The sequence below is a fragment of the Nocardia sp. JCM 34519.1 genome, from assembly GCF_020361265.1.
GTDB classification, from domain to species: Bacteria; Actinomycetota; Actinomycetes; order Mycobacteriales; family Mycobacteriaceae; genus Nocardia; species Nocardia arthritidis_A.
In genome coordinates, this window is the sequence record NZ_JAIRBR010000032.1 from 1 (window position 1) to 57065 (window position 57065).

Annotated in this window: 58 protein-coding genes and 1 pseudogene (1 of these 59 running past the window's edge); 36 read left to right on the plus strand and 23 right to left on the minus strand. The window is 64.5% G+C overall.

Translation table 11 applies throughout. The features are described 5' to 3' along the window. Positions 1-478: 478 nt before the first annotated feature. On the minus strand, positions 479-946 hold the full coding sequence (locus LGY53_RS41010; RefSeq protein ID WP_225732072.1) for an NAD-binding protein: 468 nt from the start codon (positions 944-946) through the stop codon (positions 479-481). 409 nt (positions 947-1355) lie between these two features. Further along, a complete protein-coding gene (locus LGY53_RS41015) occupies positions 1356-1625 on the minus strand; it encodes a hypothetical protein (RefSeq protein WP_225732073.1) in 270 nt (89 codons plus the stop codon). A 399-nt stretch (positions 1626-2024) separates the two neighbouring features. On the opposite strand from LGY53_RS41015, the gene LGY53_RS41020 reads away from it, so the two are divergent. Then, on the plus strand, positions 2025-2594 hold the full coding sequence (locus LGY53_RS41020; protein WP_225732074.1) for a hypothetical protein: 570 nt from the start codon (positions 2025-2027) through the stop codon (positions 2592-2594). Between the two features lie 223 nt (positions 2595-2817). On the opposite strand, the gene LGY53_RS41025 is transcribed toward LGY53_RS41020, so the two are convergent. After that, on the minus strand, positions 2818-3099 hold the full coding sequence (locus LGY53_RS41025; protein ID WP_225732075.1) for a hypothetical protein: 282 nt from the start codon (positions 3097-3099) through the stop codon (positions 2818-2820). Between LGY53_RS41025 and LGY53_RS41030 the strand changes: the two genes are divergently transcribed. Continuing rightward, positions 3098-3547 (plus strand): hypothetical protein, encoded by a 450-nt coding sequence (locus LGY53_RS41030; RefSeq protein ID WP_225732076.1) that lies wholly within the window; start codon positions 3098-3100, stop codon positions 3545-3547. The two genes, LGY53_RS41025 and LGY53_RS41030, sit on opposite strands and share 2 nt — an antisense overlap. A gap of 50 nt (positions 3548-3597) precedes the next feature. Here the strand turns inward: LGY53_RS41030 and LGY53_RS41035 are convergent, their stop codons facing one another. Then, positions 3598-4326: a class I SAM-dependent methyltransferase gene (locus tag LGY53_RS41035; protein ID WP_225732077.1), complete on the minus strand. Its 729-nt coding sequence runs from the start codon at positions 4324-4326 to the stop codon at positions 3598-3600. Between the two features lie 11 nt (positions 4327-4337). Between LGY53_RS41035 and LGY53_RS43890 the strand changes: the two genes are divergently transcribed. The 3 genes from LGY53_RS43890 to lanKC all read left to right on the plus strand — a co-directional run bounded on the left by LGY53_RS43890 (position 4338) and on the right by lanKC (position 7852). After that, on the plus strand, positions 4338-4469 hold the full coding sequence (locus tag LGY53_RS43890) for a hypothetical protein (RefSeq protein WP_255664972.1): 132 nt from the start codon (positions 4338-4340) through the stop codon (positions 4467-4469). A gap of 447 nt (positions 4470-4916) precedes the next feature. Continuing rightward, complete coding sequence (locus LGY53_RS41040) at positions 4917-5222, plus strand: hypothetical protein (RefSeq protein WP_225732078.1); 306 nt, start codon at positions 4917-4919, stop codon at positions 5220-5222. Positions 5223-5290: 68 nt separating this feature from the next. After that, positions 5291-7852, plus strand: coding sequence for a class III lanthionine synthetase LanKC (gene lanKC / locus LGY53_RS41045; RefSeq protein WP_225732079.1), 2562 nt, complete (start codon positions 5291-5293; stop codon positions 7850-7852). 375 nt (positions 7853-8227) lie between these two features. Here the strand turns inward: lanKC and LGY53_RS41050 are convergent, their stop codons facing one another. The 3 genes from LGY53_RS41050 to LGY53_RS41060 all read right to left on the minus strand — a co-directional run bounded on the left by LGY53_RS41050 (position 8228) and on the right by LGY53_RS41060 (position 10060). Continuing rightward, entirely contained in the window at positions 8228-9079 is an 852-nt protein-coding gene (locus LGY53_RS41050) for an SMP-30/gluconolactonase/LRE family protein (protein WP_225732080.1), read from the minus strand. 91 nt (positions 9080-9170) lie between these two features. Beyond that, a complete protein-coding gene (locus tag LGY53_RS41055) occupies positions 9171-9659 on the minus strand; it encodes a DUF3237 domain-containing protein (RefSeq protein WP_225732081.1) in 489 nt (162 codons plus the stop codon). After that, positions 9656-10060: a nuclear transport factor 2 family protein gene (locus LGY53_RS41060; RefSeq protein WP_225732082.1), complete on the minus strand. Its 405-nt coding sequence runs from the start codon at positions 10058-10060 to the stop codon at positions 9656-9658. Before LGY53_RS41060 ends, LGY53_RS41055 begins: the two co-directional genes overlap by 4 nt. A gap of 92 nt (positions 10061-10152) precedes the next feature. Here LGY53_RS41060 and LGY53_RS41065 point away from each other — a divergent pair, with 92 nt between their 5' ends. The 5 genes from LGY53_RS41065 to LGY53_RS41085 all read left to right on the plus strand — a co-directional run bounded on the left by LGY53_RS41065 (position 10153) and on the right by LGY53_RS41085 (position 13376). Beyond that, positions 10153-10740 carry a TetR/AcrR family transcriptional regulator gene (locus LGY53_RS41065; RefSeq protein WP_225732083.1) on the plus strand — a complete coding sequence of 196 codons (588 nt, stop codon included), beginning with the start codon at positions 10153-10155 and terminating at the stop codon, positions 10738-10740. A 24-nt stretch (positions 10741-10764) separates the two neighbouring features. Beyond that, positions 10765-11673, plus strand: coding sequence for a LysR family transcriptional regulator (locus tag LGY53_RS41070; protein ID WP_225732084.1), 909 nt, complete (start codon positions 10765-10767; stop codon positions 11671-11673). Between the two features lie 83 nt (positions 11674-11756). Beyond that, positions 11757-12254 carry a hypothetical protein gene (locus tag LGY53_RS41075; protein WP_225732085.1) on the plus strand — a complete coding sequence of 166 codons (498 nt, stop codon included), beginning with the start codon at positions 11757-11759 and terminating at the stop codon, positions 12252-12254. A gap of 67 nt (positions 12255-12321) precedes the next feature. Further along, complete coding sequence (locus tag LGY53_RS41080; protein WP_225732086.1) at positions 12322-12906, plus strand: NADPH-dependent FMN reductase; 585 nt, start codon at positions 12322-12324, stop codon at positions 12904-12906. Between the two features lie 11 nt (positions 12907-12917). Next, positions 12918-13376, plus strand: a complete 459-nt coding sequence (locus LGY53_RS41085; protein ID WP_225732087.1) for a nuclear transport factor 2 family protein — start codon at positions 12918-12920, stop codon at positions 13374-13376. A gap of 109 nt (positions 13377-13485) precedes the next feature. Here LGY53_RS41085 and LGY53_RS41090 read toward each other — a convergent pair whose 3' ends face one another. Continuing rightward, positions 13486-14391 carry an NADP-dependent oxidoreductase gene (locus tag LGY53_RS41090; protein ID WP_225732088.1) on the minus strand — a complete coding sequence of 302 codons (906 nt, stop codon included), beginning with the start codon at positions 14389-14391 and terminating at the stop codon, positions 13486-13488. Between the two features lie 222 nt (positions 14392-14613). On the opposite strand from LGY53_RS41090, the gene LGY53_RS41095 reads away from it, so the two are divergent. Next, positions 14614-15336, plus strand: a complete 723-nt coding sequence (locus tag LGY53_RS41095) for a class I SAM-dependent methyltransferase (RefSeq protein ID WP_225732089.1) — start codon at positions 14614-14616, stop codon at positions 15334-15336. 580 nt (positions 15337-15916) lie between these two features. Here LGY53_RS41095 and LGY53_RS41100 read toward each other — a convergent pair. Then, positions 15917-16174, minus strand: coding sequence for a hypothetical protein (locus LGY53_RS41100; RefSeq protein ID WP_225732090.1), 258 nt, complete (start codon positions 16172-16174; stop codon positions 15917-15919). Positions 16175-17746: 1572 nt separating this feature from the next. Between LGY53_RS41100 and LGY53_RS44540 the strand changes: the two genes are divergently transcribed. The 6 genes and pseudogenes from LGY53_RS44540 to rpoD all read left to right on the plus strand — a co-directional run. Further along, positions 17747-18304 carry a transposase family protein gene (locus tag LGY53_RS44540; protein WP_374111317.1) on the plus strand — a complete coding sequence of 186 codons (558 nt, stop codon included), beginning with the start codon at positions 17747-17749 and terminating at the stop codon, positions 18302-18304. After that, positions 18253-18435, plus strand: a complete 183-nt coding sequence (locus LGY53_RS43900; protein WP_255664984.1) for a transposase family protein — start codon at positions 18253-18255, stop codon at positions 18433-18435. Before LGY53_RS44540 ends, LGY53_RS43900 begins: the two co-directional genes overlap by 52 nt. Further along, complete coding sequence (locus tag LGY53_RS41110; protein WP_225732091.1) at positions 18428-18592, plus strand: hypothetical protein; 165 nt, start codon at positions 18428-18430, stop codon at positions 18590-18592. Before LGY53_RS43900 ends, LGY53_RS41110 begins: the two co-directional genes overlap by 8 nt. A gap of 178 nt (positions 18593-18770) precedes the next feature. Continuing rightward, positions 18771-20243, plus strand: a complete 1473-nt coding sequence (locus LGY53_RS41115) for an alpha/beta fold hydrolase (protein WP_225732092.1) — start codon at positions 18771-18773, stop codon at positions 20241-20243. A 59-nt stretch (positions 20244-20302) separates the two neighbouring features. Next, positions 20303-21061, plus strand: a complete 759-nt coding sequence (locus LGY53_RS41120; protein ID WP_225732093.1) for a chitinase — start codon at positions 20303-20305, stop codon at positions 21059-21061. Positions 21062-21201: 140 nt separating this feature from the next. After that, a pseudogene (rpoD, locus tag LGY53_RS41125) lies at positions 21202-22272 on the plus strand (RNA polymerase sigma factor RpoD); the annotation flags it as partial. Between the two features lie 77 nt (positions 22273-22349). Here the strand turns inward: rpoD and LGY53_RS41130 are convergent. The 3 genes from LGY53_RS41130 to LGY53_RS41140 form a co-directional block, all read right to left on the minus strand. Continuing rightward, positions 22350-22493 carry a hypothetical protein gene (locus LGY53_RS41130; protein WP_225732094.1) on the minus strand — a complete coding sequence of 48 codons (144 nt, stop codon included), beginning with the start codon at positions 22491-22493 and terminating at the stop codon, positions 22350-22352. Between the two features lie 157 nt (positions 22494-22650). Next, positions 22651-23850 (minus strand): M20 family metallopeptidase, encoded by a 1200-nt coding sequence (locus LGY53_RS41135; protein ID WP_225732095.1) that lies wholly within the window; start codon positions 23848-23850, stop codon positions 22651-22653. Then, positions 23837-25168 carry an MFS transporter gene (locus LGY53_RS41140; protein WP_225732096.1) on the minus strand — a complete coding sequence of 444 codons (1332 nt, stop codon included), beginning with the start codon at positions 25166-25168 and terminating at the stop codon, positions 23837-23839. The genes LGY53_RS41135 and LGY53_RS41140 overlap by 14 nt, the downstream gene beginning before the upstream one ends. A 124-nt stretch (positions 25169-25292) precedes the next feature. Here LGY53_RS41140 and LGY53_RS41145 point away from each other — a divergent pair, with 124 nt between their 5' ends. Then, positions 25293-26315, plus strand: coding sequence for an Lrp/AsnC family transcriptional regulator (locus tag LGY53_RS41145; RefSeq protein ID WP_225732097.1), 1023 nt, complete (start codon positions 25293-25295; stop codon positions 26313-26315). An 81-nt stretch (positions 26316-26396) separates the two neighbouring features. Here LGY53_RS41145 and LGY53_RS41150 read toward each other — a convergent pair whose 3' ends face one another. Continuing rightward, positions 26397-27155: an MBL fold metallo-hydrolase gene (locus LGY53_RS41150; RefSeq protein WP_225732098.1), complete on the minus strand. Its 759-nt coding sequence runs from the start codon at positions 27153-27155 to the stop codon at positions 26397-26399. 11 nt (positions 27156-27166) lie between these two features. Beyond that, positions 27167-27973 (minus strand): alpha/beta fold hydrolase, encoded by an 807-nt coding sequence (locus tag LGY53_RS41155; protein ID WP_225732099.1) that lies wholly within the window; start codon positions 27971-27973, stop codon positions 27167-27169. Between the two features lie 106 nt (positions 27974-28079). Here LGY53_RS41155 and LGY53_RS41160 point away from each other — a divergent pair, with 106 nt between their 5' ends. After that, positions 28080-28547, plus strand: coding sequence for a MarR family winged helix-turn-helix transcriptional regulator (locus LGY53_RS41160; protein WP_225732100.1), 468 nt, complete (start codon positions 28080-28082; stop codon positions 28545-28547). Positions 28548-28610: 63 nt separating this feature from the next. Here the strand turns inward: LGY53_RS41160 and LGY53_RS41165 are convergent, their stop codons facing one another. Next, positions 28611-29198: a TetR/AcrR family transcriptional regulator gene (locus tag LGY53_RS41165; protein ID WP_225732101.1), complete on the minus strand. Its 588-nt coding sequence runs from the start codon at positions 29196-29198 to the stop codon at positions 28611-28613. A 165-nt stretch (positions 29199-29363) separates the two neighbouring features. On the opposite strand from LGY53_RS41165, the gene LGY53_RS41170 reads away from it, so the two are divergent. Next, on the plus strand, positions 29364-30230 hold the full coding sequence (locus LGY53_RS41170; protein ID WP_225732102.1) for a class I SAM-dependent methyltransferase: 867 nt from the start codon (positions 29364-29366) through the stop codon (positions 30228-30230). Here the strand turns inward: LGY53_RS41170 and LGY53_RS41175 are convergent. The 4 genes from LGY53_RS41175 to LGY53_RS41190 all read right to left on the minus strand — a co-directional run bounded on the left by LGY53_RS41175 (position 30184) and on the right by LGY53_RS41190 (position 33688). After that, positions 30184-30528, minus strand: coding sequence for a hypothetical protein (locus LGY53_RS41175; RefSeq protein ID WP_225732103.1), 345 nt, complete (start codon positions 30526-30528; stop codon positions 30184-30186). The two genes, LGY53_RS41170 and LGY53_RS41175, sit on opposite strands and share 47 nt — an antisense overlap. A gap of 1 nt (position 30529) precedes the next feature. Next, positions 30530-30904, minus strand: coding sequence for a hypothetical protein (locus LGY53_RS41180; RefSeq protein WP_225732104.1), 375 nt, complete (start codon positions 30902-30904; stop codon positions 30530-30532). Then, positions 30901-32226 (minus strand): amidase domain-containing protein, encoded by a 1326-nt coding sequence (locus tag LGY53_RS41185; protein ID WP_225732105.1) that lies wholly within the window; start codon positions 32224-32226, stop codon positions 30901-30903. Before LGY53_RS41185 ends, LGY53_RS41180 begins: the two co-directional genes overlap by 4 nt. Positions 32227-32377: 151 nt before the next feature. Continuing rightward, positions 32378-33688 carry a glycoside hydrolase family 15 protein gene (locus LGY53_RS41190; RefSeq protein ID WP_225732106.1) on the minus strand — a complete coding sequence of 437 codons (1311 nt, stop codon included), beginning with the start codon at positions 33686-33688 and terminating at the stop codon, positions 32378-32380. A 359-nt stretch (positions 33689-34047) separates the two neighbouring features. Here LGY53_RS41190 and LGY53_RS41195 point away from each other — a divergent pair, with 359 nt between their 5' ends. Further along, positions 34048-34722 (plus strand): class I SAM-dependent methyltransferase, encoded by a 675-nt coding sequence (locus LGY53_RS41195; RefSeq protein ID WP_225732107.1) that lies wholly within the window; start codon positions 34048-34050, stop codon positions 34720-34722. 25 nt (positions 34723-34747) lie between these two features. Here the strand turns inward: LGY53_RS41195 and LGY53_RS41200 are convergent, their stop codons facing one another. Next, a complete protein-coding gene (locus LGY53_RS41200; protein ID WP_225732108.1) occupies positions 34748-35473 on the minus strand; it encodes a helix-turn-helix transcriptional regulator in 726 nt (241 codons plus the stop codon). A 430-nt stretch (positions 35474-35903) separates the two neighbouring features. On the opposite strand from LGY53_RS41200, the gene LGY53_RS44545 reads away from it, so the two are divergent. The 8 genes from LGY53_RS44545 (at position 35904) to LGY53_RS41240 (ending at position 43289) form a co-directional block, all read left to right on the plus strand. Beyond that, on the plus strand, positions 35904-36149 hold the full coding sequence (locus tag LGY53_RS44545) for a DUF1702 family protein (protein WP_225732109.1): 246 nt from the start codon (positions 35904-35906) through the stop codon (positions 36147-36149). A gap of 609 nt (positions 36150-36758) precedes the next feature. Next, positions 36759-38420, plus strand: a complete 1662-nt coding sequence (locus LGY53_RS44330) for a sensor histidine kinase (RefSeq protein ID WP_225732110.1) — start codon at positions 36759-36761, stop codon at positions 38418-38420. Then, positions 38386-39075, plus strand: a complete 690-nt coding sequence (locus LGY53_RS41215) for a response regulator (protein WP_225732111.1) — start codon at positions 38386-38388, stop codon at positions 39073-39075. The genes LGY53_RS44330 and LGY53_RS41215 overlap by 35 nt, the downstream gene beginning before the upstream one ends. Before the next feature lie 13 nt (positions 39076-39088). Further along, entirely contained in the window at positions 39089-39436 is a 348-nt protein-coding gene (locus tag LGY53_RS41220) for a hypothetical protein (protein ID WP_225732112.1), read from the plus strand. Between the two features lie 315 nt (positions 39437-39751). Further along, entirely contained in the window at positions 39752-40285 is a 534-nt protein-coding gene (locus tag LGY53_RS41225; RefSeq protein ID WP_225732113.1) for an EF-hand domain-containing protein, read from the plus strand. 764 nt (positions 40286-41049) lie between these two features. Next, positions 41050-41352, plus strand: coding sequence for a hypothetical protein (locus LGY53_RS41230; protein ID WP_225732114.1), 303 nt, complete (start codon positions 41050-41052; stop codon positions 41350-41352). Positions 41353-41371: 19 nt separating this feature from the next. After that, positions 41372-42628 (plus strand): MFS transporter, encoded by a 1257-nt coding sequence (locus LGY53_RS41235; RefSeq protein ID WP_225732115.1) that lies wholly within the window; start codon positions 41372-41374, stop codon positions 42626-42628. A 118-nt stretch (positions 42629-42746) separates the two neighbouring features. Continuing rightward, positions 42747-43289 (plus strand): EF-hand domain-containing protein, encoded by a 543-nt coding sequence (locus tag LGY53_RS41240; protein WP_225732116.1) that lies wholly within the window; start codon positions 42747-42749, stop codon positions 43287-43289. 50 nt (positions 43290-43339) lie between these two features. Here LGY53_RS41240 and LGY53_RS41245 read toward each other — a convergent pair whose 3' ends face one another. Both LGY53_RS41245 and LGY53_RS41250 read right to left on the minus strand, forming a co-directional pair. Further along, on the minus strand, positions 43340-44650 hold the full coding sequence (locus LGY53_RS41245) for a cytochrome P450 (protein ID WP_225732687.1): 1311 nt from the start codon (positions 44648-44650) through the stop codon (positions 43340-43342). Between the two features lie 75 nt (positions 44651-44725). Continuing rightward, positions 44726-45265, minus strand: coding sequence for an SRPBCC family protein (locus tag LGY53_RS41250; RefSeq protein WP_225732118.1), 540 nt, complete (start codon positions 45263-45265; stop codon positions 44726-44728). Here LGY53_RS41250 and LGY53_RS41255 point away from each other — a divergent pair. Further along, positions 45255-45392, plus strand: a complete 138-nt coding sequence (locus LGY53_RS41255) for a hypothetical protein (RefSeq protein WP_225732119.1) — start codon at positions 45255-45257, stop codon at positions 45390-45392. The genes LGY53_RS41250 and LGY53_RS41255 overlap by 11 nt on opposite strands. 9 nt (positions 45393-45401) lie before the next feature. On the opposite strand, the gene LGY53_RS41260 is transcribed toward LGY53_RS41255, so the two are convergent. After that, positions 45402-45890, minus strand: a complete 489-nt coding sequence (locus LGY53_RS41260) for an SRPBCC family protein (protein ID WP_225732120.1) — start codon at positions 45888-45890, stop codon at positions 45402-45404. A 207-nt stretch (positions 45891-46097) separates the two neighbouring features. Here LGY53_RS41260 and LGY53_RS41265 point away from each other — a divergent pair, with 207 nt between their 5' ends. The 6 genes from LGY53_RS41265 to LGY53_RS41290 form a co-directional block, all read left to right on the plus strand. Continuing rightward, positions 46098-46811: a DUF899 family protein gene (locus LGY53_RS41265; RefSeq protein WP_225732121.1), complete on the plus strand. Its 714-nt coding sequence runs from the start codon at positions 46098-46100 to the stop codon at positions 46809-46811. A 218-nt stretch (positions 46812-47029) separates the two neighbouring features. Then, positions 47030-47644 (plus strand): hypothetical protein, encoded by a 615-nt coding sequence (locus tag LGY53_RS41270; protein WP_225732122.1) that lies wholly within the window; start codon positions 47030-47032, stop codon positions 47642-47644. A gap of 289 nt (positions 47645-47933) precedes the next feature. Beyond that, a complete protein-coding gene (locus tag LGY53_RS41275; RefSeq protein WP_225732123.1) occupies positions 47934-48935 on the plus strand; it encodes a DUF1702 family protein in 1002 nt (333 codons plus the stop codon). Then, entirely contained in the window at positions 48932-50908 is a 1977-nt protein-coding gene (locus tag LGY53_RS41280) for a CRTAC1 family protein (RefSeq protein WP_225732124.1), read from the plus strand. Before LGY53_RS41275 ends, LGY53_RS41280 begins: the two co-directional genes overlap by 4 nt. Continuing rightward, positions 50905-51924 carry an RnfABCDGE type electron transport complex subunit D gene (locus LGY53_RS41285; RefSeq protein ID WP_225732125.1) on the plus strand — a complete coding sequence of 340 codons (1020 nt, stop codon included), beginning with the start codon at positions 50905-50907 and terminating at the stop codon, positions 51922-51924. Before LGY53_RS41280 ends, LGY53_RS41285 begins: the two co-directional genes overlap by 4 nt. A gap of 4 nt (positions 51925-51928) precedes the next feature. Beyond that, positions 51929-57065, plus strand: the 5' portion of a protein-coding gene (locus LGY53_RS41290; RefSeq protein WP_225732126.1) for a type I polyketide synthase. Its footprint extends 644 nt past the window's final position; only the first 5137 of its 5781 coding nucleotides appear in the window; its start codon is at positions 51929-51931; its stop codon lies beyond the right edge, outside the window.

Below are 57065 nucleotides of genomic sequence, written 5' to 3' on the forward strand. Positions count from 1 at the left end.
TGCTCACACACTGGTCTTCGACGCCCTCCGCCCATGTCCGGGCATCGTCAGCACTTCGGACTTACTCGTCTAGTTGGCTGTAATGACATTCGAGAAGCCGCAGGCAGCGACACCGAACCGGTAGCGGTCACCTAGACGTGCGCCGGTAGGACTCGACCGCCAGTAGGGCGGAAAAGTCGCTGCCCGGCACGAGATGGTCGGCGCCGAAGGCTTCGCAGGCACACCGGAGAGCCGCTTGTGAACCCCATCCGACGGTGTCGTAGTAGAGGCTGCGAGCCATCGCGCTCGGCGGAGCGAGCAGCATCGTGAGGTTCGATTCCCCGGCGCTTACCCGGCGCGCTCGTCAAATTGCCCACGGGCCGAGTCCTTTTCCCCACGGTCGCGGTGCCACTGTTCGTCCTCGCCGCGATCGCACTGAGCGCCACGATGCTGCCGTGGACGTGGCTGAGCGGCCGCCAGCAGATCGTCGTGATAGCCGTCACCAGTGAGGTCGGCCGGTGGAGCGCTGCCGGATGACTTCGGCGACGCTCGCCCAGTCGAGGTCCGCGCCGATCTGCTCGACCGCGGTGGCGAACACGTCGTGCAGGACCGGTCCGGCCGGTAGGTCGACGCCGAGTTCAGCGGCGGTGCCCAGCGCGAGATTCAGGTCCTTCAAGCCCAGGGTGGTGGTGAACCCTGGCGGCGTGTATGTGTTCGTCGCGATGGCGTTGCCGTAGCCGCTATACACCGCGCCCGGGAAGATCGAATCGTTGATCATTTCGACGAATCGTCCCGCGTTCAGCTCGGCGTGCTGCAGCAGGGTGATCGATTCCGAGCCGTCGTGCACCTGGTGCGCGAGGCGGTCCGAGCCGAGATCGGCGATCTGGCAAGCACTTTGAGCTAGAGGCAGCAGGGCTCCTTCCGTCGATCGATCGAAACACTGATCCTGCATCAGGTTACCCAGCACGCCATTCCGGTGTGAGCATCCTCGATGCCCGGCGGCCCAGCCCTCGACCTCACCCCGACGCATTGGACGCGCACGCGTGCACATCGACGGGTCCCGGCTACCTGCCCGGTCCGACTGGCCACACCACCAGCCGGCAGACCAGCTTGCCCTGGTCCGGCATCAGCCACAGGCGTGGTGGGCCGATGTTGTGATGTGGGCCTTGCTCTTTGCTTGTCACCACAGCAAACAGCCTGGCCGAAGCTCCCACCGGACCGGGCAATCCGCCGCGGCGGGGCCAACTCTGCGTGCGTACGGAACTCGGCATGTGCGGATGCGCTGCGCCGCAGTCGATCTCGCAGCAAACGCCCGACCGGCGGCAGAGTAGTGCGTTGAGTCACCGGTCGGTGTCAGGCGAGTGCCCCATCCGGGCTCATGCAGAATGGGCTGCGGCCCACCATGCGACGAGACGATCAGCCATGGGATCCACCGCATGGAGTTCCGGGCTCAGTCCGAAGTGATCTTCCAGTTCCCGCCAGAGGAACTCGCTGATCTCAGCCCGGCTGGCTCCAGCGTCCAGTCTCGACAGCAACGGTGCTAGCAGGCAGTCGTACTCGTCGTCCACCATGTCGGCGACGCCGATCGGATCCCACTCGTTGAGCAGGTATCTCAGATTACTATCGACCGGCTCCATACCCACCATGTTCGCTCTTCGCACCGACGCACGCAATTCGGCAGTTACGGATGGCTATGAGATCGACTGGCGGCCAACCACTCTGGATCCCCGAACGGCCGATATGCGCCATTACCGTACATTTGCCCCTTTGGTTCCGTATCAGAACCTCCCGCTGATCGCATCCGTAGGTAGTGCATGAACGTGGGCCATCGGGTGATCTTGCCGCCCGAATCGAAAACGTAGGCGGGTCCGGCAGTAATCGCGGGTGCAGCGGACCTGCGATGGCGACGATGTAGCAGCCGTCCAGAATTGCAGCGATCGGGATCAGGAGTTCGATTGCATGGAGGGCCATGGCCCGCTGTACAATTCATATGACCGGGGGTCTGGTGGCGGCATCTACCGGCGCATTGCAGGAGTAGAGCACCAGTGTCCGACGTTGTGCAAACAATCTTCGACAGTAACGCTTTCGGGGATGTTGTTGTCACGAAGGCCGATGACCGTTGTACGGCGCGGTTCAGGAAAGCGGATTCGTCGGTGGTAATCATCGAACGTGTCGGTGCGCGGACGCGTCGCAGCGTTCCGATCGGGACCAGGGATGCGAGCTGTCTCGCGGCGTGGGTGAACGACCGTCGGATGAAGGTGCTACCAGGGCGCGGCCGCGCGCTCAAACGTAGCTATCGTGTCGTCGCCGAAATCGATGACCGTGTGCTGACTTTGGAACCGATATCCGATGGCGCAAGCAGATTCCTCAACGGTGGGCCGCGAGAGATCGAGAAGTCGTTCTGCACGTTTGCCATGCTGAACAACGGGTCGGTCTATGTGGAGTGGAAGACGCCGACCACGACCGAAGCGCTCGGACACACTGTCGAACCACCACAGCCCACAGAAGAGGACGTGCTGACCGGATTCGCACTCGTGGCGGCATTCGGTATCGGGTCGCTGTCGTGGGTAGAAATTATCCTCGGTTTTGTTGGGGCATTTGGGACATTCGGCTGAGCACATTGCCGTGTCGGATCGACAAGACCAAACGATCTCACCGTCATCGCAGTTGATCGCCACCAGCTCCGCCAGAATCGGGCGCAGCTGCGCCCGCGATAGTCGGCAACTGTGGAGGTTCGTGAGATCAGCTGTCAGCTGACAACGCACGATAATCGCCATTTTGGTGCGCTCGGTCGCCGTCGCCATGATCGGCCCGCATCACGGATCTGGAACATATTCGCTAAGCAGAACACCCGCTGTCGGTAGTCCCACGACTGGCGATGCGGTGGTCCCCATAACGGTGGCAGGGAGCGCGTTCCAGGTGCCGGTAGGTCTCGAGTTTGTCGGCGGGATCGGCCGATCGCAGGATCGCCAGCAGTCCGCCGAGGCAGTCGACCATCTGCCGGATTTCTTCTCGGCTCATCCTATGATCTGCAACGGATTTCGCCTCGATCGCAGCGATTTGTGCCTGCACCAGTTCGCGTTCGCGCTGCACCTCACGGCTCCATTGGGCGATCAGCATGGAAGACGTCTGGCAATTGTTGGATTATCGTCGCTGGGTGCAGTACATCCGGCCCCTGCCTGCGGCAGCCGTCGTCCTCGGCGTCCTGGCATCCATACTTGCCGCGGCGCCTGGCTCGTCCGCACAGGAGCCGACCGCCGCCAGCCTCGACGCGCCGGCTTGTTACGTCTACTACGCCGACGGTGACAGCCCGACCTATCTCACGCCCGCCATGTGCGCAGACCCCGCGACGCAGACGAACGGCTACGTCATGTTGGACTGCAACTACTTTTTTCACCTGAGTAACCCGGCGGCGCCGATGGCACCGTGCCCCCGCAGCGCTACGTCGTTACGTGGGAACCATCCTGAACCAAAGGGTCCGGAAACCCAGCTGTCGAACGAACCCTGTCAAGAGGTTGACCCGAGAGAGGCGTCCAGCGCTTCCAATATCTTGGCAGCGTCGGTGTGACCGATCCGCGTAGTTTGCGACGCATTCGGCGAGCGGCGTTTGTTGCTGGTTCAATCCACACGTTCGGCGACGAATATGACTTCGCATCCAGGATGGCCCGGTACGTCCCGGAAGTCCTGGAGGCGGAAACCATGGTCCGTGAGATCGGATTCGATCTCCGGGCGCTCGCGGAAACGCAGCGTGTACTCCCATGCGACTGCGGCACCATCTGCGGCGAAGGTGTACGTGTCTCGGAACGACACGAGCGGAAGGTTCACCGCGGTGACCTCCAGGCGGTCCTGCACACGTCCGATGCCGGGAACGTCGAGGACCGCAGGGACGATGTCTGCTGCTCGGTCCACCCACACGCGACGGTCCAGGTGTCTGATGCCGGAGACGAGAAAACCGCCGGGGCGCAACGCACGACGAATCCCGGTCAGGGCCGCCGCCCAGTCCTCGTCGGTCAGGAATACCTCCACCACGTTCGCGGTCAGCACCGCGAGGTCGGCACCTACTTCGGGTGCGGTCGCCGCGTCACCGTGCAGCCACGTGACTCCCGACGGTGCACCCTTCGCCTTTGCCACGGCAAGGAACGCCTCGGAGGGATCGATCGCCACCACTGTGCGACGTTCGCGCGCCAGCAGCTCGGCCAGAGTTCCGGTCCCACAACCGACATCGAGCACTACCCGTGCGTTCAACTCGTCGACAACGGCAGCATAGGCGAGCAGGTCGTCGCGCTGTCCTTCGAATGCGTCGTGGATGGACGCGATGCGTGGGTGGTCTACGATCGCATACGGCATAGCGTCGAAAGGTGTTCGCACCAACGATGATTCATCCACAGCCGGTCGACTCCGTGCCGCAGGCGGTGCTCGATGCGCTGCGGGCCGCCCACGCTCGCGGCGCCCGCATCACCTCGGTATGCATCGGCGCGTTCACGATGTAGTAGGGGTCGACACCTCGGCGCCGAAGCGCCCGATCCAGGTCGTCCCGATATTCGAGAACGATCAACATCGGATATTTCGCCATTGCAAATACCTCTGGCAGAGTTTTCCCGACTCACCGTTCCGGTGGCCGGCGTCATCGAATAGACAGCGACCCTGTCTATTGCCGCAACCCTCGGTGCGGTCGATACATCCGTATCCAATCGCGGCGTTGCTTGCATACGGCAGCTTATTGCTATGTCCCGATAAAGGGGACCGTACTGCATGATGGAGCTATGTCACATTTGCCCGATTGCGACTGTGCTGCAACGAGTTCCGTAACGTTGTCGATCGGCCCGATCGGATAGTGGGCAGATCGGCAAGTGGGGCAACATCTTTCGAATCAAACCATGCGCGTGCGAGGCGAACCTGCCGTTCGCCGCCCGTGTCGCGCTGGGAGGCTGAAGCCAATGATCACCCTCGGTTACAACGGATTCGCCAGTGGTGCAAAGTGTTTCGGTGAACACGACGGTGCTGTCGGCGTCGCGCGGAACCTGCTGGCCGGCCACGATGCCTCGGCGTCGCTGGTGATCGACGGTGAGCTGGTCGCCGCGGTCGAGGAGGAACGGCTGAGCCGGGTCACGACGACCTCGGACATTCCGAAGAATGCGATCGATTGGTGTCCGGAATTCGCCGGTATCGAATTCGATTGCGGCGTTTACCGCACTCGGAAATCGGTTGGTGTACTCCAGCCACGCAGAAAGCTCGTCCCATGACCTGAATCGGACCTGCGACGCTGGCCTCACCTCACCTCTCGAGATATGTGCACCGCGGAGGGCGACCGATGGACGTTCAATACGACAGATATTGTTTGGCGGATCCGTTGTTCTATGACGACCCGGCACGGGCAGCGGGCGATGATTGCAGGTTTCCCGACGCTGACCGGATACTCCCGGAGGGATGGCGACGAGCGTACTCGGACCCGTGGGTCAACCTGATGCCGGCCGACGTCATTCTGCCGGAGCAGGGGTGGAAGGTGCATGTGTCGGCCTGCGCCGATGAGGCGGAGGGGGTGCTGGCCCGAGTGATCGACTACTGTGTGGCCAACCGTCTCCCCATGAAATTCCTGCGAAGTCAGCTGATGTTGGCCGTACAGAATTCCAAGTACGCCGATCGGACCGGGAGTGGGAAATTCATCACCGTGTATCCGGAGACCGCCATCCAGCTGCGGAAGCTGCTGGACGAGCTGGGTCCCGCGTTGCGGGGCACATCGGGCCCGTACATTCTCAGTGATCTGCGCTGGCAGGACGGGCCGCTGTATCTTCGTTACGGCGCATTTGCTCCCAAACCGACGCTGACGACCCCGGATGGACGGCAAGTCCCCGATCGGCGCGGACCGACATTTTCGGTGCCGGACTGGGCACCGGTGCCGGATTTCATTTCGGAGGCAATAGCCCGCCGGGCAACGGATAGGGACAGCTTTCCCTTCGATGTGCATAGGGCGCTACATTTCTCCAACGGCGGCGGAATCTATCTGGCAGCCGATCAGCGCACCGGCCGGAAGGTCGTCTTGCGCGAGGCCAGACCACATGCGGGTATCGATCGGACGGGAAACGATGCGGTCCATCGGCTGCACAACGAACGATTCGTGCTGGCGAAACTGAACGGACTCGATTTCGTTCCCGAGCTCTACGAACACATTCGAGCCTGGGAGCATCACTACCTGGTGGTGGAATACATTGAGGGGGAAATCCTGGAAAGGATGTTCGTCGACCGTTGCCCGCTGACTCATCCCGACCCCAGTGCAGATGAATTGGTCAATTACACCGAATGGGTGCGCGATATCGTCGGGCAACTGGAAACGATGCTCGCCGAGGTTCACGAGCGCGGTATCGTCCTGGCCGACCTGCAGCCGACGAATATCATCGTCCGCCCGGACGGCCGCTGTGTCCTGGTGGACTTCGAGACCTCCTTCGAGATCGGATCGACAGCGGACCCCGGCCTTGCCACCCCCGGATTCTCCTGTCCCACCGCCCGGACCGGGACAGCCATCGACCATTATGCGTTGGCAGCCATCCGCATGTATCTGTTCGCGCCATTCAACCACTGGCTGCATTTGGCATCCGCGAAGGCGGAAGAGGCCGCAAACCTCATCGACACGTTCTATCCGGTGGAATCCGGATTCGGGGCGAAGATAGCGACGGACCTGCATGCCCACGCTGGTGGGGCATTACCCGCGGGAGCGGCAGGCGGTGCGGAGTTTCGGTGGCCGCAGGCACCCGCGTCCGATACTGCCGTCTGGGACAACGTGCTGGACTCGATCGGCGACGGAATCCTCGCCGCAGCCACACCCGAGCGCATCGATCGGCTCTACCCCGGCGATATCGAACAATTCGGGTGGGGGCGAATCGGTCTCGGACTCGCCTACGGCGCCGCCGGCGTCATCTACGCGCTGCATGCCTGCGGCCGTCGGATCCCCGACGAACACCTCGAATGGCTCGTCGATAAGACCCGGAACGCGACCGATCTCGGTTTCGGCCTGTACGACGGTCTGGCCGGAATCGCCTGGTGCCTGCTGAAATTGCAGCGGGAGGAGGAAGCACGCGAATTTCTGGCACGTATTCCGGACCGTCCGTTCCAGTGCGATATGCGGCCGAATGATCGTGGTGTCCACAGTGGTGCCGCCGGAATAGCACTAACTTTTCTGCAGTTCGGGGATCACCAGCGAGCAATCGAAATCGGAACCGAACTGGCTGCCACATTAATGGACGACCCGCACCTCGTTCGTCGCCCTCCGGCGCTGCCGGGTTTGTTGAACGGCCCATCCGGACTCGCACACCTGTTTCATCGGTTGTTCGACTACACCGCCGATTCAGAATGGCTCGACGCCGCCGAGCGGGCGCTGTGGCTGGATCTGGCCGGAATCCAGACGGACCACGGAATACCATTCCTGAGAAGCGACAAGGGCAACCGCATGCTGCCCTACCTCGCCGAGGGCACCATCGGTACCGCGTTGGCCGTGTCCGAGCACCTCCGATTCCGTGCTGTGCCGGAGTTTTCCGATCTCCTCGCCGGTATGCATCGCTTGTGCCGACCGCGTCTGACCATCGCGCCCGGACTCTTCGAGGGCCGCGGATCCATGATCATGTATCAGGCTCTCCGGCGGGAGCCGACCGACCAGCATCTGCTCGATCTGTCTTGGCACGCGATGAACTATCGCGGACACATCGCGTTTCCGGGGCGGATGCTGCTGCGTTTGTCTACCGATCTCACCACCGGATCGGCAGGAATTCTCTGCGCCGTGCACAGCGCCGTCCATGCTCCGATCGAACTTCCAGGGATACCTTTCGACTTGCACGGCGAGTCGTGCGAGACAGCAACCAAACACTCGAAAGGAGGTGAGTAGTAATGGTCGAGATCCTTGAACTCCAAAATCTCGAGAAAGAGCCGGAACGGGCTTTCAAGAGCTTTGTCAGCTCCGTCTGGCATCAATAGCGTCACGCGGCTCCGGTCATCAAGACTGTTATTGCTGTCGCGTGGTTGGAGGCGGGTAACTCGTTGGTGCGGACAATCCGATTGTCCGCACCAACGTAAACAGCCCTGAGCGCGAGGGGTATGCGGTTTCGGGTAGATGCTGTACGAAGCCGCGCCTGGGGCGCGTCATGTTGTCAATCTGCGCACTGAGCGTGTCGGCATCGGGTGCGCGAATGCCCATTGCGCAATCGCATCTGGTGCGGCCAGATCGACCGCAGCACTGTCGTGCGTTCGTGTTCATCGGGTTTCATGGTCGACCGACGCCGGGAACGGTGACTCGGAGGGTAAGGATTTCGCCGGTGCGTGGGCCGGTGTTGAGCCGGGTGAGGTTGTCGGTGACGCTGTCGGCCAGTCTCCATTCTGCGGTGAGGATGAACAGGGTTCGCCGGTCGGAGCCGCCCAGCATCAGTGCGAAAGGGGCCCTGTTCTCCGGTAGTTCGACGTGTTGCAGAATTTCCCCGCCCTCGGCGACACGCACGATCGAGTGGCCGCCGGTGGAGGCCCACACCGCGCCGTCTGCGTCGAGGCAGATCCCGTCCGGGCCGAGACCCTCGGCGAAGATCCGACGGTTGGACAGTCCGCCGTCGGCGTCGATGTCGAACGCGGTGAGCCTTCCGGCGAACGACTCGGACACGATGAGCGTCCGGTTGTCGGGAGTGACGACCATGCCGTTGGGGAATTCGATATCGTCTGCGACCTGGCGCAATCGACCGTCGGGAGTGACGAGCTTGATGTAGCCGGGCTTGGGCGGTGCCCCGGCGACGAATTCGAAGTCCGCGCCGTTGAGGTAGATATTGCCGCGACCGTCGACCACGATCTCATTCGCGCGTTGCTCGACGTGCACGGCCAACGATCCGTCGGGTTCGCGGCGGCGAAGTTTGTCTCCGGTCACCAGCAATCTGTTGTCAGGCAACCAGTCGATCGAATAGCCCATCGGGTGGCTGTCGCGATCGCGCGTGACCATTACCTCGGCGTTGCCGTCCAAGTCGACGGCGACAACCTGCCGATCGATCCAGTTGCAGAACCACAAGCGGCCCTCATGCCAGCGCGGGGACTCCGGAATCCCCAAACCATCCAGCAGGACTCTCGGTCGAGACATCGCTCTCTCCGTTCGGCTGTCGTTGTATGTCACCTCCTATACGAACGGGATCCCGTCGTCTCGACAACCTGCCGTCGGCACGAACGTACTTCTACACAATCCGATACATTCGGTGGTCTATGCGGCCTTGACCGTATTCGCCGTAGCCGACCACGACGAGCCCGCACAGCCACGAGTAACGTTCGTCAGAAGTCTCGAATCTCGGCGTCGGCCGCACGTAGCTTTCGTCTACCGACAGCCGCTCCCCCGCCGCGAGGCGCTGTCGGCCGTTCGGCGGGAATCGGAGCACTCCGTTCGACTCGTATTGGATGAGGACGCCGTCGTCGGTGCGCAGGGTCGCGCGGACGTCCATGCGACTGATTCCGTCGGTGCCCAGCCATACCCAGTCGCCGCCTCCGGGCAGCATTTCACCGCGGAAGCCCGGCCCGTGGAATCGACCGCCTTTGGTCACAAACGTCATGCGGGTGCCGAGCGGGGTCGAGATCACCTGGGCCGGCTCCAGATCGATGCTGAGATCACACAGATGCTCGACCGGTAACGCATCGAGAACCTCCCGATCGAACAAGCCTGCGATGCTCACGCGGCACCCTCCAGCGCGGCCTTCAACTCGGCGAAGTCGAAGAAAGTGTCCTTGCGCGCGACGAGACCGTTGGACGCCACCTCGACGACGTCGAGGCAGTGGACACCTCGACGATTTTCGCCGGGCCGCTGGAAGGTCAGCGTCCAGTCCAGGACCCAATGGCCGTCGCCGAGCAGCAGACGCCGCTGCTGGCAGCCGAAGCCGGGGTAGAGCTCGAAGACTTGCGCGAACTCGCGGCGCAGGGCCTCGCGGCCATGGATCGCGGCACTGCGGCCGTGGGCCTGGAACTGCGAGTCGGGAGTATGCAGAGCAACGATCGCGTCGACGTCGTGCGCCTCCCACGCGGCGGAATATCGGCTCGCGATCGCCGAGAGTTCGAGGGTTGTGGACTGGACTGTCATGCCATCTCCATATGGTCGGATTTCTCCGACGCTAAAGGATACGATCGTACGTGTCAATACGTATGGTCGTATAGTTCGATATGATCGTACGCATGACGCGAACAGGTGATGCCCGCCGCACCGCGATCGTGGATCGGGCGATGCACGTCGCATCGGTCGAGGGCATCGAGGGTTTGACGCTCGGCCGCCTGGCGGAGGTGCTACGCATCAGCAAGAGCGGAATTCAGACGCTCTTCGGCACGAAGCAGGAACTCCAACTCTCGATCGTCGCGGCGGCATCGCGGGTCTTCGAGCGCGATGTTCTGTCGCCCGCCGAGCAACAGCCCGCCGGACTCCCGCGGCTACGGGCGCTGATGTCGTTGTGGATCGACTACCTGGAGACATTCGAGGGCGGATGCCTTTTCGTCGCGGCCGCAAGCGAACTCGACGGCAGATCCGGACCCGTCCGCGACGCGGTCGCCGAAGCGGTCACTCGGGCCGACGCCCTCCTTCGACGCGACGTCGACCTCGCACTGCGCCTCGGCGAACTTCCGTCGGACACAGACGTCGAGCAACTCGTTTTCGAACTGCATGCCATGGTGCTTCAGGCCAATCACGATCGCCAGCTTCTCGGCCGCAAGGACGCCCTGACCCGCGCCCGTAACGCGGTCGACCGCCTACTGGGGGTCGACCGCGAATAGGCAGACGAGACGAGGGAGCAGGTCGTGGATTTGAATTCGCTCAGGCAGTTTCTGGTGGTGGCGCGGCTCGAGCATTTGAGCCACGCGGCCGATGAACTTCGCATCGCGCAGCCGTCGTTGAGCCGCACCATCGCTCGGTTGGAGAGCGAACTGCGCACGCCGCTGTTCGATCGGGCCGGGCGGTTGCGGCTGAACGACACCGGGAAGCTGTTTCGCGACCACGTCGAACGGGCGCTCGGGGAACTCGACGCCGGTCGTCGGGCCGTCGCCGAGGCCACCACCGGGGGCTTCGGCACCGCGCGACTGGCCTCGGAAACCTTTCTCACGTTCATCGGGCCGCTCGCGACGTTCAAACAGGCCCATCCCGGCGTGGAAGTGGAACTTCATCAGATACCCGCCGCGGAGATGGCTCGTCGCCTGCTGGCCCAGGACGTCGACCTCTGCGTCGCCTCCCAGCCGATCCACACCGACGGCCTGGAAGCGGTGCGACTACTGGACGAAGTGGTGTGGCTGGCCGCTCCGCTCGATCACCCGCTGGCCGGCCGGGCCTCGGTGTCGATCGACGAACTCGCCGACGAACCCTTCATCGCCGCGGGCAAGGGGCACTGGCAGCGCCGGCTTCTCGATCGGCTCTTCGCGGCCCGGGACCGCACACCGCGGATCGTCTACGAGGGCGACGAGCTGGGCGCCATCGCCGAACTCATCAAGGCGGGCCTCGGCCTCGGTCTGGTCCCCGACCTGGCCAAACGCTCGATCCCCAGCACCTCTGCCGCCTGGATCGCCATCGACGACCCGGGCTGTCGCCGAACGCTCACCCTGTACTGGGGTTCCGGCAACCATCTCTCGGCCGCGGCCCGCGGATTGCGCGGCACGATCATCGACTGGGACTGGACGTCCAACGGACCACATACCGCCACGGCTATAACGCCATAGCGATATTGGTCTTAGCCAAAATAACCATGGAGTCATAACTTCTTCTGTGTCGGTAAAAGCCCGAAGACGAGGAAGAAGTTCATATGAAAGCGCCGAGGAAAACGATCGCGGTGGCCGCCGCGGGGGCGCTGCTGATCGGCGGTGGGCTCAGCGCCTGCGCGTCGCAGACCAGCACGGCGAGCCCGCTGGAGCATCCCGAGATCCTGGAGCTCGCGGTCGAAAACGACCAGTACGCGGCCCCCGACCTACCGCCGGCCGGCACGAGCCTGGGTGATCTCTATGTGTATTCCGGCTGGCTCCTGAAGGACGGCCAGCGGGTCGGGCAGGGCGGGGGTTCGTGCCAGTTCATTCAGGTCGACGGCACCAAGATCACCACACAATGCCTGCTCACGGCCCGGCTCGAGCGGGGATCCCTGACCATGCAATCGCTGTGGGTCACCGGCGAGAGTCCGCTCGACATGGCCATCACCGGCGGCACCGGCGCCTATCGCGACGCGCAGGGCACCGTTCGGGTGTGGGATATCGCGACGCCGAAAGAGCGGATGCGAGCCGAAATCATCCATCCGGTCGTGGCGCCCTGACATTCCGGCCCGCTGCGTCGTCGGAATGTCGGCGCATTCACACAAAGCTAGACAGGAGTTTTCGGAAATGACCAGAATCGGCATCATCCTCGGCAGCACCCGCCCCAATCGCAAGGGCTCGCAGATCGCCCGGTGGGTCCTGGATACGGCGGCACAGCGCGACGACGCCGCATTCGAACTGATCGACCTGCGCGACCACCCGCTCCCGCACCTGGACGAGCCGATGCCGCCGATGTTCGGCCCCTCGGTCCACGCCCATACCCGCGCCTGGGCCGAGCGGATCGCACCGTTCGACGGCTTCGTGGTGGTGACACCGGAATACAACGGCGGCATGCCCGGAGTGCTGAAGAACGCCCTCGACCATCTGCTCGCCGAATGGGTGAACAAGTCGGTCGGATTCGTCTCCTACGGTGTCAACGGCGGAGCCCGCGCGGTCGTGCAGCTGCGGACGGTCTGCAGCACGCTCGGCATGGCCGACGTCGGTTATCAGGTCTCGATCTCGGTGCTCACCGATTTCGAGAACAACACCACCTTCACACCACGCGACCACCATGTCGCCGCCCTCGGCAAAACCCTCGATCAGCTGATCGTCTGGAGCACCGCGCTGGCACCCCTGCGCGCCGCCGAAACCACCACCCTCGCCCACTCCTGAGGAAACGAATCATGACTACACTCAACGACTTTCGAGCCCAAGCCGACCGCGATGAAATCGAGATCCGCGGGCAGATCCACAAGCTCGTCGAAGCATTGCGCGCCAAGGATCTCGAGGCCGTTCGCCAGGTGTACACGACCGACGTCGTATCCTTCGATATCGAGCCGCCGCTCCAGCATGCCGGGATCGCGGCGAAACTCGAGAGCTGGGCGCGGGTGTTCGGGTTCTTCGAGACCGTGACCTACGAGATTCGCGATCTGACGTTCACCGTGGGCGGCGATGTGGCCTTCGGGCACGCCTTCGCCCGCCTGCGCGGCACGCTGCCGAGCGGGGTGACGACGAACGGAATGTGGGTCCGGGTCACCTACGGCATGCGCAAGATCGACGGGGTCTGGTTGATCGCCCACGACCAGGTCTCGGTGCCGTTGGACATTCCCAGCGGCAAGGGCATGGTCGACCTCGAACCCTGACGGTTCGGCGAGGGCTGCTCGAGGTGCCGCAGCAGACGGGTCATCACCGAGATCCGCCGCGCACCAAGGCATCCCACCTGGGGCGATGGTGCGCGGCGACCCGATGCACTCAAAAGGTCACGACGACTTTGCCGTTGCGGTCGGCATGCGCGAAACGTTCATGGGCAGCGTGGATTCGATGGATTCCAAAGGTGGAATCGACGCGGACGCCGAGTAGTCCGTCATCGACGTGCCTGGCCAATTCCCGCAGGCCGGCGCCGTCCTCGCGGACCTGGTTGACGGTGGTGCGGACGTTGCGCGCGGACAGGTCCGGGACGGGCCCGGCCTGGGTCGCGATGGAGGCGTAACGGCCGCCGTCGACCACCGCATCGGTGACGAACGCGCCGAAGGTGTCGAATACGGCGTCGTAGCCGCGGGCCCGCAGCGCGGCCGGCTCGGTGGTGGCGAATTTCGCACCGATGGACCGGACGATGTCGAGCTGGCTTTCTCGCGAAACCAGCGCGTCGACCTGGGCGCCACGCGCATGCGCGAGTTGCAGCGCCACCGCGCCGACCGCACCAGCGGCGCCGGTGACGAGGAGGCGGTCCCCCGCCGAGACCGCCAGCCAATCCAATGTCTGTAATGCGGTCAGACCGATCAGCGGCAGCGCGGCGGCCTCGGCGGCGGTGATCGATTTCGGCGCGGGCGCGACCGAATCGGCCGGTAGCGCAACCAGATCGGCCCAGGTTCCGGTGCCGGTTCCGAGTTGGTGCGACATCGCGAACACCCGCTGTCCCGGCCGCAGATGGCTGGTGCCGCCGTCGATCACGATGCCGGCCAGATCCCAGCCCAGCGTCATCGGCAAGGGTGGTGTTCCCTCCCCGATCGCACCCTCGCGCGTCTTGTCGTCGACCGGGTTGATGCTGGAAGCGACAGCCGCGATCAGGACCTCGCCGGGACCGGCGGCGCTATCGGGGACCTCGTCGACCCGCAGTGAATCCACGTCGCCGAACCGATCGATCCGAACCGCACGCATACGCCCTACCTCCTACTACTCGATGATCAACACCGCCAACCTCGCCGGTTTCGGCCCTTATTCCCAGAAGAGTCGAACCACGACTCGGTCTGGGGCGAACGTCTCGGTCGGCCTGCCCGGTTCGGACGTGACGCGAGAGTCGGCCGCAGCGTCGAACTCACCGAAACACCCGGACCCCGAAAATAGTTCGACCGGGGCGAGATGACGCGACACACTCGCTCCGTGCACGGGCATCGCGGGACAGACGACACAGGGCCGGCGCTGGCCAGCGACTACGACGACGATCCGGGTCGTTTCGCCGCCAATCAACGTGCGACACAACGGTTTCTGTCCAGGCACAACGTCCATGCGGACGTGGCCGACAGATTCGCCGTCGAGCGCATGCGATTGGTCGCCGATGTCGGCGGGGGCAACGGGGAATTGGCACGCCTGCTGAACGGTCACGCGATAACTTCGGTGGTCGTCGACCGCGGCCGTTACAGCGCGGAGGCGCCGACGCCGGTCGTGATCGCGGACGCATGCCGATTACCGTTCCGCGACAACACATTCGACGGGGCGGCCATGCTGTGGATGCTCTATCACCTGCCCGATCCGCTGATCGCGTTGCGCGAGGCCGAGCGAGTTCTGCGCCCTGGTGGCCTGTTGGCGGTCAGCGTCCCCAGCCGCTATAACGATCCCGAATTGGCTTCGGTGACGCCGCGATGGGGTCTGCCGCTGAGCTTCGACGCCGAAAACGGCCGCGATCTCCTGGCGCAGGTATTCGATGTCGTCGAGGTCGACCGCTGGGATGCGCACCTGCTTCACCTGCCGGACCGTGACGCGCTGACCCTGTATCTACGTGGTCGCGGTGCGACACAGCCGCAAGCCCGCGCCGCCGCCCAAGCCCTCACCCCACCGCTCGCCGTGACCAAACGCGGCATGCTCGCCTGGGCGCGCGTCACCTAGTATTCCCGGATCCCCGCAGCGACCAACGACGGCTGGAAAACCGGCGGTGATATCGGAGATCAGATCTGGACCATGATTACCGCAGCTCCGACTATCGACGTCGGAAACCCGGCGGGATCGAAGTGATCGCGGCCAGCGAGAATTCTCCACGGACGGCCAGTTCCGATTCCCCGTAGGCGGCCAATTCACGTCGCAGAGCACATCGTTAGCTAATACCCTGAGCGCGCGGTAATGCCGAGTTGAGTGTGTTCTGCCCGCTCGCTGTTACACGGCCGACCTGCCATACGGAGTCGACTTCTACAATGGGCCTGCAATAGTCGGCATCGCGTCAGGATCTGGTCGATAGTTTTCCGTTGCGACTTGATTGCTGTAGTACTGCAACGGCACTCGTGGTCAGCCGGGTTGACGGCGCTCACTGAATCGTTCCCTGCATCAGATCAACTGGCAACGGACAGCGGGTCCGCCGGTCGAGCATCGGTGGGCGCAGTGGATACCAGCCCTCGTGCTCGACCGGCGGACGAGCGAAATACCGATTGCTGTCCTCCTCTACGGCTGCCTCGGCGTCGGTGATGAGACCGGCTCAGACGTTGACGGCGACGAGGAGGGCGAAGTCACCGACGGGGGTGACATCGTTGACGTTGACGCTGCCGCCGCTGCCGCCGCCGGCAGGGAGGGGCGGGGTGGGTGCGGACTGTGTGGTGCCTTCGCTGATCGGCCCACTCCCGGCGTTCGCGCTGACCGTGGCGTCGGCGGTGGCTGTCGCGGTGCTCAGACCCAGTCCGAGTCCCACGGTCACGACGGCCAGGCCGGCGGCGGCGAGGATCTTGGTGCGTTGCATGATAATCACTCCGTTGTGATCGTTCCGGCACGGTGGCCGGAGGTGGTGGATGACGCCAATCGTGTGACCGGCGTCACTACCTATGTCGTCGAGGGTTGTCCGAGTGTTAGCGGGAGGTTTTCCCGGGATACGCGGGCGTTCGCCGCCCAGGCGTCGCGGCGTGCGGCGGTCCGCTCGCGCCCACCACACGGTCCCCGCGACTGCGCGACCCCTCTTGTGTGGTGGGGGCTACCCGATCAACCCGCACGCGCCGGTGTTGACCAACCGCGCCCGATCCGAATCCGAGGTGCCGGCAAGGTTTGCCACCCCATCACTGGCCGGGCAGCGGATCGGCCAGGGCGATATGGAGACTGGAACAGAGACGAGCCCTGGAAGGATCCGCGCGATGCCGGATATGTCTGGGCGATCGGATCAATGCCCAGGCCGACCTGTGTGAAGCGGTCGCGCTCTACCGGAGCATCGGCGCCGCCGAAACCGCTTGCGCCGCAGCTTATCTCGCCACTCTCGACAAAGATCTTGGCCACTGCTGAACAAGACCTGATGTGTGTACAGTTTGCTCAGGGCTACTTCGATGTTTGCTGCGGCCTTCTCGATACGCTGGCGCCCAGTCCGTTTACAAATTCACGGTGAGCCGTCCCTCCCGTCGGCCAATCCATATCGAACCTACCAGCGTGACCGAAAAGCACTGACATGCCGCATATCGCTCAGATTCCGCCACGCGATCGTTTGTTACTGGCTGGCCTCGGTGGCCAGATAGCTCCCCGCCAAATGGACGCGAGTGGGGAATTTCAACTGGCCGCTGACAATTGAAGCATTGAGGCTTATTCAGCTGCTGGGACAACGGGTTTGGCTGCCGCGTCCAACTGATCGGGGATGTTGGCGCGGTAACCAAGGTGACGGGTTGATTGTTGGCGCAACCGGCACGCTGGAACGATCTGCGCCATCGCTGCGGCTCGAAGATCCGATACCCGGGTTTTCGGGTCAGGTCGCATGAGAAGACCTGTTCGACAACGGTTGTCATCGGTTCCGCCGCTCGGCCGACCACGCGGACGCGGCGGCCTTCGGATCGTCGCTACCTCGGATGGCGGCGACATAGCTCGGGATCGTTGCGAGCCGGATCCGCGCAGGCATGTGGGCGGTAGCCTGTGCGTAACCCAAGACCACGCCGACGACGCGGGCGCCGACTTCCGGCCATTCCTCTCGACGGATCGGCCCGTCGGCTACGTAATCGGACTCGATCCAGCCTCGTTCACCTGCGTCGGTAGCGATGAGAACCCCATAGTGCGTATAACCGGTCACGACGCACTCGATGATCGAGTATCGAGGATGCTGCTCCACGGCGCTGATTATCGTCTACTCCAAACCCGACTACCCGATTACCCACCTGACTTTGGGTGATGGGGCAGACGACCGGCGCGCCTTGTAGAACGATGGCCTGCTGTCGAAAGAATCCAGCTACCAACAGGATTCGTCGAGCAGGACTGCCACGCATGTACCACACCACCGGATTTCGCCGTGACCAGATCACCGGTCTGTGCGTCCTCGTTCATGCCGCCTGGATAGACGCCGACCGTGGCCGAACAAGGCTGTGCCCGCCGATTCTGGGGTTTGTTCACCTCGATTGTCGTGGCGTTGACGTATCTGCGGCGTAACCGGGTACAGGCGGAACTGGCCGAGGCGCACGGTGTTTCGCAGCCGACGATCAGCCGCGCGATCGCGGCAGTGACGCCGTGGCTGGAACAAGCGCTGCGCGGGTACGTGCCGACTGCCGACGAACTGGATCACAACACCCAGTACATCTTCGACGGCACGCTGCTGCCGTGCTGGTCGTGGGCCTCGCACCCGCAGCTGTACTCCGGCAAGCACAAGAAGACCGGCATGAACGTGCAGGTCGGCGCGGACCTGCACGGCACTCTGGCGTGGATCTCCGATCCGATCGATGGCAGCCGCCACGACAGCCACTGCCTCACGGTTTCCGGCGCGCTCGACGGATTGGACCCGAGAGATTCGATGGCGGACAAGGGATACCTCGGCAGCGGCATGATCACCCGATCCGGAAACCGGCTCACCGCAAGCTGCTGGGCTGGGAGAAGGAGTTCAACACCCAGGTCAACAGGATTCGCTGCGTGATCGAACAAGTCATCGCGAACCTCAAGACCTGGAGGATCATCCACACCGACTACCGGCGGCCGATCGAGACGTTCCCGGAAACGATCTCAACGGTAATCGCACTCCACTTCTACAAACTGGCCTGTGAATAACCCTCATTTCATCGGTTTCTACAACTCCTACTACGGCAAGTGTCTGGATGGCGGCAACGGCATCTACGGTGCCGACGGCGGCTGCTCCACATCCAACAACTGGCAGATCTGGAACATCTACACCAACCGGACCTCGGAGCCCTACCACGGGGGATGAACGGACACCCCGTTCAGTGCCGCACCCCAAATTCCCACGGCCACTGCGGAATTGAGCCGCGGAGCCCAATGGCCGAGAGCCGTGGAACAATATGCGGCCCCAGTGCAGTGGGGATCGAGCGAACGGCCCGCCCGACGGCGGATACTTCCCTCGGGGCAGTTGTCCGAAAGGATTCCGGATGCGAAGCGGGATAAGGACTTCGGCCGTCGTTGTGCTGACGGCGGTACTGATCGCCTGGCTCACCGCATGCGGGAGCCCGGCACCCGAGGCGCGGCCCTGGTGTCCCACGGTGCCGGGCCATCACGTGGATTGCGATGTGCTGACACGGAACCTGGTCGAGTCGCGGCACGACCTCGGCACGACCGATGTGGGTTACGCGGTGGTGCGGCACACCGGAGCCGGAGCCGCCGCGGGCACCATCGTGCCCAATCCGGGTGGTCCGGGTGTGCCGGTGATCGCCGAATCCGACGAGTGGGTTCAGCGGGTCGCCGGTCTGCTCGACCGCTACGACCTGCTGCTCATCGACCCGCGCGGCACCGGAGTGTCGTCGGCGGTGGATTGCGGTGTTTCCACCGCCGACTTCAATCTCGGCTCGCGCGAACAGCAGCGGGATGCGGTCGCGACCTGCGCCGACAAGCTCGGTCCGCGCGCGGCGGCCTACACCTCGGCCGCAACCGCCGACGATTTCGACGCGGTGCGAGCGCGACTCGGCGTGGACCGGCTGGTGCTGTACGGGAGTTCCTACGGCACCTATCTGATGCCGATCTACGCCCGGCGCCATCCGGATCGGGTGCGTTCTATCGTGCTCGCCGGCGCCTACCCGCTGGACTTCGATCTGCTGCAGCGACCCAATGCGGAAGCGGTATCGCTTGTCCTGCAACGGATCTGCGAGCGCAGCCAGCTCTGCGACGGCAATACCGCGGTGGCCGACCTGCACACGGTGGCCGGCAGGTTGCGCACCCAGCCGATCACGCTCACACGCCCTCGGCCGGTCGTACTCACCGAGGGCGAACTGGCGAATCTCATCTTCGAGACCGCCACCAGCGATGTGGGCCAGGATCCGAACGCGCTGGTACCGCTGGGCATGCTCCCGGCGGCGTTGCACGAGGCCGTGCGCGGAAACGACGGCCCACTACGCGATTTCGCCGAACGCGGGCTGGCCGAGCCCGACGACGAGAACATCGGTCTGTACATCGCCGTGGCGTGTAACGACTATCCCACCCTGTGGGCGTCGAATGCCCCTGTGCCGCAACGTGAACAGCAATACCGGCAGGCGGTCGCGGGAATCGACCTCGGCGCCTTCAGCGCCGACGGATTCGATGCCGGACAGCGCGACGGCGGGGATGTCTGCATCCGCTGGCCTGCGGTGGAGCACGTCCGGGCCGACAGCGCCGCGCTGCCCGACACTCCGGTGCTGGTCCTGGCGGGCGATCTCGACGCGATCACCCCCGTCGCCAACGGCAAGCTCGCCGCCGCCCAATTCCCGCACGCCACTTTCATTTCCGTGCCCAACCTCGGCCACACCCCCAACGAGGAACCCAGCGGATGCGTGGCGGGCATCGTGGCGCGATTCATCGAAACCGGAAGCCCCGGCCCACAATCCTGCCTCGACAGCATCCCGCCGATCAAGGTAACTCCCTTGGCGAATTGACCACCCGATAAACCTGCGCCCGGCTGTTCCGAGGGCGGCACAATCCGAAAGCAAATGTCATGACACAACTAATACGATCGTCCCTATCCCGCACCCTGTCCGGATTTCGATTCCGTCTTGCGGTCGCGCTGAACACCGTGACGATCATGAGCGGGCTGATGGTCGCCGGCGCGGCGATACCTGCCGCGGCCACCGACTCGTTCGTGGTCAGCGAGGCGCAGTTCAACCAGATGTTCCCGGATCGGAACCCCTTCTACACCTACCAGGGGCTGATCTCTTCGCTGAGCGCGTACCCGGAATTCACCAACACTGGCAGCGATGCGGTACGTGCGCGCGAGGCCGCGGCTTTCCTGGCCAATGTGGGCCACGAAACCGTCGGCCTGCGGTACATCGTCGAGCAGAACACTGCCAACTACAGCCACTACTGCGACCAGAGCCAGCCGTACGGATGCCCGGCCGGTCAGAGTGCCTATTACGGGCGCGGCCCGCTGCAGCTGAGCTGGAATTTCAACTACAAAGCGGCCGGTGACGCCCTGCACCTCGATCTGCTCAACGACCCATACCTGGCGGAACGGGACCCGGCCGTATCCTGGCAGACCGCGCTGTGGTTCTGGAACAGTCAGCCGGGCGCCGGGACGATGACCCCGCACGACGCGATGGTGCACGAAAGAGGTTTCGGCGAAACGATCCGCAGCATCAACGGCGCGCTGGAATGCGACGGCAAGAATCCCGACGAGCGCGACGACCGGATCAATCTCTACCGGCAATTCGTCGGCGTGCTCGGCACCGACGTCGGCCCGGGCAATATCTCCTGCTGACAAATCCTCGGGCTCGACTCCAATCGCCACACCGTCGGTTGGCCAAGTATGCTGGTCAGTGGTCCCGGTGATTGCCGAGCCACTCGAGGCCTCTCTGCGGTCCTGTTGCTCGAATCGCGATGCCGCCCGAATCTCTCGGAGAGGCGAATGTGGTGACGACCGCAGGCGATACGGATGACCGAGATCCCACCGGCGCTTTTGCCGAACAAGCTGACGCCGCGGACGCCGACCTGTGGGACGAGGACGAGTCCCCGACACTGCGTCGGGCCCGAAAAGAAGCCGAGCTCACCGCCGGTGGGGACTCGACACGGGCGTATCTGAAGCAGATCGGACGAGTACCCCTGCTCTCCGCGGCCGAAGAGGTCGATCTGGCAGTCCGGATCGAGGTCGGACTATATGCGGCGGAGAAGCTGAGAATCGAGTCCGAGGGCCCATCGGATCTCGATGCGGCACAGTGCCGAGATCTGACCTGGATCGTGCTGGATGGTGTCCGAGCGAAGGATCATCTGCTCGAGGCAAATCTGCGCTTGGTGGTGTCGATCGCCAAGCGGTACACCGGGCGCGGTATGGCCTTTCTCGACTTGATCCAGGAGGGCAATCTGGGTCTGCTGCGGGCGGTCGAAAAGTTCGACTACAGCAGGGGATTCAAGTTCTCGACCTACGCCACGTGGTGGATCCGGCAGGCGATTTCCCGCGCCATGGCCGACCAGGCCCGCACCAGACGCATCCCCGTGCACATGGTCGAGATCATCAACAAACTCGGACGGGTGCAGCGCGATCTGTTTCAACAACTGGGCCGCGAGCCCACCGCGAAAGAGCTGGCCGAGGAATTGGGCATCACCCCCGCGAGGGTTTTGGAGATTCGGCAGATCGCACGGGAGCCGATCTCGTTGGATCAGACGGTCGGTGACGAGGGCGCCACCCAAATCGGCGACTTCATCGAAGACTCCGAGGCCGTCGTCGCGATCGAGGCGGTGGCGTTCGCCCTGCTGCAGGAGCAATTGCGGGCGGTACTCGACACACTCAGCGAGCGCGAAGCCGGCGTCATGCTCCTGCGTTACGGCCTTGCTGATGGGCAGCCGCGAACCCTCGACGAAATCGGGAAGGTCTACGGCGTCACCCGGGAGCGAATCCGGCAGATCGAGTCGAAGACGATGTCGAAACTGCGTCACCCATCCCGCTCACGAGTACTGCACGACTACCTCGAATAGTCGACCGCGGCGAGGATGGAGCCACTTTGCCCACGGAATATTCGTCCAGGCCATCCTCGGCGCGGGCGACGTCAGGTTTATCCGCGCTTCTTACCCTTGTTCTCGAAGCCTTCGATTCCGGATTGCGGGTTGGCCGATTTGGCCTTCTTCTCCGCTCGTTTTTCCTTCAGGGATTTGCCCTGAGCCTTGGACATCTTGCTACGCGGAGATTTGTCGGACAACTGGTTGGTCCTTTGCTTGGAAGGCCTCGACGACCTCGTTGCCTCGACCCTACGCCACCACGCCTCGTCCCAGTTCCGGACCAGGGCAAGGCGTAGGTGGTCCGCGCCGGATCTCGCTGCCACGAACTGCTCTCCCAGGCCAGAGGCAACCGATCCGCTACGCGGCTCTCGGTGCCGCGAGGCGACGGATGGCGAGGTCGGCATACAGGGCCGCGCCGTCGGCGAGTACCGATTCGTCGAACTGAACACGCGGCGAGTGATTGACCGGGGCCGTCGCCGGATCGGCGCCCTCCGGTGGTGCGCCGAGGCAGACCATGGCGCCGGGAATCTCGCCGAGGATCCGGCTGAAGTCCTCGGATCCGGCGGCCGGATTGTCCTGCCACGCAAAGCGTTCCGCGCCGAACAGGTCGGTGACCGCGTCGGCGGCGAATTCGGCTTCACGATGATCGTTGACCGTCACCGGGTACAGCTCGATGTAGTCGATATCGACGTCGAGGCCGTGCGCGTCCGCCAGCCCGCGCACGGTGCGGACGAAACCATCCTTGACTCTGGCGTGTGCCTCGGCCGAGTAGGACCGCACGGTCGCCTCGAAATACGCCTCATCGGGGATGACATTGTGCTGGGTGCCCGCGTGCAGTGACCCCACCGTGATCACCACCGGGTCATGGATGTCGAAGCCGCGGGTCACCATCGTCTGCAGTGCCAGCACCATCTCGCATGCGGCCGGAATCGGGTCGAGCGCCCGATGCGGCATGGAGCCGTGACCACCGGCGCCCCGAATGGTCACCCGCACCGTATCCGAGGCGGACAGCAGCGGGCCGCGGCGCGTAGTGAAAACCCCGGTGGGGATCTGCGAGCTCATCACATGCAGTGCGTATGCGGCGACCGGGCGGGATCCGGCGGCGTCGAGCACGCCCTCGGCGACCATGTGGCGGGCGCCGTCGTAGCCCTCCTCGCCGGGTTGGAACATGAAGACGATGTCGCCGTCGAGCCGGTCGGTATGCGCGCTGAGCAGCCGCGCCGCCCCGGCGAGCATCGCGGTGTGCAGGTCGTGGCCGCAGGCGTGCATCCGATCCGCGGGGGCGGCGAAATCCAGGCCGGTCCGCTCGGTCACCGGCAGCGCATCCATATCGCCGCGCAACAGCACGGCCGGCCCGGGCCGGGCACCGCGCAGCACCGCGGTCACCGACGAAAGCGATTGTCCCAGATGTATTTCCAGACCGAGGCCATCGATCGCGGCGAGGACCTTCTCCTGTGTTCTCGGCAGCTGCAGCCCGAGCTCGGGCTCGCGATGCAGGGCGCGGCGCAGTTGGACGAGATCTCCCTGGATCGCTGCGGCATCGTCACGGACGGACATGGACGGTCTCCCTCATCGTATCGGTGAAACAGCGGACTTTGGTCATGGTGAACGTGCCGGCGAAGCCCGCGATCGCGGCCGCGAGCACGTAGTACGGGACGGCCCGGGTCAGACCCGCGCCGGTGAACGCCTCGGCGACCATCGGGAAGGTGCCACCGAACGCGGCGATGGTGGTGGCCGTGACGATGCCGGTGCCGACGGCGCGGATCTCGACGGGCATCAGCAGGGCTCCCACCACGTTGCTCACCGCCATGGAGGTGGCCGCGCCCAGTCCCAGCCCGATCGCCGCGATCTGGAACGGAACCAGCCCGCTCGCCATTGCGACGGTCAGCGGCAGTACGCCGATCATGTTGAGGCCGTTGCCGATTCGGATGACGCGCAACAGGCCGAAGCGGTCGGCGAGCGCACCGGCGACCAGCATTCCGGCGAGCACGATGGCGAGCACGATCGTCATGAACCCCGTGGCGGTGGCCGCCTTGGCGACGCCGAGCGCCGCAGCGTACTTGGGGAGGTAGACGAGCGCGAAATAGTAGGAGACGGTGCCGCCCAGCGTGTTGAGGAACAGGGCGATCACCGCATGCGGATGGTTACGGAATATCGACGCGATCGACGAGCGTCGCCGTGACGCGGCCCGGCCGCCGCGTTCGAACTCCGCGCTTTCGGGCGCGAATGTCCGTACCCACACCGCGAGCAGGCCGAGCAGTCCGCCCGCGGCGAAGGCCACCCGCCAGCCGCCGTCGCGCAACGCGTCGGCGCCGACCCACGCGGTCAGGATCGCGACGAACCCGAATACCAGTAGCGAGCCGAACATTATGCCGCCGTAGGAGATAGCGCTGAACAGGAAACGCCGCCGCGGCGGCGCGGTCTCGGCGACGTAGGCCGCGACGGTCGGCCCCTCCCCGCCGTAGGCGAGGCCCTGCACGATCCGCAACGCGATCACCAGGACCGCCGACCAGGCCCCGATCGTCGCCGTGCCCGGCATGACCGCGATGGCGAAGCTGGCGATCGCGATGATCGACATGCTCACCAGCAAGGCCACTTTGCGCCCGCGACGGTCGCTGATGCGGCCGAATACGATGCTGCCGACGGGCCTTGCCACGAATCCGACGGCGAAGCCACCGTAGACGGCCAGCATCGAACCGACCGAATCGGATCCGAACAGGTCGGGGGCGAAGAACGCGGCGAACACCACATACACGCTCCAGTCGAAGGATTCGACCACCGCGCCGACGGTCGCGGCGGCGAGTTCGCGCCGACTTCCGGAAACCGTCGAGCCGGGTGGTGCCGGGGATCGACCGAACGAGGTCGCGGCTGTCATAACTTGGTTCCTCTCCCCTGCACCGGGCGGCGGGCTCGGTGGTGAACGATGGGTGCCGGGAACGCTATAGTGCCGTTCGAAGTTCACTCGAAATTCGCAGCTATCGAGCAATAAAGGCGCAGATATGCACGATTCGGTCGCTTTCGATGAGCTGGAGCTGCAATTGATCAACGCGCTACAGCTCAATCCGCGCGCGCCCTGGAACCTGATCGGTGAGGTGCTCGGAGTCGACCCCGTGACGGTGGCGCGGCGCTGGGATCGGCTCACCGCCGCCGGGCTGGCCTGGATCAGCGTCTACCGCGCCCAGCTCTCGCTCGGGACGGTGATCGGTGCGTGTATCGAAGTGCGTTGCGCCGCAGGCAAAGCCGGTGCCGTCGCCGATCGGCTGTGTCACGACCGGCGAGTCGGGACCATCGAGCACATCACCGGCGACAGCGATCTCTTGTTGACGGTGTTCGCCCCCGGCCTCGCCGAACTGTCGACCTATGTGCTTACTTCGCTGGGCCGGATCCGGGGCGTGCGGGACTGCCGGACGCATGTGATGACCGCGCTCCACGCCGAGGGCAGCCGCTGGGAGTTGCGGGCGCTCGATCCCTTGCTCGGCAACCGGATTCGCGCCTCACGACCCGACCCCCAACCGGCCCCGCGCCAACCCATCGGCCCACGAGACGCGGCGCTGCTGACCGCACTCGAGCGCAACGGGCGCGCCAGCTTCGCCGAACTGGCCGCCGACAGCGGGGTCAGCGTCTCCACCGCGCGCCGCCGCGTGAGTTCCCTGCTCGCCGCTCAGCACATCACCCTGCGATGCGAAGTGGCACAACCGATGTCGGGATGGCCGATCAGCGCGACCCTGTGGTGCCGAGTCGCGCCGAACCGCCTCGACACGGTGGCCGGGCAGCTGGCGACACTGCCCGAGACTCGCCTTTGCGCCTCGGTGACCGGTGGCCGAGCGAACCTGATGATCGCGGTGTGGCTGCGATCCGCGGGCGATATCCACCGGCTCCAAGCCGCACTCGCCGAGCAGGTCAGCGACGTGGAAGTGGTCGATGTCGCGCTCGCGCTCCGGCACGTCAAACGCCTCGGTCGGCTACTCGACGATCGAGGCCGCGCAACGGATTTCGTCCCACTCGACATCTGGCCGCATTAGGTTGTGCATTGCGGAGCGCGACCATGGGCCGCTCGCCGTCCGGAACGTCGTCGGGATCTCGGGTATGGCGACGGGTGGCGGTCATGCGACCCGCACCGGCGTTCCGGGCAGGACCATGCGGACTTCGACATCGGGGGCGAGGCGGGCGACCGCGTCGGCGTAGTGGCGGGGGTCGCGGTCGCCCTTGGTGATCATCCGGTCGCCGAGACGGCCGCTGTGGAAGGCGTAGTGGTGCGGGATCGCCAGGGTCGGGCGCAGCACGGCGGTCAGGGCCGCGGCTTCCTTGGCGTCCATGACGACCTGGCGCATGTTCATCGGACGCACGCACAGGCCGTTGGTCGGCAGGATCGCCAGGTCGATCTTCCCGAAACGGGAAGGGAGCGTGTCGAGTTCGGGCACCCGCAGCGAGTCACCGCCGAAAAAGACTGTGCGCCCGCCGGATCGGAGCACGAAGGTGACCTCGTGGACACCGTGCTCGCCGGGTGTGGCCGTCACCGTCAGCTCGCCGACGGTCGTGGACTCCCAGGCCTCGATGGTCCGCAGTTCCCGAAAGCCCTTGCGGGCCGCGATGGCCGTCACGGTGGCGGGGCCGATCAATGGGATGTCGAGGTCGAAACCGCCCGCGACCAGGGCGTCCAGATCGCAGTGATCGTAGTGCTCGTGGCTGATCACGACGGCGTCGATGCGGCCCAGCTCGGCGACGGTCGCGGTGACCGGTTCACCCTGGTGGTAGGTGGCGGTCTCGGTGAACCACGGGTCGGTCAGGACCCGCAGCCCGCCGAATTCGATCAGCTGGCAGGCGTGCCCGATGCGGGTCACGGTGAGGTCGGCAGTGGTCATGGTCGCGGTCCTTACTTGGGCAGGTCGAGGTCGAGGATGGCGCCGAGCAGTTCCTCCGGCGTCTCGACCTGGGGCAGGTGGCCGGTGTGGGGCAGCAGGGTGAATGCCGCGCCGGGAATCGCTGCGGCATAGGCCTTTCCGTAGTCCGGGTCGGCGATGCGGTCGCTTTCGCCCCAGATCACGTGGACCGGCACGTCGATGGCGGCCAGGCGGGCGGCCAGGGTCGGATCGGTCATGGCCGGGCCGGTGTAGCCGATCAACGCCAGCACGTCCGGGCTCGGGCCGGTGCCGCCCTCGGGCGCGATCGGGGCCTTGTGCGGGTCGTGCCAGGAGAGTGCGCGGATCTCGTCGATGGTCTTGCCGCGCACATCGGTCATCGGGTGGCCATCGACCTCGATGCCGATGGCGTCTACGAGGACCGCGCCGCTGACCCGCGGACTGGCCTGCAGGGCGATCTCGGCGGCCAGCCAGCCGCCGAAGGAGTTGCCGAGCACGGTCACATCGCTGAGGCCGAGCCGATCGAGCAGTGCCACATACGCTTTCGCGAGCGCGCGGACGTCGGTGAGCCCGTCCGCCTTCGGCGTGCCCGCGAAACCGGGGTGGGTCGGCACCAGTACACGGGAGTGGGTGCGCTCGGCCAGCAGATCGGCGAACCCGGTCATGGTGGACACTCCCCCGCCGCCGTGCAGCAGCAGGAAGGGCCGGGTGCGGTCGTGGTCGGCGACGGTGATTTCGACGTGACCGACCGGATCGGTTGTGAGGGTGTGGATTTCGGTGCGAGTGGGCCGCAGGCTGCCGGCTGGAACGGTGGTGCTCATTGCCTGATCCTTCGAACTATCGACTACGTAAGGAACCTGATATCAGGAAGCTTATATCAGGTTCCTTATATAAACAACCTTCTCTCGAGCCGCTAGGATCGGCGTCATGAGCTATCGACCAGCAGAGGTGGGCCTGTCCGTCAAACGGCTGCAGTACCGCCACCACCGCGCGCTCAATCGCGCCCTGGCACCGCTGGGACTGTCCCTCGTCCAGTGGGACACGCTTCGCCACCTGCAGCGCAACCCGGACGCCTCACTGCACGACCTGGCCCTCCTGACCTTCCAAACCGACCAATCCTTCGGCTCGTTGGCCACCCGCATGGCCGATCGCGGGTTGATCGAACGAATCCCAGGCCCCGGCCGCGCCGTCCGCCACCGGCTCACCGAACAGGGCGAACAACTGCGCGCCGAGGGCCAGGCGATCATGGACTCGATCACCGAGCGGTCATTCCACGGCCTGTCGCAAACCGAACTGGATCAGCTCGGCGCCCTTCTGGACAAAGCTCTCGCTTCCGATCCGTTCCAGGACGAGATCGGCTCGCCGAGGGCAGACCGGAAAACGCGGCGGCCGTAAGGTGTTTCGCCGGTCTGATGGTGGCTGTCGAGCGCTCGGCGATGGTGTCGGATAGCGCCCGGGTCAGGAGTTGAGCAGCGCGGGCATGACGACACTGTCGATGTAGCGGACGAAGTCGTCGAGGGTGAGCGGATAGGTTGCGAAGAACCTTGTCGTACCGAAGAAGCTGAACAGCAGGTGCGGCAGGTAGGCAGCGGCTGCGGGGTGATGGTCGAGTTCGCCGCGCCGCACGGCGCGTTCGACGAACCGGTTCACGAATTCGGCGCCCGGGTCCAATAATTCGGCGCGTAACACATCATCGAGTTCGGCGTTGGTGCGAGCCGCGTTGTGAACGGCGGCGACCGTGCTGAACGACTGCCCCGACAGGACTGCCTCGGCACCGGCGATCAGATCGCCACGCAATGAGCCCGTGTCGATCTCGCTCAAATCGGCGGATCCGAGTTCACGGATCGCCGCGGCGACGAGTCGCGGCTTGCTCGACCACAGCCGGTACAAGGTGACCTTGCTGCATCGCGCCCGCGCCGCGACACCTTCCATCGATAGCGCCTCGTAGCCGACCTCCCGCAGCAAATCCGCTGCGGCGGTGAGGAGTTCATGTTCACGCGCCGGCGTCATCCGAGGCCTGCGGATGCGTGCTTTCGTTTCCGGCACGACCCTCCTCCGCTAGTACGGCACCGTTCCACACTACCGGGCCGCCATTCGGATGCTCGGCGACCCCAAAAGAAACGGTTGCGTTTCTCCAGGGGGTGGGCTTCAGTGGAACGGTACCGTTTTTCAGCGCGCAGGCCCTGCCTGTATCCATCCCGAGGAATTGCGATGTCGAAGGCCCCAGTTGTCAGTCCCACCTTCGAGACCATCGGAGGAATGCCCCGGGGCGGGCCGGACGCTGGTTGGCTGAATCGCTTGCTACAGACCGATCGGCTCGAATACACCGACCGATATGACGTCCCCGACCGGGTCAAACAACGAGTGATCGACGCTCTGGAGGACATCGGTGAGCGTGCCGGGCTGAATGAGCGGATCGCCAAGGCGGTGCTCGATTTGACGGCCGATATCGCGGAGCCGAGGATCCTGGAGCTGGGCGCCGGGCACGGAAAACTGTCGGCGGCAATCCTGGCGGCCCACCCCAAGGCCGAGGTGACCGCCACCGATCTCGACCCGACTTCGGTACACCGGATCACCGCCGCGCTCGGCGGGGAACCCCGAGCGCACGCGAAGGTGGCCGATGCTACCGCCATCGACGCCGCCGACGGCAGCTTCGATATCGTGGTGTTCGCGCAGGCATTTCATCATCTGCCCCCGGCCGCCGCGTGCCTGGCCATTCGCGAAGCTACCAGGGTGAGCCGGATTTTCGCGGTAGTCGATCTGCCGCGCATGTCGACACCGGCGTTTCTGTTGCAACCGTTCGTGACGCTGCCGTTCGCCGCATTTCTCGCCGTCACCAAGGGGCCCGCGGCGACCTGGCCGATCATGCACGACGCGACGATCACCATGTTGCGCTGCTACAGTGATTCGGCGTTCGAAGCGCTCGGCAAAGCCGCCGACCCCGCACTGCGCACCGATATCAGCCGACTTTCGCAAGGCCGACGCTTCAGCCTCCCGCCCGAGCCGAAATTGATCGTTTACCGCCGACCGCCTACCGGCCCGGATTCGGTTCCTGCCGAAGGCCGTTCAGCACCGTGAGCTCCCGGTCGAGGCCGATCACATTGTCGTGGCCGACCATCTGCAGCGCGTTGGCGGCGTCGATGATCCCCTTCGCATTGGTGGCGAGATCGTCGATGAATCCGTTCACCAGCTTGTGCAGATTCGTCGCGTAGGCAACCAGTTTCGGCCCCGCGCTGAAACCGTCGTTATCCGATGCCGCCACGGCCTGAGTATCGAACCATTTGTCGGTCTCGGTGCGGGCCGCCGCCGCCATCGAATCCAACAGGTCCCCTGAGGATTTCACCTGATCGGGCGCGATGTAGATCTCGTCGGACATCTCAGTTTCCCCTCTCCCACCGGTCCGGGCACGGCAGCTCCGGAACGGGCCGGTTGTTGTATTCCATACCGCCCCACACCGTTACGAGGTAGAGCGCCCCGATCACCGTCGCCGCGACAACCACGGCAGCCGTGATACGCACCGCACGATCACGGACCTTCAGCAGCAGATAGATTGCCAGCGCGGCGGTGAGCACCATGAGTACGGTGACGACGTAGAGGTAGGTCCGCTCGGCTGGATCATAAGGCCCGACAACGCATTGCTCGCCCGACCAATCGCCGGCGCGATCCCGCACCATCCCGATGCGGATCACCAACATGGTGACCGTCGCGATCGGCAGTGCGACGAGCGGCAGCAGCCACCGGCGTCTGTTCACCAGGTGACCTTCGGTCGCACGACCTCCACCTTCTGCCGACCGTCGCCCTCCTCGAATTCTGGCAGGCGACCGTCGAACGGATAATTCTCGGCACAACCGGAATGCTGTGTGTACAAGACATTTCCGTCGGGCAGCACGGATGTGACGACCACCGTGTGATGGGTTTGTCCCGCGTGCAGCCTTTCGTCCTTGTCCTCGGTCATGGTGTAGTACATGAGATCTCCCGGCTGCGCACCGGCCAGGCCCGCCCGATGGTCGGACGATGCGACGACCTGACCGCCGTGATCCAGGAAGAACTTCCGATTCAATTCGGCCGAGCCCCACGACGGCGTGTGGCTCCAGCCGGGCGACAGGATATCGCGGTGACCGTTCGTCCCGTCGCTCCACCCATCGCGATCCCAGTGCCGCGGCGGCCAGAAATCCTCCTTCTGGCGCATTCCACCCCCGTAGGCCAGCACCATAGATGCGAAATTGGTGCAATTGTTGCTGTTTTCCCAGTCGATCGAGGTGTCGTTGGCGTGCTCGCGAGCGTACTTCAACGCGCCGATCGTGCTGTATCCGTTTTCGGGACGATCGATTTCCTTCTTGACGCTGTCGGGAATTCCGGGCAGGTCGTACAGCTCGATCGGAGTGGCGAGCTTCAGTTCGCTCTGCTCCTGCGGGGTCAGGCTGTTCCACCACTGTTCGACCAGATTCGGCGGCAGCCCGTCGGGAATGGTGTCGCGGATTTCCTCCAGCGCCCGTTTCGCGTCGTCGGCCTGAATCTGCTGCGCCTTGCCGATCATATCGTCGAGGTTCTGATCGGTCGTCGTCGACGGATCCAACTTCGAAGCGTCGTCGATGGATTGGGCGCACAGCCGATCCGCCTGATCGGCGGCTTCCAACGCGTCCTTGATCATCTGCTGGGCATCCCGCAAAGCCCGGCCGACCCGCATCTGCTCCTCGGGCTCATCGTGGTGCACCCAGGACGGAACGGAAATGGTGCCGGTGGATTCGTCGACGTTCAATCCGGCGTTCAGCGCGATCCGCACACCGTCCTCGAGTTCGCGCTGCGCGATCTCGACCGCGCGGCCGAGCGTATCGAGCGGATCGACGGTGGCCCTGGCCAGAATCGATGCGACCTCGGACTGATCGGCGATGCGAATCAGCGTATCTTTCGCGGCCGTTCCCAGATTGCTACGCCAATGCTCGTCCAACGGTTTCACGCCGTTGTCGTGAATGTCGTCCTTGATGCGCTCACACTGTTTCGCGGCCGCCAACATGTCATCGGCCGCGGCGATCCACGACCCGGGTTTGGCATTGCGAAGCTGCGAAAATGTCACCACGTTCGATCCCCCCGACAGCGGTCAGTCAACCCCGAATCATCCGCGATACCACATACTCTGTCACGCCCCTTGTTTCGAGGTCACGGGGCCTGTCTTCGAAATGACTGTGGTGCAACGTGATTGCCGACCGGTCGGCAGGTGAGGGGCGTCAGCCGGGCATTCCGTATTCGCGGGCCCGTACCGCCGAGAGGAATGCGGCGTAACTCCATGACAGGTTCCGGACGCTCTTCTGATATCCGGAGGTGGCGTCGAACTGTTCGCTGAGTTCGAGATGATCGCTGTGGAAGACGAGGGCGTCGAGCATCCGATCGCCCGCGGTGCGCAGTGCCGAAACCGCCGCGTCGGGTGTGGTGGACGCGCCGATGTCGAGTCGGTCGAAGAATCCGGCGGAGTTCTCGTCCAGCGGAATCGTTTTCGTGGCATCGATGTGCGCGGCGAGCCGATAGTGCAATTCGGCGAAGTTGGCCGTGCACAGCGCCCACGGATGGTCCCCCACCTGTGCGTCGGTATCGCCGTCGTACACGTCACCCGGATATCGGCCGAGCAGTGGGCCGATGCCTCGCCCGCGGTCGTCGCCGTTGATCGGGTAGAAGTACTTCGACGCCGGGTCGGCCCACTGTGCGCGCAGCAGTGCGGCGGTCGCGAGCAACCTGGTGTCGGCCACCGCTACCCCGCCGTAGACCGCCGCCATCACGATGTCGATATTCGGATCGTATGGTGCCCGAAAGTTGTTCGGCGCGGGCAGCATCGACTGGTAGTACGAGCCGGTCCAATGGCCCTGCAGCGAATTCTCCAGCCAGCCGATGGCGGTCGCCACCCAGTCCGGTACGCCGATGCCCAATGGGTCGGTTCTCATCGCGCGTAAACACCGCAGGTGCACCGAGCGCGCGAAAAAGGAAGCGCCGTATACCTCTTCCCACAGGTTGTAGGTCTCGCCCTGATACGAGTCGCGCAGGAAGTTCAGGTTCGCCGTGACGACGGCGCGCGCCGTCGCCTGGGTCCCCGCGTCGAGCGCGCCGTACATGGCCAGGATCGCCAGCGTCTGCAGCGCCGGTCCGTCCGCCTGGTCGGTCCAGTTCCGCGGGGTGCCGTCGACGAGGTAGCAGGCCCGGTCGAAGGCGCCGCCCGAATTCTGGCACAGCCGTGCGAAATTCACGTAGTCGATGAGCGGCTGATCGGTGGCCATCGGCCCTACCGCGAGTTCCATGGCGACGACGGCGGCGTCCCGGGTCCAGTTGTAGACGTAGTCCTGCGACACCCGCGTCGCACTGTTCTCCCACGACGGCGAGGCGATCACGCACCCCGGCCGCGAGAGGATCCCGGCATTGACCGGATCCTCGAATACGAACCCGTCCGAGGCGATGTTGCGGAACATCAACCAGAACAGGTACGACGCGATCCGCGTCAGGTCCGACTGCGCCAGCGACGGTCGGACGAGGCCGTAGTCCAACGTGTCCATCCGGAATTCCCTTCCCCGACAAGGCTACAACCGAAGAACAGCCTGACCTTGTAAGGGGTCGACGAAACGGTGGGCCGGCACACGGACATGCCCATGCGCGGTGTTGCCAGTACCACCGTGAAGACGCATGGTCGCACTACCGACCGCGCGGGCTCTCGCTTCGAAACTGGTTACACACCAGCGAAATCGACACCGAGAGCAGACATCCATGCGCAGAAATCGACAGAAACCGCTGCTGCCCAGCCTATTTTGCCGACACGGCATGGCCGCGCCCTGAATGACCGGCGTGGGAAAGCCGACCGCCTGGACATGAAATCCGTTGAACACCTTCGAATTACACGAGCAGGGAGCACACGACCATGAGATGTCCGACCGTCTCCGCCGCAGGCTTGGCGCTGGGCGCCGGTGCGGCCGCGGCCGTACTGTGGTTCGGCGACCGGGCACCGTTCCCGTACGGTCAGCGTTGGATGTTGGACATCCCGCTGCCGCTGCTGACCGCCGCACGACTGGACGCCGTGCTGCGGCCACGCGCCGGCGAGCGCATTCTCGAGATCGGGCCGGGCACCGGGTTGCAGTCCCTACATGTCGCCCCACAGCTCGGGGCGGACGGACAACTGGATGTTCTCGACATCCAGCCGGCCATGCTCGAACATGTCAGGCGCCGCGCCGAGGCCCGGTCCATCACGAATATCGTTGGCACCCAGGGTGATGCGCGGGACCTGCCGTTTCCGGACAACACCTTCGACGCCATGTATCTGATAACGGCGCTCGGCGAGGTCCCCGAACCGGAACGGGTCCTGCGGGAGGCCGTGCGGGTGCTCAACCCAGCCGGGCGCTTGGTGGTGGGCGAATTCTTCGATCCGCACTGGATCCCTTTCGGGCGGTTGCACACCATGGCCGACTCCTGCGGGCTGCACCTCGCCGCACGGAGCGGGCCGACCGTCGCCTATCTGGCGCGATTTCAGCCGTGCACCGGCCGTCCGGTTGCGCGACAACATCCGGCCGAACGGTCAGCTGGTCCACGATCTTGCTGAGATCACCTCGGTGGCAGTCCGGTACTCAAAGCTGCGGAAGTGCCGGCAAGAAGGGCGCGGTCCGAATCGTCAGTTCACTCAATCTGATGCTGATCTCGAGTCGATCGTTTTCCCGAAGTGGGAACTCGCAGATTCCCATACGAGCCTCCCGGGTTGCCCTACGTTTTCCGTCGTCACGGACGGTCGAGATGGCAATTGCTCGAGCAACCCATTTCCCGGGCGGCAAGCAGCCCAGGCTGAACGCCCCCTGGTTTGCGACGATAAGTAATGCGGCGGCCGACGTCAGCGGGTTTGCCGCGGAGAATATACTCATGTACCCGCGGCCCACTATGGCTCCGCCCGGATCGGATATTTTTCCGCACAACAGCGTGGTGCCGGACTCCCTGCGGCAGTCGGCAAGCTGCTCGGACCATCTCAGCGGAACCCGCTCACCTCGGACGTAGCGACGATACTGCGAGGGACTCAGTCCGACCGCTTCGGTGAACCGCGACGTGAATGTCCCGTAACTCAGGTATCCGACGGCGCAGGAGATATCGGAGACGTTCATCGACGTGGTCGCCAATAACTTCTTGCTTCGCGCCAGACGGATCGCCGCGAGAAACCGGGCCGGCGACCAGCTGGTTTCGGCGTGAAATCGTCTGACGAAGTAAAACTTGCTGTATCTGGCAACATCGGCGAGGTCATTCAGTGAGACCTGTTGCCCACAGTTGTCCCACATATATTTGATGCTGTCAGCGATATGGTCGGACACGAACTCTCCCAAACTCATAACAATCCAGGGATGCCTGAGTTGGCGGCTGCGGAGGCGAGTTCTCCCACAGCCGTTCGGCCGCAAAATAACTGAGAAATAGCGCTTAGCGCTCGGGCAACGCAACATGGTCGCTGCCGTCGGTTTGAAACTGACCGGCCGCCTCTGGCACCGAGGTCGAACCATTCAGGTGTCGTTGCAAAGGCCGCACGCCATTATGAAAATGTCGGTGGTCCTTCGGCCGCGGAATGAACGGGTGGTGTGTGAAGCCGTCGATTCCGCAGGGGGATGCACTTCTCCTCAGTGCCCCCTTCCCCCGTAGCCCCAACGCAAGCCAAAAAGCCCCAAGTCAAGCGAACGGAGTGCCCGACGGCGGCTCGGATGGCCACCGTGATTGACGCAACTGGACGGTAGAATACTTCCATTTTCTAGATTGAGCAACGAGGAAGAAGGGCCAAACACGGTCGGATCACAGGTTCGTGGCTTCCCAGCCCGCAATCCACACGCCTCAGCCCGCCCGGAGATCGCCGGCGCGACCTCGATCGGAGGTTCGGGTGTCGGCGCCGAGCGTGGCGTATCAGCGGAGACAGCGCCGAGGTTGTTTGAAATCGAGAGCGAGCGAAGGCGTTTCGCGTTCGAAGGCGCCGCGCCGGGAGAAATGATCATGGCCGGTGGATGACGGCGAGGACGCACCTTCGCCGATGATCCATCGAGCCGGGAAGTCTTGATCGTGCCGACGAGCTGACGCCCGTCGGGAAGACGCATCCGCGCTCTCGGCAATTCAAGGCGTCGCCACCGCTGGCGAGAAGGCAGGTCCGACCTCGGTGCGTGCCCGCAGGGGCGACGCAGCTCCGAGTCCACTATAACAATATATTAATATATAGTAACAGACGCCGGGTAGCAGGCACCCGGTGACACGGCTGCGCGAGGTCACGATGGACCCCATGGCCACGCGAAGCCCTTGGATGGCAGCGGCATTCGACATCGCATCGCCCGCTACGAGGCCGCAGAGCCCGAAAATCACAGAAAACTTATGTAATATGTAGCTACTCGAGCGCCGCAGCGGACGATGGCCGGACGACCTACCCAGCGGACCGGCGACCGAGGTGAACGGCCCGAACGGCCGAGCCACATCGTGGAAGAGGTTCCCATGAACGGCGCTGTCGATCACCTCCCGCCGCGCCCAGCGGCGACGATGACCGCCGAACCGTCGGCGAACCCGCACACCGCGGCCTGGTCCCGGATCCGCGGGTTGTTCGCAGGAAAGCACACATGAAGGACAGCAGAAGTGGATGAGTACGACGCACATCTCCTCGCCGAGATCGCCGACAGCACCTCGGTATCCATGTGGGCTGCGGCGGGTCCGGAAGCCGACTACGCCATAAAACTGTGGACTCGCGGCGCCGAGCGTCTGTATGGATATTCCGGCGAAGAAGCCATCGGCGAAAGCTATATCACGTTACTGATAAATTCCCTCGAACACAACCGCGCAATAGCGGACCACAACAATATCGTACGAACCGGCATCAAAATTCGGACTCTGGTGAACGACGTAATATACTCCGGCTCGCAGCGATTACTCCTCACGGTTCGATTTCCACTCTACGATAAGCGGACGAATACCCACCTCCTCGCCGAGACGGCCATCGATGTAACGGACGTTTCCCTCGAAGACGCGGCGCAGATCACCAGAACACGCGAAGAAGCGATTCACATCAGCGAGAGTGCGGCCAGAGAGGATCTCTCGGAGCAACTGCGCAGGCTGGTGGGCGCGCTGACATTGTCGGGAACCGGCGAGGACGAGCGCGCCGCACTCGCCCTGGGCGTGGAACTTCTCCGGCGCGCGATGAATGCGCCGGCCGAATCGAGCGTTTGGCTCGTCGGCCGTAGCGAGCAGTTCAGCGAAGCGTTTCGCAGCAGTGGCTGGATGGTTCCGCCCGGTTTGGATATCGGGCGCGCGCTCGACTGGTTCAGATCGAACCCGAAACCGATTCTCCATGATTCCAAATCCCGTCCGCACCGACTGCTCAAACAGCTCTTCGATACACATCAGGGGCCGGTCGACACGGTTGCCATGATACCGCTGCACGCCGAAGGGGAATTCGTTGGATTACATTTGATGCGGGTGCCCGCCCCGCATGCTTTCACCCAACTCGAACGTGACGCGCTACCGGTATTGTCATCGGCCGTACTGGCGAGCGCACGCCTCGCGGCCGAGGTTCGCAGGCGGCGGGAGGAGGCGGCCGAGTCGAGGGCCGAGGCGACCAGATTACGACTCAACGGTGATTTCGCCCATCGAATACGCAAAGCGGTGGACCCGATTCTGCGTGACGTGCATGCGATACGCGAGGAGCTGGATCTGCGCGGGGTGAAACTGGATGGCGAACTCGCGCAGTGGATCGACGATATCACCGACGGTTGCACCGAGCTGGCCCGCGCTCCGGAAGAACTTCATCGTGCCCAGATGGTCGCTCGAATCAGCATACGCGGCGTCCTGACCGCATTGCGAAATCGGCTCGGTCTGGAATTTCCGGACAGCACCGTCGAGCTCGATATCGACGGCATAGCCGGTGTTCTCGTCCGCGGCGTCAAAGGCGATATCACCGCACTGTTCGAGAACTTGCTGTACAACGCGATCGAGGCGATGGGCAACAGGGGACGCGTGCTGGTGAGCGGGGCGGTATCCGGCAGGTCCGTCTCCGTCGTCGTGTCGGATGAAGGCCCTGGTATCAAGCCCGAGGATGTGGCAGGCATTTTCCAACTGGGGTTCTCGAAGAAGGGCAAAGGTCGTGGACTCGGTTTGGCCCGAGCAAAAGAAATTGTCACGGACCTGGGCGGCCAGATAACGGTTGACGTGCAGCGCTCGCCCGGCGCCACTTTTGTAATTATTCTGCCTATTTGCCGGGAGGGTGTAGATGGCGATAATATTGTTGCTCGAGGACAATATTAAGTTCGCTCGGGCGGTGCAGCGTGTCCTTCAGGGTCACGAGGTGAGACATGTAACCCGGGTCGATGCGGCGATCGATGAACTCGAACGTCCCGATGTGGACTGCGCACTGATCGATCTCAACCTCACGGATGAGGACGACTACTCCGGTTACGAAGTCTTGTCCTATATCCTGCACAACAGACCCGATCTGCCGCGCGCAGTGGTGACCGGCTCGCACCTGAAAGGCGCGATCAGCAAGAACATCCTGCTCCGATACGGCGTCGGCGACATTGTCATAAAGGGCGACGTCGATAGAGAGGGCTACGGTACGACAGATCTCATCGATACGGTGAGCGATCTGCTCGTCGGATCGGATCGTCGGCGTCGCGAAATGGCCCGGAATGAAGTCGCTTCGATTTCGCTCGCCGGACAGACCGAGTTACGCCGCCGCATCAACGGTCTACAGCAGCTCGCGGATCAACTGCGCAGCGGCAGCGGCACCAGGCGCCGCGATCCGACCGTGAACAGCCGAAACGCATTGACCCGTCGCGCCGACAAACTGATCGAACTGGAGGCCGCGGCAAAGGCCAGATGCGATGTGGTGGCTTTGAGCGAGCTGGCACATGAAGTGGAAATGTTCGAAGCGGAATCAGCAAGGATACTCGGTGATTCGTAGAATCAGCGCTAGCATGGGGCAGGTCCATCCGGGCGCCTTCTACCTGGCCAGTGCGGTTGTGTTGTCATTGGCGGCAAATGCGTTTACGCAGGGCTACGGGACAGTGCCCGCTCCGCCGAATCGGCTGTCGCTGCTGCTGTGCACTCTCGCGGCATTCGCGTCATCGGTGGCGTTGTCGACATTGGCCTGGCGAATCGAAACCATCAGATCACTGGCCATGGAGCGTTCCGCGGATGTGGGTTTACCCACGAGGCATCTGATCGATGAAGCGACGCAGGCATTCTACGTCGAAGTGTTCGTGAAACTGGCGGTGGGCGTTGCCACCGCGATTATGTCGGTTGTTTTCATCCTGATTCAATGAGCCGTCCCGGCAGCGACCGGCCTCACCTCCGCGCACCGAACTGGCCAGAGCCGATCCTCGATGCGGGCCCTGCCGCGGTCCGGCGCCGGCGTGGTGACGCGCATACACCGAGCATCAATGCCTTCGCCCACCCTGCCGGCCGCCGCCGCGGGCGGTCACTTCTTCCGGCACCTGGACGTGCCGCCGCCTTCCTACGCCCAAGACCTAAGTTACTTCATTAAGATATAATTACCTCTTGAAGACCCGCCGCCCCGGCAGTAAAGTAGACATAGTAGAGCTCCGTACCCTTACCGACCGGATGAGATAGGAAATCCCATGGTCACGAAAGCCCAGCAGCAGAAATTCGCGAAGCACTTCGAGCGGTACGATGCCGACAACGACGGCAAGATCGACCAGTCCGACATCGACGTGTTGATCAACAAATGGTGCCACGCATTCCACATCGCCCCGGGCTCCGACAAATGGCGCAGCACCGTCAAGCGGGCCAACAGACTATGGCAGGACCTGCAGGGGCACGCCGACGCCAATGGCGACAAGGAAATCAGCAGGGAGGAATGGATCGCCGCGCACGAAGATCCCCGTTTCGTCGACGAGGTCGCCATTCCGCTGGCTCAGCTCACCTTCGAACTCGGCGATGTCGACGGTGACGGCAGGCTGTCGTTGAGCGAGTGGATGACCCTGCAATCGGTCTCCGGAGTAGGCCAGGTCGAGGGGTTGAAGATGTTTCAAGCGCTCGACACCAACGGTGACGGGTACATCAGCACCGACGAGCACGACGCGGCGCTTCGTGAATTCTTCGGAAGCGAAGACCTCGAGGCCGCGGGAACTCACCTGGCGGGCCGCCTGTAACAGTCGCATCGACCGTGAGATCCGGAATCTGCACGGGGTCGTCGTCCCGTCCTGACTGCGGCCCCCTGTGCAGAATGCCGTCTCGGTCGACATCACGAGAATATGAACAACCTTCCCGGGTTCTCGCCGTCGCAAAGTCGGTCGATATCGCCGAAACTCACCGGTGCCAGGCATTGAACCCGGATCTGCCGTGAAACCGATTCCCCTCGGCGGGGCATAGAAAGCGCTACCTCAGGGCCGCGCTATATCGCCGCAGCAAATATCCTGTCACACACAGTGCGGACCCGCCGAATTACATTTCCTATCGGTGGGCATCTGCCTTCCCTGCGCGATGCCCCACGACGGCAATTCCACGCCGGTGACGTTCCAGCTCGCCGAGTACGTCGGAGGTACCCGCCCGCGGGCGATCGAGCGCACCTGCGCGCCGATCCCGCCCGACGATGAGCGGGCGAAGCGGGTCGAGGACAACCGCCGAGCCGATCCGGCCGCCCGCTGCTCGATACCCTGGCCGAGCAGGAGCTGGCCAGCGCCACGAAATTCACAGGCCGCCTGGCAGTTTCACGGCAGGCCGGGCCGAACAGCTGACCCTCCCCGAGCATGCGGCACTCGCCACGGTGGCCGCGCACGGCGTGCAGCGCTCCCCCGACCCACCCCCAACTGGCTATAGATCGTAGTAGTATTTTTCACCGTAGGCAGTGTCGTCAACTCGCTAGACCCGCTAACCTGCTACCCGTAGGTTGCACGTCGAGTCGGTCAGGACGATCATGAGCATCGCGGACACGATCGAGCGTGGCGTAGTCGTTCAGTCACGCAGGCAAGCCGCCACCGAGCGGCTATCCGTCCTCGATGCGGGCACAGTGAAACTCGATCGCACACGCCGATGCCGCGGCGAATTCTCGCGCCGATTCCAGGAACAGCGGGCGAACTCGGTTGCGGCCTACGAAAAAAATCGCATCGATGCCTTCGAGCCGGGCATAACGACAATTTCCAACTCTGTCGCGAAAAGATCGGTTACTTACCTCATTGTGCGCCGTAGGCCGTCAGGCATCGGCGCAACAACTATATGAACAAGGAGTGTGATCGAGCGTGTCCGAAATCCGACGGCGGCTGTTCAAAGCGACCACCCAGGAAGATCACACCCCGGCCGAACCCGGCGCCGCCAAACGCCTACCGCTCGGTGTGTATGCCCTCGGGGCCAGCGTATTCGCGCTGGGCACTTCGGAATTCATCGTGTCCGGGCTGGTCGATCAGATAGCCTCCTCGATCCACGTCTCCGTACCCCAGGTCGGCCAGCTGATCACCGCGTTCGCGCTCGGCATGCTCATCGGCGCACCCGTGATGGCCGTACTGACCCTCGGACGAGACAGGAAGACAGTGCTCTTGGCCGCCCAGATCGTCTTCTGCATCTCGGATCTACTCACCGTGATCCCGGTTCTCGGCGTCATGTTCATCATGCGGCTGATCGCGGCCATGGCCTGCGCGACCGCGTTGACCGTCGCCGAGGTGATGGCCGTCGCCCTGGCCGGTCCCGACCGGATGCCGCGGGCGATCGCGGTGATCCTCGGCGGTATGACGCTGGCGACCGTGGCGGGCGTACCGCTCGGAAGCCTGATCGGCGCGCAGTTCAATTGGCAGGTCATCTTCGTTTTGATCGGCGTGATGAGCGCCTTGGGCGCCGTACTCGTCACGATCTTCGTGCCCAGGCTGCCGCGCGACCGCGGCCCCGAGGTCGGACTGCGCACCCTGGTCGCCCGCGAACTGCGATCGCTGGTGCAGGTCCGGGTTTTCGTCGCCCTCGCCACCATCGTGCTGTTCGAGATGGCTCTGTTCAGCGTGTACGCCTACGTTCAGCCGCTACTCACCGATGTCAGCGGTATCAGCGTGCATCGAGTTCCGTTCGTGCTGTTCCTGTTCGGTGTCGGATTATTCATCGGCAACACCATCGGTGGCCGACTGGCACAGTGGTCCGCCATGAAAAACGTCATCGGCAGCCTTGTCGCGATAATCATCATGATGCTGGTGCTGCGGGCCGTCGTGCACAACGCGATCGCCGCGTCCGCCGCGGTCACCGTCCTCGGCGTGTGCGCGTTCTCGATGACCGCCACGCTCAGCTCGCGGGTGATCGGGTTCGCGGTGGCGGCGCCGACCCTTGCCGTCGCAATCGTCATGTCCTCCTTCAATATCGGCAATGCGATCGGTCCGGTGATAGGCGGCGCCGTCATCGCGCACGCGTCGCTCGCCGATGTCATCTGGGTCGGGGTAATCGTCGACACGCTCGCGTTGGCCACCGCGTTCGCATCCGCCGCCATCGAGCGTCGGCGCGTGTTCGCACCGGTTCCGTGAACGACAGCCGGCGTCCGCGAACCGATGGTCAGATAACTATATAAGATGATAGCATTTGTTAGTTGATCGAGTATCAGCAGCACTCCACCATCCGTTTCGAATACCCGGAGATAACGCGATGACCAGCGCACTGAGAACAAATAAACTCCGAAAGTTGTTCAGCGCATACGATGCCGACCAGGACGGCGTCATGGACGAGCTCGATATCACGGCACTGGCCCAAATGTGGTGCGACACATACGAACTTCCGCCGCGTTCGGCCGAGTGGAACAGAATTCATCGACAGGCCCACCGCATGTTCCGGGATATGCCCGGGTCGGTTGACGCCGATGGGGAGAAAAAGGTGACCATCGACGACTGGATGTCCTGGGGCGATGATCCGGAATTCCGGCAGTTCGTCGAATCGTCCGCGATACCGTTCAGCATGGCGGTGTTCGCCGCGGCGGACAAGGACCAGGACAAGCGGATCAACGCGCGGGAAATGATGGCGGCCCAGATCAAAGGCGGGATGTCCGAGGAGGAGACGAACAAGGCATTCGCCCTGTTGGACGCCGACGGCGATGGTTACATCACCACGGATGAATATATTCAAGCCTTGCGAGAATTCTATTTGAGCGACGACCCGGCCGCGCGGGGTAATCACATCGCCGGCGAATTGTAGCCGCGGGGCTGTCCTCGAAGTCCGGCCGGATCGGACTTCGAGGACAGGCTCTAGACTGCCGCGACGGACCTGCGGTGCACCGTCATCGGGAGCGCGTCCACCGGCATCGTGACAGCGGGTTTCGGCCGGACCTGATGCCCTGGCACGGACACCAGCCGCCAGCGCGCGACGATCGTCGCGAGCACCAGAATCAATTCGGTCCAGGAGAACGTCTCACCGATACAGCCGTGGACACCGGCCCCGAACGGCATGAAAGCATTGCGCTGTGCCGCGGTCAGTCGCTCGGGTAGCCAGCGGTCGGGATCGAATCGCTCCGGGTCGGCGAAGATCTCGGGATTGTGATTGAGCGCGTAGAAGCTGTAGAGAACCGCCTCACCGCCCGGTATGCGGTAGCCGCCGAGTTCGGTATCCTCGGTCGTCATCCTGGTCTGGAAAAAGCCCTGCGTTCGCAGGCGTAGTGTTTCGGTGAGCACTCGGCGGGTGTATTCCAATCGGCCGACATCGTCGAATTGGGCCGCCCGCCCGGCGAGCACGCCGTCCACTTCCTCGTGCAGCCGCTTCTCGACATCCGGATGGGTGGCGATCTCATGGAAGGCCCACGACAGAGTATTGCTGATGGTATTGCTTCCGGCGATGAAGAAGGTCAGCACCTCGTCGTGTATCTGTTGATCGCTCATGCTCGGGCTGCCGTCATCGTCTCTGGCGAGAAGCATCATCGACAAAAGATCGCCGCGATCTTCGCCGCTCGCCCGATACTCCCTGATCGTTTCGTGGATGGTCCGCCGCAAATAGTCCTCCGACTCCCGGTATCGGCGATTTCCCGGTGTCGGCAGCTTCGTCAGCAGGCCGGTCGTATCCGTCATGCGCCGGAACAAGCCGCCGAGTACGACTCCGGTGGCGTCCATGAACCGCCGCTGGTCCAGCGAGGTGCCCGGCGCGAAGATCACCTGGGTGACATTGGCCAGGGCGAGTTCGTCCATCTCCCGCTCTATCCGCATGGTGTCGCCGTCGGACCAGGCGTCGATCTTGGCCACGACGAGTTCGCTGATCAGCGAGCAGTAATGGATGATCCGCGTGCGGTGGAATGCGGGCTGCAGCAGGCGCCGCTGGCGCCGATGGAAATCGCCGTCCGAAATCCCGAGGCCGTTACCGAACATGACGCGGAAACGTTCGGTGATCGGGCCGCCCCTGGCGAATATCTCCGGTGCCCGCATCACCTGCCGCATCAGATCGGCGTCGTTGACGACATACATCGGACGGCGGCCGAGCCGGATCACGGTCACCGGATCGCCGGACTGCAATGAGAGCAGCAGTGGGCCCGGACGTCGCTTCATATCGAGCCCGTGGCCCAGTAGCGGCATACCGCCTGGTGTAACCGCCGGCTGTCGAGAAATAGTGGTCATCGGTTCGCCACTTTCTGAATCGGACCGCGCGAGTCATTCATGACCAGGACCGGCATGGGCGGCCGACGGCGCGGTGGCGAGAGGCGCACCGGTTTCCAACAGAGCCTTGAGATTGTTCATGAGCCCGGGCCAGCCACCGCTACCCTCGAGTTGGCCGCTGATCGCCCGATACATGACGCTGCCGGGTTCGAAACCGTCATGGATCACGGTCAACCGAACCTTGCCGTCGCTCTCGGGTTCGATTTCGAAGGTGACCTTGGTGCGCGGTTCCTTCACGTACTCGGCGAGTTCCTCATCCGTCCAGCCGAAGAGCATGGCGTGTGCCGGTTGTAGCAGGTGCCAGCTATAGGAAAGGGTTCGATACGGGTCGGCCGCCAGCACCACCTGGCCCAGATCCTGAAATTCCTCCTCCGGCATGTTCTGCCATTTCACCGGTGACCCCACCCGCCAATCGGATTGCATGGCGACGCCGAACCAATATCGGCGGGTGAATTCAGGTTCGGTCAATGCCGCCCACAGCTGTTCCGGTGTCGTCGCGATGCGTGTCGTGTAGGTGAATTCCATGATGCTCATCTTCTTTACTTCGATAATGCTGTATAGCGAACTGGTTTCGACTGCCCCAGCCTCGGTCGATACGCTCCGGCGCCGTGGCCGCAACCCGCATCGCGACGTCACCCGCTATCCGTACTACTTCATCTGAGCGTTCCCATCAGGGCAGCCGCAGGTTCGGTGGATGCTCGTCCAGCACCACGCGGAGTATGACGTCGTGTTCGAGGGCCGCTTTCAAAGCGCTGAGCAGATAGGTGAATCCGGCCGTGGAATCCCGGACACTGTCGATCTGGGCTTGGAGATCGCCCGTGTACCCGGTCTCGGTGATATGCAGATACGTGGTGTCGTTTTCATACGGTATCAACGAGAATTCGACGGTCGTAGGCTTGTCGGGGTTGTAATTGTCCCAGGTGAACTGGATCGTGCGGTCGATGTCGAATTTCTCGACCCGGATCGTGCGCGCCGCGCCGTACATTTCCCACTCCCAGGTGAGTTCGGCGCCCTCGGCCATCCGGCCGCTGCTCTTCGTGTACCAGAATTTGGAGGTTATCGAGGGGTCGGCCAGGGCCTCGAAGACGTCGTGCGGCGGACGACGGATGAGCATGCCGACATCGACTGACAGCGGTTTGATCGACTGCGGTGCAACCATGGTGTCTCCTGTCGCTGAGCGGGTTCGGTAAAGCTTTCGATAGTGTTCGGGATCCACTGTAACGGCGGATGGGTGTCGTCGTGGGCCATTCGAGCAGGCGAGCACCGAGTTCGCGGTCATCGCTTGTCGCCCTTGAGGTCTCGGGGCCTTTGCTCTACCTTGAGCAGCGGCACGTTCACTATCCGAAACCAAAGGAGAAACCCTGTCATGGGTGAGGTGGATGCCGCGGCGATCGAGCCGATGTGGCCCAAGGGTGCGAGCGAGGAGTACATCGCGGCCCGTATCGAACTGGCGAAGGCCGAGCGCACGTTGCGCGATCAGATCGAGGAGGTGGCCGCCGCGCGCCGACGGATGCCCCTCGGTCGCATCCTCGACGATTACTCCTTCGCCGAGGGCCCAGCCGATCTCGGCAGGAATGAGCCGATCCGGACCACCAGATTGCGGGAGCTGTTCGGGCAGCACGACACCCTGGTCGTCTACCACTTGATGTTCCACCCGAACGACGACGAAGCCTGCCCGATGTGTTCGATGTGGGTCGACGGGTTCCAGGGCGTCGCCCATCATCTGGCCCAGCGCACGAGTTTCGCCGTCATCGCCAAGGCACCCCTGCCGAAGCTGCGCGGCTGGGCATTGCGGCGCGGATGGGACGGGCTGCGCATCCTCTCCAGCCACGGCACGACTTTCAACGCCGATCTGAGCGCCGAGCGACCCGACGGTGATCAGCGTCCGATGATCAGCGTCTTCACCACCGAGGGCGACCAGGTGCGGCACTCTTACACGCTGCCCGCGAACTTCCTCGACGACGCCCAGCGCGGCATCGACCTGTTGTCCCCGGTCTGGAACGTCCTCGACCTGCTGCCCTCGGGCCGAGGGGACTGGTACGCCGAGAACCGGTACGCCGGGCGCGAGCGCCGAGTCTGACCCGCACGCGCCCGAAACTCCTGCGGCACAGCACGATCCGGAACCCGGCCCGCAATGAACGCTGCCACGGCAGCAGAATGAGGCGACCGCCGGAACTCGTTACGTGCGGGCCTCCGGTGCCTGGTCTACAGCAGATTTTCGGGGCTCGCAGCCGACTCGGCCGACTGCGTATCGTTGGCTGTCTTCGCAAAACGGTTACGAACTTCTAAGGACAGCTGGTGGTTTCGCTGCGACGAACTATCCGACTGGGCGCGACAGCCACCCTGATGTCGGCGCTGGCATTCGGCGCGGGCTGCTCGACCGAACACGCGACGGCTGGCGGGTCCCCGTCGGATTCGGCCGTCACACCGCCAACCTCCGCGGCGACACCGACGACCGTAACCGCCTTACCTCCGACGACCACCGCGAAGCGATTGGACGCCACCCTCGGCCCCGTCGGCTACGACGGAATCGACCTGAGGATGACCGTCGCTCAGGCCAGGGACAGCGGGAAGATCGCCGAGATCATGGGCACGGACGACGATTTCGGATGCCGCCGGTTCACCACCCGCACCGGATGGGTCGGCTATATGAATAAAGGCAAGGTCGTCTCGATCATTCCGAAGGACGCCCCGCACACCCCGGAGGGGATCACCGCGGGTTCGACGCTCGCCGAGGTCCGCGCGGCGTACCCGGACCTGCGATTCGGGGTCAACTGGAGTTCGGCCACGGTGCCCGGCCATCCGGAGAACCGCTACGGATTCATGGGAATCTATAGCAACGACAACGGAACAGGACAGGCGGTCGACTCACTGCTGCTGTTCGCCGCCGACACGGACGTCTGCCACAACTAGTGCCTCGCCGAACTACTTACGGGTCGGTAATCAGTCCGGTGAATATCTGGTTTCGGTGTTGAATCGCCGGACGAAAACAAAATTTGCTGCGCCTCGCAATTCCCGCAATATCGTCGATGCGAATCCGCGGCCCGCACCCCAAAACCTCTCCTCCCCTGCGGTTCCGGCGAGCCAATAGCAACTGAACCGGGCGGTTACCTTTCTTCGATGAAGTGAGCAACGAGGAAGAAGACCGAGCCGGAATCGGATGCCAACCTTGAATGCAGATCCTGCGAAGGAGGGCATGCGGATGGCTTCGATTCCAGGGCGGTTCCGCCGAACGATCTTGACACCGGATATCCGACAGACATTGTTGAAGGTCCGCGGCTTCCCGGTTCGCAATCCGGAGGCCCGACAATGCCTCGAGGTCGCGGGACGAACCTTCGTGGAAGGATTCGCGGTCGCCGCCGAACAGGAAACGGCGGCCGAGGCCGCCGCCCAGCTATCCCGAATCGACAGTGCGCGAAGGGGTTTCGCCTTCGAGGGCGCGGCGATGGCGCTGGCCATCCGGGACGCTCTTCCGCTGGGGCACAACCATCACCTGTCGGACTTTCGCGCCGTCGCCGATGAGCACATTTACATGATCTATGTCGGTGCGGGCTGGGCGCTGGCCAGGCTGCCGCGCCGACTGCACCGCGCCGCGCTGCGCGGGCTGACCGATCCGGTGTTGATCTGGTTGACGCTGGACGGCTACGGCTTCCACCAAACCTACTTCCGCACAGAGCAATACGTGAAACGCAAGCATATCGACCGGACGCCGCCCATGGTCTCCACCCGGCACCCGAGCTATGCGCCGCGGGCAATCGATCAGGGCATCGGACGTGCCCTGTGGTTCGTCTCGGGCGCCGATCCGGAGCTGGCCCGCAGGTTGATCGAGGAATTCCCGGAACCGCGCCGCGCCGACCTGTATGCCGGGCTCGGGCTGGCCGCCACCTATGCCGGCGGCGCGACCACGGACGAGTTGCGCGCACTGTGCGAGGCCGCGACAGAATACCGTCGCTGTCTCGGTCAGGGCGCGGTCTTCGCCGCCGAGGCCCGCGCGCGGGCCGGAATCGTATGCCCCGCAACACGATCCACGCTGCAGACGATCACCGGACTCGGCGTCGGCACTGCTTCCGAAATCGCCGTCGCCACCCGCCCGGCGAGCCCGACCATCGACGGCCGGGTCGGCTTCGAGGTCTGGCGGGAACGGATCCGGCGGCAATGCCTCACCGCCGCGGCGTCGACGACTCAGACGGGAGCCGAATCGTGAAGGTGCGCACCAAACTCCTTGTTCCCGCGCTCGGCGCGGTGCTGTTGCTGCTGTCCATCTTCCTGATCGGACGCGCGCAGGTCACCACCCCGGATCCGGCGGAGGTCGCCGCGGCCTACCGGCTCGACCCCATGCCGATCGCCATGCCGCCCGGCTACGACCAACTGCCGAAAAATACTGTGCGCCAGGTGAATCCGGCATACCAGAAGCTGCGCTCGTGGATCTCCTCGGTCGGTGCGTCGATCGCGATCAACGACCTCGTCGGGCACGGGCGATCCGACGGTATGTGCATCGTCGACACCCGCACCAACGCGGTGGTGGTGACCTATACCCCCACCGCGCCCGCGGCCGACCGCTTCACGCCGTTCGCCCTCCGGCCGGATCCGCTCATCGTGGATTCGACGATGGCGCCGATGGGTTGCGCCCCAGGCGATTTCACCGGTGACGGGCAGATGGACCTGCTCGTGTACTACTGGGGCCGCACGCCGATCATCTTCCAGCACAACGCCGCTACCGTCCTCTCCGCCGCGGCCTATACCCCGGTGGAGGTCGTCCCGTCGGGCAGTACCCGCGATCGCTACAACGGCGAATTGTGGAATACCAACGCGATCTCCATCGCCGACTTCGACGGCGACGGGCACCCCGACCTGGTATTCGGCAATTATTTCCCGAACTCCGGCGTACTCGATCCGAACGGGCATCCCGATGTCGTCATGAACGATTCCATGTCCAATGCCAGGAACGCGGCGGGCGAGCGCGTATTCCGTTGGACGGGAAACGATCCCGCCGGGCATCCGACCTATGCCGAGCAGAAGGACGCGGTCCCCGTCGCGGACGCCACCGGATGGACGCTCGCGCTCGCATCGGGCGATCTCACCGGTGATCTGCTCCCGGAACTCTATATCGCCAACGACTTCGGCCACGATCATCTGCTCTACAACCAGTCGACGCCGGGTCACATCCGCTTCAGCGCCGCGACCGGTCGGCGCACCTGGACCACGCCCAAATCCTTTGTCCTCGGCAATGATTCGTTCAAGGGGATGGGCGTCGATTTCGCGGATCTGTATCAGCGCGGGAAATTCGACATGGTCGTCAGCAATATCGACACCCCGTGGGGGCTGCAGGAAAGCAATTTCGTGTGGCGCAACGACGCGGCGAGCCCCACGGCAATGCGCGACGATCTCGCGGCCGGCGAGGCGCCGTTCTCCCAGCAGGCCCAGCAACTCGGGCTGGCCTGGACGGGCTGGTGCTGGGATGTGAAGGCCGCCGACCTGCGCAATTCGGGGAACCTCGATGTCCTGCAGACCGCGGGATTCGTCCAGGGCAACGACGCCGACAACCGGTGGGCCTGGCTGCAAGAGCTCGCGACGAGTAACGATGTGCTGCTGCACAATCCGGAGTTGTGGCCGCGGGTGACGCCCGGCGACGATATCGCGGGCAGGCACACCATGGCCCTGTACGCCAAGGGCGGCGACGGCAAATATGTCGATATCACCGCGCAGGCCGGTACCGATGCGGCCATACCGACGCGCGGCATCGCCGTCGCCGACACCACCGGCACCGGAATGCTCGATTTCGCTGTCGCCAGGCAGTGGGGTCCGCCCGCCTTCTTCGCCAACCATTCGCCGAATCCGGGCAGGCCGCTCGAGCTGCGGCTCTACCGGCCGACCCAAACCGCCAGCGCCCCAGGGGTATTCGGCCAGCCTGCCTACAACGCGGACGTCACGGTGCGCACCGCCGACGGAAAGACCATGCGCGGCCAGCTCGACGGCGGCAGCGGGCACAGCGGTAAACGCAGTTTCGACGTGCACTTCGGCCTCGGCGCCACCGCCGGTCCGGCGACCGCCGAAATCGAATGGCTGGACACCACCGGCGGCCGCCACCAGCAGACCCTCCAGCTCAGCCCGGGCACCCACGCGCTGATGCTCACCGACACCGCCACCGAGATCGCCGAGGAGGTCACCGCGCCATGACAACGCTCATCCGCAGACGCAACATCGGCGAGCAGGGGTCAACCGTCGCCGCCGCGACCAACGGCGCCCGGCCGAAACCCGAAGCGGCAGTGCGGGATATACGCTATCTCGCATTGCGGAACTTCGCGATCTCGCTCAGCGCGCTGAATATCGTCGGCTACACCCTGCTCGGCTTCGAACAACCACCGCTGTGGCCGATCCTGGCGATTCTGGCGGCCTATGCGATCGACCTGGTTTTCGAAACCCTCACCGCGTGGTCGCGCGATACCTCGCCCAGATATCTGGGACGCGGGGCGCGGGGCGTCTACGAATTCCTGTTGCCCGCCCACATCACCGCGCTCGCGGTGAATATGCTGCTGTACGCCAACAATCAGTTCTGGCCGATCCTTTTCGCCGTGGCCGCCGCGATCACCAGCAAGTACGTCTTCCAGGCGCCATTCGGTGGGCGGATGCGGCATTTCATGAACCCGTCCAACTTCGGGATCACCTTGGCGCTGCTGTGTTTCAGCACCTGGATCAGTGTCGCGCCGCCCTATGAATTCGGCGAGAACATCAACACGATGTTCCGGATCGCGGTCCCGTTCATTCTGGCCATCGCGGGCACGCTCATCAATGCCACGCTGGTGCGGCGGATTCCGCTGATCGTCGGCTGGCTCGGCGGGTTCGTCATCCAGGCGATCGTGCGGCACGAACTGTTCGATGTCGCCTTGTTCGCCGCGCTGGGCACGATGACCGGCACCGCGTTCATCCTGTTCACCAATTACATGATCACCGATCCGGGTACCACGCCGTTTCCGGCGAAGGCGCAGTTCATGTTCGGTGCGTCCGCCGCGACCGTGTACGGGCTGCTGATGGTGTTCAACGTCGTCTACACGCTGTTCTTCGCGGTGACCATCGTGTGCGCGATCCGCGGGACATACGCGTGGATCGCGCACTGGGTGCGGGCCGCCCGCAAGTCCCGGCTCCGAGCGGAGCCCGCGCCGGAGTTGGTGCACGCCGCCGTCCAGCGGGTCTGAACCGATGGCTCGACTGGCAATCGTCGGCATGGCCTGCCGCTTTCCCGATGCGGCCAACCCCGCCGAGCTCTGGGAGAACGTGCTCGCCGGACGGCGCGCATTCCGGCCGATACCGGATGTGCGGTTGAACGCGGCCGATTATTACGACGGTGATCCCGCCGCGGCCGATCGGCACTATGCGACGCACGCCGCGGTGATCGAGGGCTGGACCTTCGATCGGGCCCGGCATCGGGTGGCCGCCAACGTTTTCCGCTCCACCGATATCGCCCACTGGCTCACCCTCGACACCGCGGCGGCCGCACTCGACGACGCCGGACTGCCCGCGGGCGAGGGCCTCGACCGGGCGCGCACCGGCGTCATCCTCGGCAATACGCTCACCGGCGATATGTCCCGGGCGAACGTCATGCGACTGCGCTGGCCTTATGTCCGGCGCACCCTCACCGGCGCGCTGCATCGCCGGGGTTGGCAGGCCGAGGAGATCGCGGACTTCCTCGACGAGTACGAGGCCGACTACAAGGCGCCGTTTCCGGAGATCACCGAGGACAGTCTGGCGGGCGGGCTGGCCAACACCATCGCGGGGCGGATCTGCAACCATTTCGATTTCGGCGGTGGCGGATTCATCGTCGACGGGGCCTGTTCCTCGTCGCTGCTCGCGGTCGCGCAGGCGGGTGACGCGCTGATCACGGGTCAGCTCGACGCGGCGCTCGTCGGCGGCGTCGACCTCTCGATCGATCCGTTCGAACTCATCGGTTTCGCCAAGACGAAGGCGCTGTCGAGTTCGGGCATGCGCGTCTACGACGAACTGTCCAACGGTTTCTGGCCGGGCGAGGGTTGCGGGGTGATCGTGCTGCTGCGCGCCGAGGACGCGGATTCCCTTGGCCTGCGGACATATTCGACAATCGCGGGCTGGGGTGTCTCCTCGGACGGCCGCGGCGGCATCACCCGTCCCGACCGCGACGGGCATCTGCGCGCGATCGAGCGCGCGTACCGGATGGCCGGCTTCGGCATCGATACCGTCGACTATCTCGAGGGCCACGGCACCGGCACGGCCGTCGGCGACCGCACGGAACTGGAGGCATTCGATCGGGCGCTGGCGGCACGACATGATCGGCGGCCGGTCGCACTCGGCACGATCAAAGGCAATGTCGGACATACCAAAGCGGCGGCCGGTATCGCGGCGCTGATCAAAGCGGCGCTTGCCGTGCATCGCGGCACCATTCCGCCGGTCACCGGGACCGAGCGAGCACATCCCGTCCTCACCGATTCGAATCGCATCTACCTCCCCGACACGGCGACGCCGTGGCCGCGCCCCGATCACCCGCGCCGCGCCGGAGTGTCGTCGCTGGGTTTCGGCGGCATCAACACCCACGTCGTGGTGGAGAGCGGGCAACCGCCGCGACCGCTGCCCCGATCGCTCGACACCCGGCTCGCACACAGCGCCCAGGATGCCGAACTGCTGGTGCTCTCGGCGGCGACACCGGCACAGTTACAAACCCGGCTGCGCGAGGTCGCCGGCCTCGCGGCGCGCTGTTCGTTCGCCGAACTCGGCGATCTGGCCACCGAGCTGATCAATACCGACGCCGAATTGCCGGTCAGGGCGGCCGTCGTCACCGATGCGCGCCAGGCCGCGCGCCGGCTGACCGAACTCGCCGACGCGCTCGCGGCCGGCGAGCACCGCCGGTTCGCGCCGGAGCGCGGCCAATTCCTCGGCGCGCGAACCGAATCCGAGCCACGCATCGGATTGCTGTTCCCGGGACAGGGTGCACCCGGGCAAGGTGACGGCGGTGCGCTCGCCCGCCGGTTCACCACCGTGGCCGACCTGTACCGGCAGGTCGGCGTCCGGGACGCGGGTGCGGCGACCGAGGACGCGCAACCGCGCATCATCACCGCGGAGCTGGCCGGGCTGCGCCTCCTCGATACCGCCGATGTGCACGCAGCCGGCTGTGTGGGGCACAGCCTCGGCGAACTCGCCGCCATGCACTGGGCCGGTGTCTTCGACGAGATCGAGGTCGTCCGCACGGCGGACTTCCGCGGCCGGGCGATGCAGCGCGCGGCCACCGCCGAAACCGGTGCCATGGCGACGATCCGGACGTCGGCCGACCGCGTCACGCCGCTCGTCAACGACAGCCCGGTGGTGATCGCCGGATACAACGGACCTCAGCACACCGTGATCGCCGGCCCGGCCGATGCCGTCGACGCCGTGCTCGTCACCGCGCGGGCCGCCGGTTTGCACTGTCAGATGCTGCCCGTTTCGCATGCCTTCCATTCCCCGTTGGTCGCACCCGCCGCGCGGGCGATCCGGGACTACCTCGACCAGATCGAGATCGGCCGGATCAAGCGGCCGGGGATGTTCTCGACCGTCACCGGGGGCCCGCTCGAACCCGGCACCGCGGTCACCGAGTTGCTCGAGCGTCAGGTACGCGCGCCGGTTCGGTTCGCGGCCGCGCTCTCCCAGCTCGCCACGGGCTGTGATCTTTTGATCGAGGTCGGTCCCGGCCGGTCGCTGACGACGCTGGCCGCCGACACCTGTCCGATGGTTCCGATCGTCGCCATGGAGACCGACGGCAATTCCGTCGCGGGCGCGCTGCGCACGCTGGCCGCCTGCTATGCCCTCGGCGGGCGTCCCGATCTGCGCACGACCACCGCCGACCGCTTCCACCGCGCCTTCGCACTCGACAAACAGTTCGTCTTCATCGAAAGTCCCTGTGAGCGCGCACCGGACGACTCGCAGCTGCGCCGGGCCCGGACCACGCGGCCGCAGCCCATCGAAAATGCTTCCGCCGCAACGGATGTCACCTCGTCGTTCGCTATGCTGCGCGAACTCATCGCGGCCAGAGCCGAACTGGCTGCCGAGGACATCACCCCGAATCTGCGCCCGATGGACGACCTGCACATGAGCAGCATCACCATCACCCAGCTCGTCGCGGACGCGGCACAGCGGATCGGCGTCGCGGTCCCCGAGCCGACCACCAATGTCGCGACGGCGACGATCGCACAGCTCGCCGAGGCGATCGACGAGCTGGCGAATTCGGTCGGCGATCCGGTGCCCGCGCACGACGACCTTCCCGGTGTCGACAGCTGGGTGCGGCCGTTCACCGTCGACCTCGTCGGTATTCCCCACCCGCCCTTGCCCACCGAAGATCAACCGGGTCGCTGGCAGGTCCTGGCACCGGCCGATGATCGGATCGCCATGGCCCTGCGCCATCAGCTCGCGACGGCTCACTGCGGCGACGGCGTCCTGCTCCGGCTCGGCGACTCCCCGCGCGAATCGACCGCGACCGGCGTCGAGCGCATGCTCGCCGCCGCCAGAGCGGCGCTCGATACGCGGACTCGGTTCGTCGTCGTCGATGACGGTGGTAACCGCGGCGCCGCCGCGCTCGCCAGAACCCTGCATCTGGAAGCGCCCTCGGTGCGCACCACCATCGTCCACACCGCGCCCGGCGCGCCGCCTGCGGACACCGCGCGCATGGTCTGCGCCGATATCGCCGCGACGACGACCTTCCGCGAGGTCCACTACGACGCGGAAGGTGTTCGGCGCGAACCGGTCCTGCGTGAGCTGACGCTCGGCCGGTCCCGGCTGCCGCTCGACTCGGCAGGCGTACTCGCCGTCACCGGCGGGGCCCGGGGCATCACCGTCGAATGCGCGACCGCGCTCGCACAGCGCACCGGATGTAAACTCGCGATCATCGCGCGCACCCCGGCCACGGATCCCGATGTCACGACGAATATGGACCGGCTGCGCGAATTCGGCGTCACCGCAAAGTATTACGCCGCCGACGTCACCGACCGGAGCCAGGTCGCGGCCGCCGCCGCGGCGGTGCGGCGCGAGCTCGGCGTGATCACCGGCATCCTGCACGGCGCCGCGGTCAACACCCCGGCCGCGCTCGGCTCACTCACCACCGATGACGTCATGCGCATCGTCGCACCGAAAATCGACGGTCTGCGCAATCTGCTCGACTGCGTCGACCTCGCCGCGCTCGGTCTGCTCGTCGGTTTCGGCAGCATCATCGGCCGGGCGGGGCTGCGCGGCGAGGCGCACTATTCGATCGCCAACGACTGGCTGCGCACCACCATCGATACCGTGGCCGCGCAGCTGCCGCGGTGCCGCTGCCTGACCATCGAATGGTCGGTGTGGGCCGGAACCGGTATGGGTGAGCGGCTCGGCGTACTGGATTCGCTGATCCGCGAGGGTATCGAGCCGATCTCGGCCGATGCCGGTATCGAGGTCATGCTCGATCTGCTGCGCGCCGAGGATTGTCCGACCAGCGTGGTCGTGCTCGGCCGCACCGCGAACCTGCCGACCATCCGCTTCGACAAATCCGAACTGCCGCTGCTGCGCTTCCTGGAACGGCCGCGGCTGCACTTCCCCGGCATCGAAGTGCTTGCCGAAGCCGATATTTCGACGACGACCGATCCATATCTCGCCGATCACCGATTCGCCGGCGACGCACTGTTCCCGGCGGTCATGGGGATGGAGGCCATGGCACAGGCGGCGACGGCGTTGTTCGGTGCTGGACACCATATCGAATTGCGGGATCTGGAATTCCTGCGGCCGATCACCGTGCCCGAGGACGGCACCACCATCCGGATCGCCGCATTGCGCACCGGCGCGGCGGTGCGGGTCGCGATTCGGTCCGGTACCACCGGTTTTCAGCTCGATCATTTCCGCGGAGTGTGCAAACTCGCAGCGCCTGGCGCAGCCGCCGAACCGGTGCGGCAATTCGCCGATACCGAATCCGCCGACCTCGGCATGGCGATCGATTCGGACTTCTACGACCGGATCATGTTCCACGGGCCGATGTTTCGCGCGGTGCGGGATTACCGGCACCTCTCCGCGAAACAATGCGTCGCGCGGATCCGGCTGGGTGAGACGCGCTGGTTCTCGCCCGTGGTGCCGAATGCGCTGATCCTCGACGACCCGGCGGCACGCGATGCGTTCATGCACGCCATTCAGGTCTGCGTACCCGATGCGACGCTACTGCCCTCGAAAGTGGCCCGGGTGCGGGCGTTTCCGGTGCCGACCGAGGTGCGGGCGGTGACGCTGACCGCGGTCGAACGCGCGCACGAAGGGGCGAGATACGTCTACGACGTCCTCGTGCGCGATCCGCGCGGGGCGCCCGTCGCGGTATGGGAGGGTCTCG

What these genes read in the sequence shown, in the direction of transcription:
- LGY53_RS41135 (WP_225732095.1), bottom strand. Translation starts at nt 23,850, where the DNA reads ATGTCCGTCCGTGACGATGCCGCAGCGATCCAGGGAGATCTCGTCCAA.
- LGY53_RS41175 (WP_225732103.1), bottom strand. Translation starts at nt 30,528, where the DNA reads ATGTCCGACGAGATCTACATCGCGCCCGATCAGGTGAAATCCTCAGGG.
- LGY53_RS41140 (WP_225732096.1), bottom strand. Translation starts at nt 25,168, where the DNA reads ATGACAGCCGCGACCTCGTTCGGTCGATCCCCGGCACCACCCGGCTCG.
- LGY53_RS41255 (WP_225732119.1), top strand. Translation starts at nt 45,255, where the DNA reads ATGATGCTCATCTTCTTTACTTCGATAATGCTGTATAGCGAACTGGTT.
- LGY53_RS41265 (WP_225732121.1), top strand. Translation starts at nt 46,098, where the DNA reads ATGGGTGAGGTGGATGCCGCGGCGATCGAGCCGATGTGGCCCAAGGGT.
- LGY53_RS41065 (WP_225732083.1), top strand. Translation starts at nt 10,153, where the DNA reads ATGACGCGAACAGGTGATGCCCGCCGCACCGCGATCGTGGATCGGGCG.
- LGY53_RS41015 (WP_225732073.1), bottom strand. Translation starts at nt 1,625, where the DNA reads ATGGTGGGTATGGAGCCGGTCGATAGTAATCTGAGATACCTGCTCAAC.
- LGY53_RS41060 (WP_225732082.1), bottom strand. Translation starts at nt 10,060, where the DNA reads ATGACAGTCCAGTCCACAACCCTCGAACTCTCGGCGATCGCGAGCCGA.
- LGY53_RS41220 (WP_225732112.1), top strand. Translation starts at nt 39,089, where the DNA reads ATGGGGCAGGTCCATCCGGGCGCCTTCTACCTGGCCAGTGCGGTTGTG.
- LGY53_RS41230 (WP_225732114.1), top strand. Translation starts at nt 41,050, where the DNA reads ATGAGCATCGCGGACACGATCGAGCGTGGCGTAGTCGTTCAGTCACGC.
- LGY53_RS41035 (WP_225732077.1), bottom strand. Translation starts at nt 4,326, where the DNA reads ATGCCGTATGCGATCGTAGACCACCCACGCATCGCGTCCATCCACGAC.
- LGY53_RS41240 (WP_225732116.1), top strand. Translation starts at nt 42,747, where the DNA reads ATGACCAGCGCACTGAGAACAAATAAACTCCGAAAGTTGTTCAGCGCA.
- LGY53_RS41215 (WP_225732111.1), top strand. Translation starts at nt 38,386, where the DNA reads ATGGCGATAATATTGTTGCTCGAGGACAATATTAAGTTCGCTCGGGCG.
- LGY53_RS41275 (WP_225732123.1), top strand. Translation starts at nt 47,934, where the DNA reads ATGGCTTCGATTCCAGGGCGGTTCCGCCGAACGATCTTGACACCGGAT.
- LGY53_RS41100 (WP_225732090.1), bottom strand. Translation starts at nt 16,174, where the DNA reads ATGCAACGCACCAAGATCCTCGCCGCCGCCGGCCTGGCCGTCGTGACC.
- LGY53_RS41085 (WP_225732087.1), top strand. Translation starts at nt 12,918, where the DNA reads ATGACTACACTCAACGACTTTCGAGCCCAAGCCGACCGCGATGAAATC.
- LGY53_RS41250 (WP_225732118.1), bottom strand. Translation starts at nt 45,265, where the DNA reads ATGAGCATCATGGAATTCACCTACACGACACGCATCGCGACGACACCG.
- LGY53_RS41170 (WP_225732102.1), top strand. Translation starts at nt 29,364, where the DNA reads ATGTCGAAGGCCCCAGTTGTCAGTCCCACCTTCGAGACCATCGGAGGA.
- LGY53_RS41030 (WP_225732076.1), top strand. Translation starts at nt 3,098, where the DNA reads ATGGAAGACGTCTGGCAATTGTTGGATTATCGTCGCTGGGTGCAGTAC.
- LGY53_RS41145 (WP_225732097.1), top strand. Translation starts at nt 25,293, where the DNA reads ATGCACGATTCGGTCGCTTTCGATGAGCTGGAGCTGCAATTGATCAAC.
- LGY53_RS41245 (WP_225732687.1), bottom strand. Translation starts at nt 44,650, where the DNA reads ATGCCGCTACTGGGCCACGGGCTCGATATGAAGCGACGTCCGGGCCCA.
- LGY53_RS41115 (WP_225732092.1), top strand. Translation starts at nt 18,771, where the DNA reads ATGCGAAGCGGGATAAGGACTTCGGCCGTCGTTGTGCTGACGGCGGTA.
- LGY53_RS41075 (WP_225732085.1), top strand. Translation starts at nt 11,757, where the DNA reads ATGAAAGCGCCGAGGAAAACGATCGCGGTGGCCGCCGCGGGGGCGCTG.
- LGY53_RS41260 (WP_225732120.1), bottom strand. Translation starts at nt 45,890, where the DNA reads ATGGTTGCACCGCAGTCGATCAAACCGCTGTCAGTCGATGTCGGCATG.
- LGY53_RS41120 (WP_225732093.1), top strand. Translation starts at nt 20,303, where the DNA reads ATGACACAACTAATACGATCGTCCCTATCCCGCACCCTGTCCGGATTT.
- LGY53_RS41190 (WP_225732106.1), bottom strand. Translation starts at nt 33,688, where the DNA reads ATGGACACGTTGGACTACGGCCTCGTCCGACCGTCGCTGGCGCAGTCG.
- LGY53_RS41225 (WP_225732113.1), top strand. Translation starts at nt 39,752, where the DNA reads ATGGTCACGAAAGCCCAGCAGCAGAAATTCGCGAAGCACTTCGAGCGG.
- LGY53_RS41080 (WP_225732086.1), top strand. Translation starts at nt 12,322, where the DNA reads ATGACCAGAATCGGCATCATCCTCGGCAGCACCCGCCCCAATCGCAAG.
- LGY53_RS41040 (WP_225732078.1), top strand. Translation starts at nt 4,917, where the DNA reads ATGATCACCCTCGGTTACAACGGATTCGCCAGTGGTGCAAAGTGTTTC.
- LGY53_RS41195 (WP_225732107.1), top strand. Translation starts at nt 34,048, where the DNA reads ATGAGATGTCCGACCGTCTCCGCCGCAGGCTTGGCGCTGGGCGCCGGT.
- LGY53_RS41160 (WP_225732100.1), top strand. Translation starts at nt 28,080, where the DNA reads ATGAGCTATCGACCAGCAGAGGTGGGCCTGTCCGTCAAACGGCTGCAG.
- LGY53_RS41025 (WP_225732075.1), bottom strand. Translation starts at nt 3,099, where the DNA reads ATGCTGATCGCCCAATGGAGCCGTGAGGTGCAGCGCGAACGCGAACTG.
- LGY53_RS41050 (WP_225732080.1), bottom strand. Translation starts at nt 9,079, where the DNA reads ATGTCTCGACCGAGAGTCCTGCTGGATGGTTTGGGGATTCCGGAGTCC.
- lanKC (WP_225732079.1), top strand. Translation starts at nt 5,291, where the DNA reads ATGGACGTTCAATACGACAGATATTGTTTGGCGGATCCGTTGTTCTAT.
- LGY53_RS41090 (WP_225732088.1), bottom strand. Translation starts at nt 14,391, where the DNA reads ATGCGTGCGGTTCGGATCGATCGGTTCGGCGACGTGGATTCACTGCGG.
- LGY53_RS41155 (WP_225732099.1), bottom strand. Translation starts at nt 27,973, where the DNA reads ATGAGCACCACCGTTCCAGCCGGCAGCCTGCGGCCCACTCGCACCGAA.
- LGY53_RS41285 (WP_225732125.1), top strand. Translation starts at nt 50,905, where the DNA reads ATGACAACGCTCATCCGCAGACGCAACATCGGCGAGCAGGGGTCAACC.
- LGY53_RS41150 (WP_225732098.1), bottom strand. Translation starts at nt 27,155, where the DNA reads ATGACCACTGCCGACCTCACCGTGACCCGCATCGGGCACGCCTGCCAG.